This is a genomic window from Flavobacterium sp. WG21, assembly GCF_000335775.1.
GTDB classification, from domain to species: Bacteria; Bacteroidota; Bacteroidia; order Flavobacteriales; family Flavobacteriaceae; genus Flavobacterium; species Flavobacterium tructae.
The window spans coordinates 230,687-288,357 of sequence record NZ_AMYW01000001.1 but is presented as its reverse complement, the minus strand read 5'-3'; the positions used below and the strand labels follow the sequence as shown (position 1 = coordinate 288,357).

Sequence of the window (57,671 nt, the reverse complement as noted above, 5' to 3'; positions counted from 1 at the left end):
ACAGCATCAACAATTTGTCGGTTCTCTACATCATCAGCATTACACGAAACAGCTAAAACACCAATAAATGCGATTAAAATTTTATATATATTTTTCATTTTAATGTTTTATAAAGTTAATACCCAGGATTTTGTTTCAATGTTGGATTTGCTTGGATATTTCTTGCAGGAATTGGCATTAAATCTCTGAAAGATGCAGTTGCTGCTCCCGCCATAATTCCACCTTTCCATTGCCAGATTTTAGATCCTCCGCTAAACTTACCAAAACGAATTAAATCAGTTCTTCTGTGACATTCCCAGAACAATTCTCTTCCTCTTTCATCTAAGATAAAATCAAGTGTTAACTGTGGAAGTGTAATTGCCGGCGCACCCGCTCTGCCTCTAATTTGGTTTACGTATCCTAAAGCTGTATTAAGATTACCGCTGGTAGCTCCTCTAAGAGTAGCCTCAGCATACATTAAATAAGCATCTGTTAATCGGAACATTGGAAAATCAATATCCGGAATATCATTTCTTTGTGCTGCAGAACCATCAGCATTTTTATTGATGTATTTTGTTACTGCATAACCATCCGTAAAGGTCGATACATTATTAATGTCTAATGATTGTCCATTCGTATAGAATGTTCCTCTTTTATCCCCTGTTGCAGTTGCATCAGGAAAAAGAGCTACAAACTCTCTACGAGTTCTAATCCCTTGCCATCCACCATCCATTCCTCTGGATGCTGCATCCATGCTACCTCCAATAGAAGCGTGCATGATAAAACTCATTCCTCCACCAGTTGCTCTAATGGCATTCCCATCACTAACAATTGGAAAAATAACTTCAGACTGAGCGCCATTTCTATTATTATCTGCAGAGAATAAGTATCTGTACGGAACATTTGCGAAAGTATAACCTGAACTCGTAATAATTTCATTACACAATGTTGCAGCTTCATTGTTCTTGTCTACACCAATGTATACTTTAGCGTTCAAATAAACTTGTGCCAATAAAAATTTGGCAGCCGTTTTATCCACTCTTCCATATTCATTTGCTTTTGAAGCTACTAAGCTATTGTCTAAGTCCTTCAATTCAGATTCAACAAAAGCAAAAACTTCCGCTCTTGTTTTTTGTTCCGGATAAAAGAATCCAACAGGGTCTTTTTCTGTTGTAATTGGCACATTCCCGAACAAATCCATTAAGTTGTAATAAGAGAAAGCTCTTAAGAAACGAGCCTCAGCTCTAAAGTTAGCGATATCAGCTTTCAGCTTGGCATCAACATTTCTTGACGCTAATTTCTCTTCTGTTGTTTGTCTTAAAAACTCATTCGCAACACTAATGTGGTAAAACGCTCTGGAGAAAGTCCCTTCCAAGAACTCATTTGCAGGAGACCATGTTTGTGCATTCAAAGTTGGTAAAGTACCATCAGCCCACGCAATGATCGCTTCATCTGTGGTAAATTCCTGTGTTACAAAAAGTAATCTTAAGTAACTGCTAAAGTCACCACCAAGTCCAGCGATATCAGGGTTTTTTCCAGGTATAGCCGCATCACCATCACCATCATTACCTCCAACATACAAACCTGCATATAATTTAGCTAAAACTTGTTTGTACGATGCCGGATCTTTAAAAAAGGTTTCTGATAAAAATTCATCATCATCCTTTGGCGTCACGTTTAAGTCGTCCGTACACGAAGTAAGCGTCATACTTAATCCTAAAACGAATAGGAAAAAATAAGATATATATTTAAATGATATTTTCATTTTGTTTGTTTTTAAATTTTTGATTTTCAGTCTACTATTAGAAATTCGCATTTACACCAAACAAGAATGTTCTTGCTCTCGGATAAACGTTATTATCAATTCCATTGAATTTCTCAGGATCTAAACCATTGTATTTTGTTAGAATGAAAACATTCTGAACTCCAGCTGTAAATCTTAAAGAAGCACCTTTAATGATCGTTTTATCAAAAGTATATCCAAGTGTAACGTTGTCTAATTTGATAAAAGAAGCATCTTTCACAAAATAGTCAGACAAGTAACGTGATGTACCATTGTCTTCAAAAGTGAAACCAGTATTGTAGTAATCTGAACTTACGTTAGACAAATCTGTTTGTCTTCTTAATCCCGCATCAGAATACCCTAAATTAGAACTTACGTTATCAAAAATCTTATTACCTACACTTGCTCTCCAGTTCATTGTAAAGTCAAACTTTTTGTAGTTTAAGGTAGAAAACAATCCAAAAGTATAATCAGGTGCAGCTTTTCCAGCTCTGTAACGGTCAGCCGTATCAATTTTTCCGTCTCCGTTTCTGTCTACATAAGCCCCGGCAATTGGTCTTTTGTTTGCATCGTATAATTGCTCGTATACAAAAAATGAGTTTGGTGCATAACCTACTGAGTTAATCAGGATTTTATTTCCGTTTCCTCCGGCGATATTATCTCCCGTTAAATATCCCTGAAAACCAGGAACTGTAATTCCTAATTCCGAAATATTCTGATCAATATAAGTAGTATTAAAAGCTACATTCCAAGTCAGATTATCGCTTTTAATAATATCAGAAGCAATACTAAATTCAACCCCTTTTGTTCTTACACTTCCAATATTAAAGAAACCTTGATTTCTAATATTAGCACCATCAGGAACTGCGATATCCGCTAACAAATCAGATGATTTTTTATCAAAATAGTTGATCGATCCTGTAATTCTGTCATTGAAGAATCCGTAATCGATACCGATGTTAGATTCTGCCAATTCTTCCCATTTGATATTTTCGTTATATCCTTCTGGTCTTGCAGTTGGATAGATGGTATTACCAAAAATGTATTGTGAGTTAATTGTTCCTAAAGTTACTCTTTGTAAATAATCGTACTGAGCAGAGATATCCTGTTGTCCTGTCGTTCCGTAACCCACTCTTAATTTCAAACTGGAAACTGTTGAATTCCCTTTTAAGAAAGCTTCTTCAGCAACATTCCATGCAAAAGCACCTCCTGCGAAGTTCCCCCATCTGTTGTCTTTAGAAAAACGGGAAGTTCCGTCTCTTCTGTAATTTAAAGTCAGTAAATATCTGCTGTCATACCCTAAATTCAAACGTCCGAAGAACGATTGTAAGTTCACATCCGGATCTGTAGCTACATCCTCATTAGGATTTGGCTGTCTTGTTTCTCCAGATGAATATTTTTCTTTTTGAAACAATTGGTAGTTATAACCTGCCGTTGCATCAATTTTAATTTTTCCTAAATCTTTAGTATAATTAAAATAAGCATTTAAGTTTTTATTTTGAAGTGCATCCGTATATCTCGAATAGTTTCCAAGATTTACATAACCCGGATCGCTGAATGCTTTTGGCTGAAATCCTAAAATACTTTGTGTACTTACTTCAGTAAATCCGCTGCTGTCAAATCTGTCGATACCTGCTTCAGCAACAACTCTTAAATCTTCAAAAAAGTGAAGTTTATAATCTACTCTAACATTCCCCCATTTTCTGGTTGAAGTTGCTCTTCTGTTGTCCTGATTTAATCTTGCTACAGGATTTCTTGCTGGTAATAACGGTAAATTTCCGTTTGGCTCCAACCATTCAAAGTATCCTCCGTAACGAGAACCTGTCTTATAAACCGGTTGCGTAGGATCAAATCCGATAGCGCTTCCGATAACTCCACCCTCATCCTGAAATTGATTTTTACCGAAAGCTAAATTTCCGCTAATATCGATTTTTAAATGATTGTCAAACAATACCGGATTTAACGATATCGATGTCGTAGTTCTTTCAAAAGAAGTGTTTCTTAAGATTCCAGGATTATCAATATTACCAACAGATAAACGTACTGGCAATTTATCAAATAAAGAACCGCTTACAGAAATATTATTGTTGGTTGTCAAGGCTGTATGAAAAATTTCATCCTGCCAGTTTGTATTTGCATTCCCTAGTAAAGCCTGTTGTGCAGGAGTACCTTTGGTTTTTACTAATTCTCTGTATTGATCAGCACTCATTACATCCACTGTATTGGCTACTGTATTGATCCCAACCTGAGAACTGAAGTTCACTTTAACCCCACCTTTTGATCCTTTTTTAGTTGTAATTACGATTACACCATTTGCAGCTCTTGATCCGTAGATTGCAGCAGCAGATGCATCTTTAAGTACTGTAAAAGATTCAATATCATTGGGATCAATGGTAGATAAAATACTGGTAGAACCGCTTGGAACCGCATTGCTTAACGGAAGTCCGTCTAAAACAATTAATGGCTCGTTTGAAGCATTTAAAGAAGATCCTCCACGAATTCTGATATCTGCTTTAGCTCCCGGGGCACCACCTCCTGTTACATTCACACCTGAGATACGACCGCTAATTAAACTCTCCGGAGTCACGTTAATTCCTTTGTTGAAGTCTTTTGCAGCGATTTGAGATACAGAACCTGTTGCATCCTTTTTCTTAACCGTACCGTAACCTACTTGCACGACAACTTCTTTAAGCTGATTGGTATCTTCTTCCAAAGAAACGTTTAGTGTTTTTTGACCATTATAAGCTACAGTTGACGTTTTATATCCAATAAATGAAACCAAAATTTTGTCCCCATTTTTTACATTAGATAACTGAAATTTACCGTCAAAATCTGTTGATGCTCCACCGGGAGCACCCTGTACATTTACATTTACTCCCGGGATCGGTTGTCCCGTTGCCAAATCGACAACTGTTCCGGTTAAAGTGCTTTGAGCTAACACAGTAAACGGCAACAAGAGGAATAAAAATAACAACTTTTTGTAAATTGTTTTCATACTTTTTGTTTAAATTTAGTTTGAGTTTTTGATTGTTAGTTAAGTTTTTAATTTTACTTCGAATTTCAAAATTAGGAATTAATTAACATGACCAACCGGTTGGCTTTTTTATTGGTTTACGAAAACGTGGTAGTGTTGAAAACTTTCTTTTTTTTGTAATCTTTTAAGTCAAAAATTGTCGATTTTAGAAATAAAAGATACCTTTATTAACAATTAGATTTTTTTCAAATAACAACTATGAAACGTAAAATAACCCTAAAGCAGATCGCAAAGGAACTTGACGTCTCTATTTCAACGGTCTCAAAATCACTAAGAGACAGTCAGGAAATAGGAGAAGAAACGCGCGCAAAAGTGCAGGCATTTGCAAAGTTTTACAACTACAAGCCCAACAATATTGCCCTTAGTTTAAAAAATCGAAAAACCAAAAGTATTGGTATTATCATTCCGGAAATTGTACATCATTTTTTCTCTACCGTGATCAACGGAATTGAACAGGTTGCCAATGAAAATGGCTACAGCGTTGTGATCTGTTTGTCTGACGATTCTTTCGATAAAGAAGTTCTGAATATGGAGATGTTAGCCAACGGAAGTATCGATGGTTTTATCATGTCACTCTCAAAAGAAACACAATACAAAGGTGATTTTCACCACATTACCGAGGTTATCAATCAAGGAATGCCGGTGGTCATGTTCGACCGTGTCACCAATGATATTTTATGCGATAAAGTCATTATCGATGACAAAGCAGCTGCTTATGAAGCCGTTCAGAGTCTGATTGACAACGGCCGCAAAAAAATCGCGCTTGTCACTACCGTAGATTATGTAAGTGTGGGAAAACTCAGAACCGACGGTTACGAAAAAGCACTTCTCGATAATGGATTGCCTTTTAATGAAGATTTAATCATAAAAATCGAAGATGTAGACACTTGCGAAATCACCATCAGTCAGTTATTGCATGACCGCGCGTTTGATGCTGTTTTTGCCGTAAATGAGCTTTTTGCCGTAACCATTATCAAAACCGCAAGCAAAATGGGCCTCAAAGTTCCCGAAGATATCGCTGTAATTGCCTTTACTGACGGAATTATTTCTAAATACTCTACTCCAAGCATCACCACCGTAAGCCAGAGTGGTGAAAAAATGGGGAATAAAGCCGCTAAAATGCTGATCGAAAGACTCGAAGCGGAACATGAAGACGATGAAGAAGAGAACGAAAATTACACCACAGAAGTTATTGAAACCCATCTGATAAAAAGAGAATCTACTGACTAAAAACCTAAAAATCAATATTTTCTAAAGTCACAAACAACATTTATGACTTTTTTGTTAGCGTATTTAAAAAAATAATTAATACTTTTACGCCTGCTCAAAGCTTTTACTTTTACTTCGAAAATAATAAGTAAGTTTTGATAAGCAAAGCGCTTATCGTCTAATTAATTCTTTAATTACGATAATGGAAAAGCGTAAATTAAGTTTCTGGGAAATTTGGAACATGAGTTTCGGTTTCTTGGGAATACAGTTTGGTTTTGCACTGCAAAATGCAAATACTTCAAGAATTTTTGAAACTCTGGGTGCCAAAATTGACGAAATTCCAATTTTATGGATTGCGGCTCCGGTTTCAGGATTAATTATCCAACCCGTAATTGGTTATTTTAGCGATAGAACCTGGACTCGTCTGGGCAGACGCCGCCCCTATTTTTTAATTGGAGCTATCTTGTCTTCTGTTGCCTTATTCATCATGCCCAACTCTCCAACTTTATGGATAGCTGCAGGTACTCTATGGATTATGGACGCGTCGATAAATGTTTCAATGGAGCCTTTTCGTGCTTTTGTTGGAGACAATTTACCTGAAAAGCAGCGTACTTTAGGTTTTGCCATGCAAAGCTTCTTTATCGGAACCGGTGCGGTTGTAGGTTCGGTTTTACCCTATCTTTTTACTAATGTTTTTGACGTAAGTAATACAGCTCCGGAAGGAATTATACCGGACTCTGTTAAATGGTCCTTTTATATTGGCGGAATTGTTTTCCTGCTTTCTGTTTTATGGACTGTTTTTAAAACAACAGAATACACTCCTGAGGAACTTCATGCTTTTGAACTTCAAAGCAAAAAAGACAAGGAAGATCTTATTCTCAATCCGGAAACAGAATCTCAAGGTAACATCAAAAGACAATTCTTTTTAGGATTACTATTGACGGTAGTCGGAGCTCTGGTTTCCTTTTTAATTTTCGAGAACAGTCTGGCTAAAGAACTATACATTCTGTTTATCGGATTGGTTTTCATGGGGGTTTTATTCATGATTGCTTCACAATTGAGAACTTCAAAGGTTCACAATGGCTTTACGATCATCATGACCGATCTATTGAATATGCCTGTCACGATGAAAAAACTGGCCTGGGTGCAGTTTTTCTCCTGGTTTGCCTTATTCTCGATGTGGATTTATACGACACAAGCCGTTACACAACATATTTTTGGTACTACAGACACTACTTCCAAAATTTACAATGATGCCGCCGACTGGGTTTCGGTTTTGTTCACAGTTTACAACGGAGTAGCGGCAGCAGTTGCTTTTTTATTGCCTGTTATTGCAAAAAAAGTAGGCGTTAGAGCAACACATTTATTGGCCTTATGTGCAGGAGGTGTTGGTTTAATCTCTATTTATTTTATTGGCGACAAACAAATGCTGATCCTACCAATGTTGGGAGTGGGTATCGCTTGGGCAAGTATACTGTCGATGCCTTATGCCATGTTATCCGGAGCTTTACCGGCAGCAAAAATGGGTTATTATATGGGAGTTTTCAACTTCTTTGTAGTAATACCGCAAATTGTAGCTGCCACAATCTTAGGATTTGTCATTAAACAATTCTTTCACAACGAACCTATCTACGCCTTAATTATTGGAGGTGTATCTATGATATTTGCCGGATTACTTACCCTTAGAGTAAATAGCAGAACTAAAATTGAAATTCATGAATAATAAAAAAGCATTCATCTTCGATCTTGATGGAGTGATCGTTGATACCGCTAAATACCACTTTTTAGCCTGGCAAAAAATTGCAAAGGCCTTAAATATAAATTTTACACACGAACACAACGAATTACTTAAAGGAGTAAGCCGCGTGCGTTCGTTAGACATAATTCTCGAGCTGGGAAATGTTTCCGCTTCACAGGAAGACAAAGACAAATGGCTCATTCAAAAAAACGAAGACTACTTGTCTTATTTGGTTGACATGGATGAAAGCGAAATTCTTCCCGGAGTTTTTAAAATTCTTCAATTTTTAAAAGAACAAAATCAGGGAATTGCATTGGGTTCTGCCAGTAAAAATGCACGCCCGATTCTGGAGAAAACCGGAATACTTTCGTACTTCGATGTTATTGTTGACGGAAACGACGTTACCAATGCCAAACCGGACCCTGAAGTTTTCCTAAAAGCGGCCCAATTGTTACAGATTAGCCCTGAAAACTCTTTTGTTTTTGAAGATTCAGTTGCCGGAGTTCAGGCCGCCAATATTGGAAAAATGACCAGTATCGGAATCGGTTCCAAAACAATTCTACATGAGGCTCATTATATCTTTGAGGATTTTACCTCAATGGATATTCAATTCATCAAATCATTAATCGCAAAATAAATCAATCAATCGCAAAAATGAATCAAGATTACATTAAACCAGACAATTGGTCCATCATCGAAGAAGGCTTTGACGCTGAGAGAGTAAAATCATCAGAAAGTCTTTTTAGCATCGGAAATGGTGCTATGGGTCAGCGTGCCAATTTTGAAGAAACCTATTCGGGTGAAACTTTTCAGGGAAGCTACATCGCGGGAATCTATTATCCGGACAAAACAAAAGTAGGCTGGTGGAAAAACGGATACCCTAAATACTTCGCCAAAGTATTAAACGCTCCAAACTGGATAGGAATTGACATTCAGATCAACGAAGAAAACCTGGATTTGCACCATTGTACTGCTGTGAAAAATTTTCGCAGAGAATTGAATATGAAAGAAGGCTGGTACAATCGTTCTTTTGAAGCTACTTTAAAAAACGGAACCGAAATTGCCGTAAACATTCGTCGTTTTCTTTCTTTAGATCTGGATGAAACCGGAATCATTAAGTACGAAATCACTCCTTTGAACAAGGATGCCAAAATTGTTTACAAACCGTATATTGATGCAGGGGTTACCAATGAAGATGCCAACTGGGACGAAAAATTCTGGGAACCTCTTGAAGTTAAAAAAGCAGCAAATGAAGCTTTTGTAACGGCTCAGACTTTTAAAACGCATTTTAAAGTAACCACTTTTATGCACAATACGATTTTTGCAAACGGAGAAAATGTAAACATTTCGCCTTCAACAATCGATTCAACTGCAGATAAAATTCAGTTTACTTACGGTACCATTATCGCAAAAGGGCAAACCTCATCGATCCAAAAAATTGGTGGATATACGGTTTCTTTAAATCATGAGAATACTTTAACTGCAGCCGAAAAATGCATTAAAACTGCCGTTGCTCTTGGTTATGACACTTTACTTCAGAATCAAATCAATGCCTGGAGTAAAATCTGGGAAATGTCAGACATTACCATTGACGGAGACGTAAAAGCACAACAGGGAATCCGTTTTAATATTTTTCAGTTAAATCAGACTTACCTAGGAAAAGACAGCCGTTTGAATATCGGACCTAAAGGTTTCACTGGAGAAAAATATGGCGGATCTACCTATTGGGATACTGAGGCTTATTGCATTCCGTTTTACATGGCCACTAAAGATCAGCAGGTTGCCCGCAATTTGTTGACCTACCGTTTCAATCAATTGGACAAGGCAATTGAAAACGCCAAAGACAATTTAGGTTTTAAAAATGGTGCTGCTTTGTATCCAATGGTAACCATGAATGGCGAAGAATGCCACAACGAATGGGAAATCACACACGAAGAAATCCACCGAAACGGAGCTATCGCTTTTGCGATTTACAATTACCACCGTTTTACCGGAGATTACTCTTATATTCCTGAAAAAGGTTTAGAAGTACTTATCGGGATTGCACGTTTCTGGCACCAAAGGGCTTCTTTCTCTAAAGCCAAAAATCAATATGTGATTCTGGGCGTTACAGGCCCGAATGAATACGAAAACAATATCAACAATAATTTCTACACCAATTATACTGCAAAATGGTGTATTGATTATGCCGAAGAACAAATTAACAAAGTGGCTGCCGAATATCCTGCAGATCATCAGCGAATTATGGAAAAAGTAGCTCTTTCTCCTGCTGAAATTCTGGAATGGAAAAAAGTCGCTGATAATATGTATTTCCCAACTTCAGAAGAATTAGGCATCTACCTGCAGCAAGACGGGTTCTTAGACAAAGAATTGATTCCTGTAAAAGACTTAGACCGTTCTCAGCGTCCTATCAATCAAAAGTGGTCCTGGGATCGTGTATTGCGTTCCCCTTACATCAAACAAGCCGATGTTTTACAGTGTTTTTATTTCTTTGAAGATCATTTTTCTAAAGAAGAATTAAAACGTAATTTTGAGTTTTACGAATCCTTTACGGTTCACGAAAGCTCGCTGTCGCCTTGTGTTCACTCTATTCAGGCTGCTGTTTTAGACAAAATGGACATGGCTTATACCTTCTATTTAAGAACCTCTCGTTTGGATCTCGATGATTACAACAAAGAAGTTGAAGAAGGCTGCCACATTACTTCAATGGCCGGAACGTGGATGAGTATCGTAGAAGGTTTTGGAGGAATGCGTGTGAAAAACGATCAGCTTCATTTTTCGCCAAAAATTCCAAAAGAATGGAACGGTTATTCTTTTAAAATTAATTTCCGAAATCAAATTTTAAAAGTAGCTGTAAATCATAACGAAACAACTTTTACAGTAGACGGTGATCAGGATTTAACCCTTGTGGTGAATGGAAATCCGGTAACCGCAGAAAAATTGTTTCAAACCAATTAATACAACACACTTAAAAACTTAACAACATGAAAAACTTATTTTTCGCAAGTTTAATCCTGTTTGCTTTCAGCTCCATAGCAAAAGCACAACAATTAAAATCACCCGAAGGAAAGTTCGTAATGGAGTTTTCGCTTCAAAACGACGGAACTCCGGTTTACAATCTGAAATACAAAAATAAAGACGTTGTAAAAACCAGTAAATTAGGTCTTGAACTTAAAGATGATAAAAAATCTTTACTGAATGATTTTACAGTTGTTGATACCAAAACCAGCACTTTTGACGAAAACTGGAAACCGGTTTGGGGAGAAGTAGATCAGATCAGAAACCATTACAATGAACTGGCTGTAACTTTAAACCAAAAAGGAACGGATCGTCAAATTGTAATTCGTTTCCGTTTATTTGATGACGGATTAGGATTCCGATATGAATTCCCAACACAAAAAAATCTTACCTATTTTGTAATCAAAGAAGAGAGAACACAATTTGCAATGGCGGGTGACCACACTGCATTCTGGATTCCGGGAGATTATGACACTCAGGAATACGATTATACCAAATCGAAATTATCTGAAATCAGAGGTTTATCTCAAAAAGCATATACTGCCAACGTATCTCAGAAATCTTTTTCTCCAACAGGAGTTCAGACTTCTTTGATGCTAAAAACCGCTGATGGTATTTACATCAACTTACACGAAGCAGCTTTGATCAACTATTCTTGCATGCACCTGAATTTAGACGATAAAAACATGATTTTTGAGTCTTGGTTAACTCCAGATGCAAAAGGCGATAAAGGATACATGCAAGCCCCAAGTCATTCTCCTTGGAGAACAATTATGGTAAGCGATGATGCGAGAGAGATCTTGGCTTCAAAAATGACTTTAAACTTAAACGATCCGTCAAAAATTGATGATACTTCGTGGATTAAACCTGTAAAATATATTGGGGTTTGGTGGGAAATGATCACAGGAAAAAGTTCTTGGTCGTACACCAACGACTTTCCAACTGTACAATTGGGTGTTTCTGATTTCTCCAAAGCAAAACCAAACGGAACACACGGAGCGAATAATGCCAATGTAAAAAAATACATTGATTTTGCTGCTGCAAATGGTTTTGACGCTGTTTTGGTTGAAGGATGGAACGAAGGCTGGGAAGACTGGTTTGGACACTCTAAAGATTATGTATTTGATTTCGTAACGCCTTACCCGGATTTTGACGTGAAAGGTTTACATGAATATGCAAAATCTAAAGGTGTAAAAATTATCATGCACCATGAAACGTCAGGTTCAGTTCGTAACTATGAGCGCCATATCGACAAAGCGTATCAGTTCATGAAAGACAACGGATATGATGCTGTAAAAAGCGGTTATGTTGGAGACATTTTACCTCGTGGTGAAAATCATTACGATCAATGGATTATAAACCACTATCAATACGCTATCGAAAAAGCAGCCGATTATAAAATTATGGTGAACGCTCATGAAGCCGTTCGTCCAACCGGAATTTGCAGAACGTACCCTAACTTAATTGGAAACGAAGCTGCAAGAGGAACCGAATACCAGGCTTTTGGAGGTTCTAAACCAAACCACGTAACGGTTTTACCATTCACCCGTTTGATTGGAGGCCCAATGGATTACACTCCGGGAATCTTCGAAATGGATATCAGCAAAATGAATCCAGACAACAAGTCTCATGTAAACAGTACATTGGCAAACCAACTGGCATTATACGTTACGATGTACAGCCCATTACAAATGGCGGCTGATACTCCTGAAAACTACAACCGTTTTCCGGATGCTTTTCAATTCATTAAAGATGTTGCTGTAGACTGGTCTGAAAGTAAATACATCGAGGCTGAGCCAGGCGATTTTATCACTGTTGCCCGTAAAGCAAAAGGAACCAACAACTGGTTCGTTGGAAACGTAAACGGAGAAACTGCCCGTACCTCAAACATTGATTTCAGTTTCCTTGAAAAAGGCAAAAAATACACGGCTACCATCTACGCTGATGCAAAAGACGCGCATTACAAAACCAATCCGCAAGCTTACACCATCAAAAAAATAGCGGTGACCAATAAATCAAAATTATCTCAGTTGTCTGCTCCCGGCGGCGGTTATGCGATCAGCATTATCGAAACGAAGTAATTTTTAAAGACAAGTGATTTCCCCCAGAATTACTTGTCTTTTTTTAATTAACATCTTTTTGTTACATCGAATGAATTGTCAAATCGAACGAATTGTCTCATCGAACCAATCGTCACATGAAGCGAATTGTCTCACTGAGCGAATTGTCACATCGAACGAATCGTCACATCAAGCTAGTTGTCACATCGAGCGAATTGTCACATCGAGCGGAGTCGAGATGTGACCGAAGTTCTCGACTCCGCTCGAACGGACACTGAAAATCACTCGAACTAACACCGAAAATTACCCGAACTGACATTGAAAATTGTTCGACTAACACTGAGAATAACTACCTATTACTATGAAAAACAAAAAAACATCACTTATCTATAAATTAGCTCTAATAATTTTACTGCTTTCCGCTTCCGCGAAAGCGCAAATCCAAAAAACAGAGCCGCCATTTTGGTATGCAGGAATGAAAAATCCGGAACTGCAGATTCTGTTCTACGGAAAAAACATTTCACAATACGAAGCTTCCGTATCTAATAATGTGACGATCAAAAATGTAGAAAAAACCGAAAACCCAAATTATCTTTTTGTAACCATTGATACTAAAGATGTAAAAGCTTCTGACTTGGTTTTCTTCTTCAAAATCAAAAACAAAGTTGCTTTTACTCAAAAATACACACTTAGAGAAAGAAGAGCCAACTCGGCAGATCGAAAAAGCTATGACGCATCAGATGTAATGTACCTCATCATGCCGGATCGTTTTGCCAACGGAAACCCGAAAAACGACAGTAATGCCGCATTAACTGAAAAAGGGAATCGTCAGGATCCAAGCGGCCGCCATGGTGGAGACATCGAGGGAATCATTAAAAATCTGGATTATATCTCGTCTCTTGGTGCAACCACTATTTGGAATACGCCCCTTTGTGAAGACAACGACAAACAGCACTCGTACCATACTTATGCACAATCAGACGTGTACAAAATAGATCCGCGTTACGGAACGAATGAAGATTATGTTCGTCTGTCTGCAGAAATGCATAAAAAAAACATGAAACTGGTTATGGATTATGTGACCAATCACTGGGGAATTACCCATTGGATGATGAAAGATATTCCAACCAAAACATGGTTCAATCAATTTGAAACTTTTACACAAACGCACCACCGTCGTGAAGTAATTACCGATATTCACGCTTCAAAAATAGATCAGGAAGTTTGTGTTGACGGCTGGTTTGTGCCTTCAATGCCGGACTTGAACTTAAGAAATCCTCTTGTTGCCAAATACCTGACTCAAAATGCGATCTGGTGGATTGAATATGCCAATCTTGACGGATTTAGAGTTGACACTTACAATTACTCTGATCAAACGGCTATGGCCAATTGGGCAAAAGCAGTTACGAACGAATATCCAAATTTCAATATCGTTGGAGAAATATGGATGCACAATCAGGCAAATTTAGCCTATTGGCAAAAAGACAGTAAAATTGGTGCAATCGAAAATTACAATTCCAATCTGCCTAGTGTGATGGATTTTACACTTCAAAGCCAGATTAGTTCAGCTTTCAACGAAAATGAGCCAAGCTGGGATAATGGATTGATTAAATTCTACAACAATTTTGCAATGGATTATTTGTATCCCAACACCAATAATATTTTAGTTTTTGCCGAAAATCATGACACTGACCGTATCAATCATAATTTTAAATATGATTTAGCAAAATACAAACTAACAATGACTTTATTGGCTACAATACGTGGAATTCCACAATTGTATTACGGTTCAGAAATTGGAATGGGCGGTGACAAAAGCAAAGGCGATGCCGACATTCGTCAGGATTTCCCGGGCGGATGGACCGGTGATAAAAACAATGCTTTCACTAAAGAAGGCAGAACAGCTGAGCAGGCTGCTTACTTTGATTTTACCTCTAAACTATTCAACTGGAGAAAATCAAACGAAGCTGTTCATTTCGGAAAGATGACACATTACATTCCGGAAAACAACACTTATGTTTATTTTAGATATACGGATGCTAAAACTGTAATGGTTGTTTTCAATAACAATGCAAAAGAGCAAGTTGTAAAAACAAATCGTTTTAAAGAAAACATCAAAAATTTTAAAACAGGTAAAGATGTGATCACCGGAAAAACATTCGATTTGTCTTCTGAAATTACTTTGGAGCCAAAATCCGCTTTGGTTTTAGAATTGGAATAGAATTTTATTAGCCACGAATTCACGAATTATTTTTTGATAATCTTTGAAAATATAAATTCGTGAATTCGTGGCTATTTAATTTTTAATAAATTCCTTGCTAACCTTGCGTAAAACTTTGCGACCTTTGCGGTTAGAAAAAATACTGCATTTACCGCAAAGATTCACAAAGTTATTTAGCCACAGATTAAAGGATTATCATAGATTTTTTAAAATCATTCTAATCCTTTAATCTGTGGCTATTATTTTTCCTTTGCACCTTTGTACCTTTGCACCTCTGAACCTTCACGAAATGAACAAAATGCTAAAAATAGCACATAGAGGCGCAAAAGCTTACGAACCCGAAAATACACTGCAAGCATTTCAGAAAGCGTTAGATCTCAATGCTGACGGAATTGAACTTGATGTTCACTTAAGTGCTGATGGACATATAATTGTAATGCACGATGAAACCATTGACAAAATGACCAACGGGAAAGGCGAGATCACTCAATACACCTTAGCCGAACTAAAATCATTTTTGATTGCCGGGCAATATGAAATTCCAACTTTAAACGACGTTTTTGATCTGGTTGACAAAAAATGTTTCATTAACGTCGAACTAAAAAATGCCGATACTTCCTCACAGGTAGTTGCTTTAATCGAAACTTATATCAAAGAGAAAGACTGGACTTATGAACATTTTATTATCTCAAGCTTTGACTGGAATGCCTTAAAAGAAGTTCAGAATTTAAATCCTAATATTCCTGTTGGTGTTTTAACAGAAGAAAACATTGATAGTGCTCTGGCTTTCGCCGAAACTATAAAAGCAAAAGCAATTCATCCTGATTATCATCTTTTAAATGCAGAAAATGTTAGTAAAATAAAGCAAAAAGGATTTCTGGTTTTTCCCTGGACCGTTAATACGGAGGAAGACATTCAAAAAGTAAAAAGTTATAAAGTAGATGGAATAATCTCTGATTTTCCGGATAAAATATAGGTTAAAAAACAGCCACGAATTCATGAATTTTTATTCTTTGAGATTAAAAAAAATAATTCACGAATTCGTGGCAAATAAAAAAATATGACTCAAAATTTCGACATAATCATCGTTGGCGGAGGTGCTGCAGGTTTTTTCACAGCGATTAATATTGCAGAGAAAAATCCTAAACTAAAAATTGCCATTTTAGAACGAGGAAAAGAAGTGCTTTCTAAAGTTCGTGTTTCAGGCGGCGGAAGATGTAACGTAACGCACGCCTGCTTTGAACCCAATGAATTGGTTAAATTTTATCCGCGTGGCGAAAAAGAACTTCGCGGTCCTTTTCATCAGTTTTGCTCAGGCGACACGATCGAATGGTTCGAAAAACATGGTGTTGAGTTAAAAATCGAAGAAGATGGCAGAATGTTTCCTATTTCCAATTCCTCACAAACCATTATCGATTGTTTCTTAAAAGCAACTGAAAAACTAGGCATAAAAGTACTCACCGGGCAAAGCGTACAATCGATTTTTAAAAAAGAAGATTGTTGGAAAATTGATACTCAAAATGAAAATTTCGCTGCCGAAAAATTAGTAATGGCCACTGGAAGCAATCCTAAAATCTGGGAAATGCTGCAAACACAAGGACATGCAATTGTAAGTCCGGTTCCCTCCTTGTTTACTTTCAACATCAAAGACTCTAGAATCAAAGAATTACCCGGAGTTGCAGCACAAGTCACTGTAACCGTAAAAGATACCAAACTTGAGTCGACGGGACCTTTGTTAATCACACATTGGGGAATGAGCGGTCCCGCAGTTCTGAAACTGTCTGCCTGGGGCGCCAGAATCCTGCACGACAAAAACTATCAGTTTACTATTTTCGTTAATTGGCTGAATGATGTTGATAGCGAAGATGCTGAAAAAATCTTAAAAGACTTAAAACAGGAACACGCCAAAAAAGCCGTCTCTAAAAAATCTCCTTTCGATTTTCCGAATCGTTTGTGGGAAAGTTTAGTTTTAGCTTCGGAAATTCAGGCAGAAACCAAATGGGCTGATTTATCCAAAATTCAATTGCAAAATCTGGCTGTTCAGCTTACCAAAGCAAAATTTCAGGTCAACGGAAAAAGCACTTTTAAAGAAGAATTTGTAACTGCCGGAGGGATTGATTTAAAAGAAATCAACTTTAAAACCATGGAAAGCAAACTACATGAAAATCTCTATTTTGCTGGCGAAATTGTCAATATTGATGCCATTACAGGCGGATTTAATTTTCAAAATGCCTGGACAAGCGGATTTATTTTGGCAAGCTCAATTTAATTAGGGTACAGTCTCGGTTTTCAGTCACAGTTAATCCGAGACTGAAAACTGCGATTTATCAATTAACAAGACTTTACATCTTCACTAAGATTTCATTAAGACTATTCTAATAATTTTACGTTCAGCTAAATACCATTAGATGAAAGTAAAATTACTTACCACCATTTCTTTTTTCACTTATCAGCTTTCTATTTCACAATCAGAAAAATTACTTCACGGAAAAGTTATCTGCAATTATACCCCACTTAACAAAGTCGAAGTCATAAACAAAACAGCCAAAACAAGCACAACAACTAATAATTTAGGAGAGTTTTCTATTCTCGTTAAAAGTAAGGACAGCTTATTGTTTTTTTCAAAAGATTATTTTTTCACCAGACTAAAAATAACGCAGGAAAACATCGATCAGAACAACATCACCGTTAATATGGTTATAAAACCGGAAGAATTAAATGAGGTCGTGATTACCAATATCAAATTTGATCGGGTAAAAACCTCGCAGCAAAATATAGACGATATAAAATTAGCAAAAGATGCAGGATCTTTAGAAAAATATACCGGTGTTTACAACGGAACTATTACCAATGGTATCGATTTTGTACGCATTGGAAAAGGTTTATCTAATTTGTTCAGTAACAAAGAGGATGAGCCTGCCAAAAATAAAATCTCGAAAACTGATTTCAAAAAACTCGTAGCAGCATCAATTCCAGATGATTTTTTCATCAAAAATTTAAACTTAAAACCAGAAGAGAAAGAGCTGTTTATTGAATTTTGTGATGCTGATCCCAGATCTAAAAGTCTTTTAGAAAACAGCAACATTCTAATTACAATGGATTTTATGTATACCAAAAATGAAGAATTTAAAACCCTGAAAACGAATATCAAGAACTAGATCAGATTACTCAATTTTAGTTTTACTACAATCATTTAGTGCAAACAAATCTTTTAACTAAACCTGAAACTATAAACTATCAATTCAACCACCAGATACCGGCATTTAAAACTGCAGCAAATGCTACCCAAATCATATACGGAATCAATAAATATCCGGAAATTTTATTGATTTTAACGAATTTCAAATACGTTTCATAAATCATCAGCCATAAAAGTACAATTTCAATTAGGGCTAGCATCGGGTTCTTTAGTTCGAAGAACAAATAAGACCAGATCGCGTTTAAAGTCAGCTGAATTATGAAGAATCCTAAAGCCATTTTCACCGTCTCTTTCTGCTCTTTTATTTTATCCCAAACCAGTCCCGCTGCAACCGCCATCAAAATATAAAGCAGTGTCCAAACCGGCATAAAAATCCAATTAGGTGGATTAAAAGGAGGTTTTATAAGAGTAGGATACCATGTTTCAACACTTGGTCTTGTCACTATACTTGCAGAATATCCTACCATTAAACAAATAACTAATGCAATTGCAATTTTGGCTGCCTTGTTCATTTTACTCTGATTTTTTTCCAAAAATAATCAAAAAGAAGGCGTAAATCCTATAACTACCCTTTAGTTTGTTATTAGTTGGCACTTGACTTACATTTTCCAACAGAACTTATATGACGCAATATTTTAAAAACTATCTTTGCCAAAATTTTATAGTTCATGTTTACAGCAGCTGATTTTATTCCTAATACCTATACTTCATCCATCGAAAACGGAAATTTTGAATGGAGCGCACCCAGCAACATCGCGTTAGTAAAATACTGGGGGAAAAAAGACAATCAGATTCCGGCAAATCCTTCAGTAAGTTTTACCCTTAAAAATTGTAAAACGATTACTAAGCTTGCTTTTACAAAAAGAGAAACTTCTCCCGCAAGTAATTTCTCCTTTGATTTACTTTTTGAAGGAAAACCAAAGGAAGACTTCAAACCAAAAATTCAAAAGTTTCTGGAACGAATTGAAATCTATCTACCTTTTCTGAAAGAGTATCATTTTACTATCGATACTCAAAATACCTTCCCACACAGTTCAGGAATTGCTTCGTCGGCTTCCGGAATGGCAGCTTTAGCAATGAACTTTATGAGTTTAGAGAAAGTATTAAATCCTGAAATGACAGAAGACTATTTTTACCAGAAAGCATCTTTTTTAGCCCGTTTGGGATCCGGAAGTGCCTGCAGAAGTGTAAAAGGAAATCTGGTAGCTTGGGGAAATCAGGCAAATATTAAAGGAAGTTCGGATTTGTATGGCGTTGAATTCCCTTATACAGTTCACGAAAATTTCAACAACTATCAGGATACCATTTTACTGGTTGACAAAGGTGAAAAACAAGTTTCCAGTACTGTTGGACATGATTTAATGCACAATCATCCTTATGCCGAAAGACGTTTTGCTCAGGCACATGAAAATCTGGATCAGTTAATTACCATTTTTGAAAGCGGTAATCTGAACGAATTTATAAAAGTAGTCGAAAGTGAAGCATTGACATTACATGCCATGATGATGACTTCTATGCCCTACTATATTTTAATGAAACCGAACACCTTGCAAATTATTAATGCCATCTGGAAGTTCCGAAATGAGACTCAGATTCCGGTTTGCTTTACACTTGATGCCGGAGCAAATGTTCATGTTCTCTATCCCGAAGACGTTAGCGATAAAGTGCTACAATTTATTCAGGACGAATTAGTTGTATTTTGTCAGAATGGTCAGTACATTTGCGACGAAATTGGAGATGGTGCTTTATTAATTGATAATTAACAATTGTCAATTAATAATTAGTAACTTTATGGAAAAGAAAAACGTTATAAAAGATAAGTCCTTTGCTTTTGCAATTGATATCGTAAATCTTTACAAAACTCTAAGCGAGAAAAAAGAATTTGTATTATCTAAGCAAATGTTGCGTGCGGGAACATCGATTGGTGCAAATGTAAGAGAATCTGAACATGCCCAAAGTAAAGCAGATTTTATTCATAAGTTGTCTATTTCATTAAAAGAAGCAAACGAAACAGAATATTGGTTAGATTTGCTGTATGAAACAAAATATCTTTCTGATATCGAATTTCAAAATATTAAACCTAAAATCAGTGAGTTATTAAGATTACTTACAAGTATCATAAAAACTTCTAAAAACATATAATTATCAATTGTTAATTATTCATTTTCAATTATGAAAGGACCCTTATTTTACTCAAAAATATTACTCTTTGGAGAATACGGAATCATCCGTGACTCTAAAGGACTTTCTATTCCTTATAATTTTTACAACGGTGCTTTGAAAAAAACCGAAGATCCTTCGGCAGAAGCAATGGCATCCAACGCAAGTTTAAAACGTTTTGCAGCTTATCTTGAAACTTTACAAACAGAACAGCCGGATTTGGTTGCTTTCGATTTGACCGCTTTAAAGAATGATGTAGAAACCGGAATGTATTTCGATTCCAGTATTCCACAAGGATACGGAGTGGGAAGCAGTGGTGCACTTGTTGCCGCAATTTATGATAAATATGCTACTCATAAGATCACCGTTTTAGAAAATCTGACTCGCGAAAAACTATTACAATTAAAGAATATTTTCGCTCAAATGGAAAGTTTCTTCCACGGAAAGAGCTCTGGTTTAGATCCTTTAAACAGTTATTTAAGCATTCCTATTTTAATCAATTCGAAAGATAACATTGAAGCAACCGGAATTCCAACTCAGAGTTTTGATGGAAAAGGGGCTGTATTTTTGTTAGATTCAGGAATTGTAGGTGAAACTGCTCCGATGGTTAACATTTTCATGGAAAGTCTAAAAGACAAAGGCTTCCGTACTATGCTTAAAAATCAGTTTGTAAAATATACCGATGCTTGTGTAGAAAACTTTTTACATGGTGACATGAAATCGTTGTTTACTAATACTAAAAAGCTGTCAAAAGTCGTTTTAAACAACTTCAAACCAATGATTCCGGAACAATTTCATGGGATCTGGCAAAACGGAATTGACACGAATGACTACTATCTGAAACTTTGCGGTTCCGGAGGAGGCGGTTATATTCTGGGCTTTACCGAGGATTTGGAACGTGCCAAAGCATCTTTAAAAGATTATAAATTAGAAGTCGTTTATCAATTCTAAATCCTGTCTTTTAAAACCCGCTTTCTTTAAATAGGCCTTAAAAGTTTAAACTTATGAATAGTATTTTAAAGATTAACAAAGCGGCTTTTTCAGGAGGAATTCTATTTTTAACACCTTTAATTTTATTAGCGACACTTTTAGAAAAAGGATTTAGTATTGTTCAAAAAATCACTGTTCACTACACGAAAGTAAAGTTTTTGGCATTGGCTATTGAAGAGGTTGCTGTCATTGTCTTTATCTGCTCTGCAACCGGACCACAACTTTTCCTTTTCGACTCCTGATGCTACAAATTCACCGGGAGTCTATCTATGTTTTGCAGAAGGAGAACCTAAAAACAAGTCTAGAATTAAAACCTGAAACCAAACTCAAAAAATGTTAAGCAGACAACACAAACTTTTAGTAATGAAAATTGTTAGTTTGTTCTCCGTAGTGAGAGGCTATAACATCCCGATTATTGTTTTGGCTCAATACTTATCCTCTATTTTTATACTGGCACCGGAAAAAAGAGCACTGGATATTTTGCTGGATTTCAATTTATTTTTAATCGTTTTTGCTTCCGCAATCACTATTGCTTCGGGTTATATTATCAATAATTTCTACGACAGTCAAAAAGATTTAATCAACAGACCTAACAAATCAATGTTAGACAGATTAGTCAGCCAAAAAACAAAACTATCCGTTTATTTTACACTCAACTTCATTGCAGCCTTAATGGCGCTGATTGTTTCCTGGCGTGCTTTTCTATTCTTTTCGGCATACATTTTCCTCATTTGGTTCTACTCACATAAAATAAAAAAATACCCTATTGTTGGTAATCTCTGTGCGGCCTTCCTGGCAGTAGTTCCATTCTTTGCTATTCTGTTATATTTCTACAACAAAATTTCATTTGAAGAAATCGAGAATCACATGAGTCATTTCATGGTTATTTCATCTCATGCGGTTTTCTTGTTTTTATTGTTGCTAATTCGGGAAATGATAAAAGATCTGGAGAATCTTAAAGGTGATTTAGCAAACAATTACAGGACAATCCCAATACTTTACAACGAAACGGTTTCCAAACAAATCATTACAGTTTTAACGATCCTGACAGTGGTTCCGGTTTATATTTTAATCAACATTTACGATGTGGGCTATATGGACATTTACTTTTATGTCTGTTTTGGCATATTGCTGTTTTTCCTGATTTATTTATGGAAATCAAACTCTAAGGAACAATTTTTACTATTACACAATATCTTAAAATTCCTGATTGTTTCGGGAGTATTTTGCATCGTATTAATTAATCCAGCTGTCTTATGGCATGGGAAAAATTTATTACTAAAATCCTAACGGTTTAATAGGTCATTTTTGCCCTTTGTTTTGCTTTCACAGTGCAAAATCTCCATAGTGTAACTTTCAAAACGCTTAAAAAAAGACAATTGTAACACTCTTATAACTCTAAAAAACAACAGCTATCAATCTAAGAACAATGAACTTAGGATTATTTAGCAAGAATAAACTATCTTTGCACAAATTACAGAATTTATGAACAATAAGGAAGGCAATAATAAAAGAGGCGGTTCGAGACCAAATAGCTCAAGACCAAACTCTAACAAGCCAAAACCTCCTATGGCAAAACGTGCTCAAGGGCCGAAAAAGGTGAAACCTGCTGTGAAGGCTGCCGAAGAAGAAAAGGCGCAGAAAATTAAAAAACAGAATCAGGCTCCAAAAAGACAAAAAGCTTCAGACGAAATTCGTTTAAACAAATACATCTCAAATTCAGGTGTTTGTTCTCGTCGTGATGCCGATATATACATTCAGTCCGGAAATGTTAAAGTAAATGGAGTTCCGGTAACTGAAATGGGTTATTTAGTAAAATTAAATGATGTTGTAAATTTCGACGGTGTTACTTTGACTCCTGAAAAGAAAGAATACATCTTATTAAACAAACCTAAAAACTTTACCACTGCTCTTGACGAAGGTCAGGAATATCGTAATGTTTTAGAGTTAGTTCGTGGTTCTACAACGGCAAAAATTGCTCCGATTGGAAGAATGGACAAAAACACAACCGGTTTATTGCTGTTTACTAACGACACGGACATGATTCGTAAATTTACTTTACCAAATCAAAAATCATCTAAAATTTACCAGGTTTCTTTGGATAAAAACTTGAAATTTGAAGATTTAGAAAAAATAAGTAAAGGCTTAGTTCTTGACGGACACCGCGTTTTCGTAGAAGAAATCAGTTATATTGAAAAAGAAGCAAAAAGTGAAGTAGGTCTTAAATTACGTTCTTCGAATGTAAAAGTAGTACGTGCTATTTTCGAAAACTTTGACTATGACGTATTACGTATTGACCGTGTATCGTTTGCAGGTTTAACTAAAAAGAATTTACCGAGAGGTAACTGGCGTTTTTTAACTGACCAAGAAGTTATCAACTTGAAAAACGTATAAGAAACTACTCAAATTGATTTAAATATAAATCCTGTTTTACACTGTAAGACGGGATTTTTTTTATTTAGAAGCTGAAAAAGTTATGACCGAATAAAGTAAAAATAGATCTTCCTATAGATTGGTTTTTTTCTTCTACCGTTTCGTAACAGGAAAAACCGAGGATAATTTTGATTCCGGGAGGAATACTGTTTAAAATATCTCTTTTTTGATCTTCTAAAAGCAATTTTAAACTCTCTAATATTTGGATATTATTCTTAAGATAAGAGACGACTAGTAAGGCAGAAAAATTAAGAATCTCTCGGGCTGTTTCACTTTTGATTCCAACTTCATTAGAAATCATTTCAGAAATCCTGCCTTTTTTATTGGTAAATATTTCCTTCAGCAAACTATTCCCTTCTAATCGATAACAATCATCAACTGATAAAATACGTCCTGATGTAAAATCGACTTCCTGATAGAAAGTGGAATCGTCCTGCATCATTGAAGTAATTCCTTTGTAAAAATCCGACTCCTCCGCCCTGTTGTACAACCCCATTAAAACCGTACCTATCGAAACATCAATTCCTTTAATTAAAAGTGCATCATTTTCAAAATAAAACTTGTTCAACTTTGAAACAACATTAGAAGAAATAAAACGTCTAAGTTCAATTTGTAGGTTAGGAGTCATATTTAACTTGTTTGAAATTATTTAAATCCGTTAAAAATAATCGACGAAGTGAGGCTTTTTATCGTTTATCAGGATAAAAATATAAAATATTCTAACATTTCCAAAAAATAAGTTAAATGGTGAAATGTAGCTTAAACAGTTGTTAAACATAAAAATCCCGAACCTCCAGTAAACATAACCCATTCGTTATCAAAACAAAGAAAAATCCTCTCAAAAAAAAATCACATTTTTTTTGATAAAAAATTAAAAAATAAGAAAAAGCTTAAGGATAAATACGCGATTTAAAACAGTAATACACGATTTTGCCAGACAATGCTAATAAAAATACCCAGGAAAATAATGCAGCATAAAAAATTTACAAAACTCGACGCCAAAAACCCTAAAACGGATCCTGTTGCCGCTTTCAGTGCTCTTTGATGATTGGTCGAATCGTAAATCAACTCTCCAACAAGAGCCCCAACAAAAGGCCCGATAATTACTCCAAAAGGAATAGGAGCAATAATACCAACGATTAGACCAATGTTCGTTCCCCAGACCCCATATGAACTACCCCCAAATTTTTTAGTCCCTTTTGCCGGAATGATATAATCAAGAATCGTAATTACAATCGTTAACAAAAGTGTAATGCCTAAAACCCAATAATTGTTTTCAACCGCCTTGGTCAGGTACAGCAGTAACAACCCCACCCAGCAAGATGACAATCCGGGTAATACAGGCAGAAAACTGCCAAAAATCCCAACAATCATGCATATAAATCCAAGCAACAACAATAGTAAATCCATGTCTATTTTTTTGTAAATTTGATCTACAAACTTTCTAAAGGAACAAATTAATGCGTCAATTTTTGCAATTTATCTCCTGTAGTTTTCTGATCCTTGTCATCAATAGCAATTTACATGCCCAAACTAAAAAACTCTCAATAGACGACAGACTTCTGCAAGACAGCATTTATAAAAGTAATAAGAAAAAAGTGCTCAACTTTTCGATGAAAGATTTTAATACTTTATTCTTCGAATATTTTAATCGAAAAAATGATCCAAATATTGTATTAAGTAAAACGGAGTACTACAATTACACCGTTCGAATTGCTGCTTTTTCTGACCGACTAGCTTCTTTATATCCTGAAGAAAAAGAAGTTGCGGCAAAAAACAAAGAAAAATGGCTGTCGGAAAATTATGAAGATTATTTGCAATTCAAAGCTTCTCAAAAAAAATAATTGTATTTTTATATTCTAATTTATTTATTCAATCCAACATCAAAGTCTTGAAGAAGTTTTTCCTTTTATTCGTAATTCTATTTTTCCATTCTTGTCAATATTTTGAGAAGAAGGTTCCGTCTGAAAAAGAATTACTTCAAAAAGAACTAAAATCGATTAACTGGAAAGAAGTTGATGAATTTCCATCTGTTGCCAATTGCGAAAAAATTACCGATAAAAAGCAACGTCAACAATGCTTTTTTGAGGTAATGGCACAACTTATTCAGGAAAAACTGGATATTGACACCCTTTCCATACTCTATCCCGAACTTGACACCATCGAAGTGAAAGTGACCGTTTTTCCAAACTCAACAATGAAATTCGAACCTCAATTTCCTAAAGATTCTGTTGCCTACGACACTATTAAAATCGATAGTATTCTACATGCCCGCCTGGTCGATTTCCCTAAAGTAAATCCGGCACTTAAACGTGGAATTCCGGTAAAAACGCAATTTATCTTACCTGTTATTCTCAAGGCAAAAGAAAAAAAATAGTTGTTTTCTCGTTTATATAGGAGAGATTCTATTTCGTAAACTTTCTTCCCTTCCATTCATAAGAGCCAAACAAGCTGTATAAAGCCACAGCCGAACTAAAAAAAGGATACAACAAACTACTTAAGAACAAGCTTTTTATTTTGTCTTTCACTAAAAAACGGTTCGTAGCATAGAGTAAAATACAATCGATTGTGAATTTTGAAAAAGCCAACAAAACAAAAAAGTAATAAGGTAAAATCGAAAAAACAACACTACAAAACCCTACTACAAAACTCAAATTTCCTAAAAAAACAATAAGACCTAATAACTTTCCAAAACTGCTTTGATACGAACTTGTTTTGGCTGCCCAACGAACCCTTTGATAAAATAAGGTCTTCCAGTCCTTCGTTGGTTTTGTGCTTACAATTGCAGCTGCCGCTTTTAAATAGTGAACTTCATCAGGAAATAAACCAACCGCTTTTTGCAGTAAAAACACATCATCTCCACTGGCAATTTTGCTATTCCCTTCAAATCCATTTAAATCTTCAAACAGGGATTTAGTGTACGCAAAATTGGCTCCGTTGCACATAAAAGCGCTTTGAAGGCCAAAACTTCCAATAGTAGCACCTTGCAGACTCGTTAAATCCAATTGCTGAAAATGATGCAAAAAAGAGTTCTCACATTCGTACGTTACAGCTCCTGCCAGCATCGAAACCTTATTTTGCTGAATGTAATTATCGAATGTCAACAACCAATTCTCAGGCACCAGGCAATCGGCATCTGTAGTAACAACCCAACCCGTTTTCACCAACTGCATGGCAGTCGAAATAGCATCTTTTTTGGGAGAATTCGAAATCCGGACATTGTCAATTTGTGAAACTTGAAACTTGAAACTTGAAACTTGAAATTTCTCCTTAGAATTATCATCTACCAAAATAACTTCAAACAAATCATTAGGGTAATTCAGTTTTGAAAAACTTTCTAAAAGGTTAGGTAAGTTCTCTTCTTCATCCCGAAACGGAACTATAATTGTAAAGCTTGTTTGAGGTTTCAAATCTGTATTTTGGTACTTTTTTACTTTAAAAAAACCATAAACAAGCAAACCAATGGTAATCAAATAAATACCTAATATGACAGACAAAACCCAAATCATTCTGCTGTTTTGGTCTTAAAATTTAGTACATAATAAGCTCCTATAACAACCGGTAAAACCACATTAAGAAACCACATCAACGTGCTGATAAAAACTACAATCCACTCGTTTACCCCTAAAATTCCAAAGAAATAAATCGCAACACTTCCTTTTACCGCAAAATCCAGAAACTGAAAAGTAGGCAGTGACGAAGCCAAAAAGTAAACTACAGCAATAGTAGCAATTAATGTAAAATAAGGCAAATCAACATCAAAAGCCAAGAACAAAAAGTAATACTGATGTGAAAAGACCAAATATCGTAAAATTCCTAAAACAATATTCTTACGGTGAACTGATTTTGGGATTTCATTAATCTTATGTATCAATTTCTCGATTGAATATCCCTTAATTTTTATTTTCTTTAGGGAAAACAGAACAACGAAAAGCAATACAAAGCCTCCAAACAAAACGGCAACCGTTTGCGTTGTAATAATCTCATATTTGGCATTGAAATACAATAACCCAAAAATCCCGAAAATCACCGTTAAGATCATCTGGATTCCGTTGCAGATCAGGTTTAAGAAAATTACTTTCTTTGCCTCTGATTTCGGATAATACAAGGCTTTTCCGGCGTACTCTCCTACTCCATTTGGCGTAAAAATTCCGGCTGTTAAAGCTGCCAATACCTGTTTTGTGGCTTCTCCTAAAGAAATCTCATGAATTACTTTAGCTAGATTTTGCCATTTCAGGATCTCGAAATAACGGTTCAAAACACTCAAAAGCAATATAAACCCAATTCCTAATACGGACTGATTTTTACGAAACAGTACGATGAATTTTTGCCAGTCCAATTGATCATTATGCGCCAACTGATCATAAATAAAGTAAAATGCACCTCCTACAATCAAAAGTTTGATTAGAAGAACAAGGAATTGCTTAGCTTTGTGAGGAATTGAAATCATGCTGCAAAGTAAAGCAAACTATTACGAAAAAGCTATTTCACAAAGATTCTCTGAGCATTCACAAAGACACACGAAGAGAATCAAAAAAACTTTGTGAATCTCTGTGTTAACTTAGTACAACTTTGTGTAACCAAAACAAAAAAATTGACAAAAGAACGCATCATATTAGGTATTGACCCCGGAACGACAATTATGGGTTTCGGATTAATTAAAGTCACCAATAAAAAAATGGAATTTCTGCAGCTTAACGAACTGCAATTATCCAAATACGACAATCATTACCAAAAATTAAAAATCATATTTGAGCGTACCATCGAACTAATAGAAACACACCATCCGGACGAAATTGCGATTGAAGCTCCTTTCTTTGGCAAAAACGTTCAATCGATGCTGAAATTAGGGCGTGCACAGGGTGTTGCAATGGCAGCGGGACTCTCGAGAGGAATTCCGATCACAGAGTACGAACCGAAAAAGATCAAAATGGCGATTACCGGAAACGGAAATGCCAGTAAAGAACAGGTCGCAAAAATGCTCCAGCAGCTTCTTGGACTAAAAGAATTACCCAAAAACCTCGACTCAACAGATGGTCTTGCGGCTGCCGTTTGTCATCATTTTAATTCCGGTAAAGTTATTGCCGGTAAAAGTTATTCGGGTTGGGATGCTTTTGTGAAACAAAATGAAGAACGAATTAAAAAATAGTTTTCAGTCGCAGTCACAGTTTACAACTAAAAAATACTGAGACTGAAAACCGGGACTGAAAACTGAGACTAAAATCATGAGCGGCATCTACATCCATATTCCTTTTTGCAAGCAGGCTTGTCACTATTGCGACTTTCATTTTTCGACTTCAATGAAAAAGAAAGACGAGATGGTTTTGGCTTTAGCCAAAGAAATTATCCTGCGAAAAAATGAATTGAACCTTACTGACTCCGCTCGAAGCGACAATCAAATAGAAACCATTTATTTTGGTGGCGGGACCCCGTCCGTTTTGAGTAATGATGAGATCAACTTTTTAATCGAGAACGTTTACAAGAATTACAATGTTGCAGAAAATCCGGAGATCACACTCGAAGCCAATCCCGACGATTTATCTCCCGAGCGTATTCTGGAATTATCTAAAAGCCCTATAAACCGTTTAAGCATTGGAATTCAGTCTTTTTATGAAGACGATTTAAAGATGATGAACCGCGCTCATAATTCGGTGGAAGCCAAAAAATGTTTAGAAGAAGCAACAAAATATTTCGATAATATTTCACTGGATCTGATTTACGGAATTCCCGGTCTTACTGACGAAATGTGGAAACAAAATATTGAAACCGCTTTAAGCTTCGGGATTCCTCATATTTCGAGTTATGCTTTGACGGTGGAGCCCAAAACGGCTTTAAAAAAACTGATTGACACCGGTAAAATTGCAGAACCACAAGACGAAGCAGCTTCCAATCATTTTATGATTCTGGTTGACACACTTGAAAAAAATGGTTTTATTCACTACGAATTATCCAATTTTGGAAAGGAAGGTTACTTTTCCAAAAACAATTCCGCTTATTGGCTTGGCAAAAAATACATTGGAATTGGACCTTCGGCTCATAGTTTTGACGGCCACAAAAGAGGCTGGAATGTGGCGAATAACGCTTTGTATCTAAAAGCAATTCAGCATGATGAGCTTCCTATTGAAACAGAAATCCTGACTGTTTCAGATCGTTATAATGAATATATTATGACGGGGCTACGAACCATTTGGGGCGTTTCTCTGGAAAGAATTGAAAACGAATTCGGATCGGAATATTTGAATTATTTACTAAAACAATCTCAAAAATTCTTAACCGATGATTTGCTTTCAATTGAAAACAATATTCTTAGGCCAACTTTAAAAGGAAAATTTTTAACGGATGGAATTGCAAGTGATTTGTTTTATTTAAATTTGGAATAAGAAGTTTAACCGCTAGGTTCGCTAAGGTTTACGCAAAGAGCGCAATTCAAACAATGTAGGAATAAAATTACTTTTTTTTTAATTTTTATACTACATTTGAGCTTTAATATTCTAAATTAAAACTCATGTCAGAAAATGAATTATCGCGAATTGTATTTAACAGTGCATTAAAAGTTCATCAGGCTTTGGGACCAGGACTTTTAGAAAGTGCTTATGAAGAATGTCTTTTTTATGAATTAAAAAAGACTGGTTTAGAAATTGAAAAACAAAAACCTTTACCTTTAATTTACGAAAAAGTAAAGTTAGATATTGGTTATCGACTAGATATAATAATTGAAAATAAAGTAATTTTGGAAATAAAATCCGTCGATGCTTTAAATGAAATTCATTTCGCTCAACTATTGACCTATTTAAAATTAACAAATTGTAAATTAGGTTTATTAATAAACTTTAATGTAGTTTTAATAAAAAATGGGATACGCAGAGTTGTAAACAAGCTCTAGTATTTCCTGAACGAAAATTAAAAACGCAATAATTTTAAGCAAAAAACCTTGCGATCTTTTGCGTAAACCTTAGCGAACCTTGCGGTAAAATGAAAGCAAAAATAAACAACTTCGAAATCGACTTATCAAAACCCATTGATATTTCAATTCCGTTAACCAATACAGACGAAAACCCGATTGCCTGGTACATCGAAAAACCAGTCATTGAACCGGTCGTTTTTGGTGACTGGATTGGGAAGGTATCTGAAGGGAAATCATCTACTAATTTCAATAATATTTTCTTCAACCCTCACGGCCATGGAACGCATACAGAGTGTTTGGGGCATATTACGAATGACTTTTTCAGTATCAATCAGTGCTTAAAGCAATTTTTCTTTACTGCCCAACTGATTACAGTTGAACCCGAAAAAATGGGTGATGATTTAGTAATTACAAAAGAACACATTTCGACTTCGCTCAATGGGACAAATGGTTCTACTTCGCTCAATGGGATACATGATTTGGCTTCGCCCACCAAAACAATTGAGGCTTTAATTATTAGAACGCTTCCAAATCAAAAGGATAAAAAATCAACGAAATATTCCAATACCAATCCGCCCTATTTATCAGAAGAGGCCGCAATTTTCATCCGTGAAAGCGAAATTCAGCATTTATTAATTGACTTACCAAGTGTTGACAGAGAACATGATGAGGGCAAATTACTGGCACACAAAGCGTTTTGGAATGTAAAAGACACCCACAATCTAAATTCCGACGCACGATTAAACGCAACCATTACCGAAATGATTTTTGTTTCGGATGAAATCGAAGATGGAGCCTATATACTAAATCTCCAGATTGCTTCGTTTGAAAATGATGCAAGTCCAAGCAAACCAATATTATTTCAGATTTCAAATCTTACAAGGTAAAATCTTAAATATAAAATCGAACCTCTAAAATGATAACAGTTTCAACAGATAAGAGCAAACTTGATGTTCCGTTTATTCAAAATTTCCTGAAAGACATTTACTGGGCCGCCGGAAGAACTATCGAAGAGGTGCAAACAACAATAGATGCTTCGGTTTGTTTTGGCATTTACCTTAATGACAAACAAATCGGTTTTGCAAGAGTCATTACAGATTATGTTGTTTTTGGCTATGTAATGGATGTTTTTATTACCGAAGAACAACGTGGCAAAGGATATTCTTCTGTTTTGATAGAACACATGATGAACGATCCACAGCTCAAAAACATTCAGATTTGGAGATTAGCCACCACTGACGCTCACTTTTTATACGAGAAATTTGGTTTTAGTGCTTTACAACATCCCGAAAAAATGATGGAAAAGAAAATATCATGAAAACAATACTCAAACTTGAAGAACTGGGAATGTTTATTCTCGGAATCTATTTATTTAGCCTTTTAAGCTATCAGTGGTGGTGGTTTTTAGTCTTCATTCTGACTCCTGATTTTTCTATGATTGGTTATGCATTTAATTCCAAAATTGGTGCCTTATCCTACAACCTGTTCCACCATAAAGGAATTGCAATAATAATTTATATCTTAGGTTATTATTTAAAAATAGAATACATCCAACTTATCGGAATCATTCTGTTCTCTCATGCTGCAATGGATCGTTTTTTCGGTTATGGTTTGAAATATCAAAAAGGTTTTAAGTATACACATTTAGGTGAAATTGGTAAATAAAAAATAATATGAATCTGGAAACGTACTACGAATATTGTCTTTCAAAAAAAGGAGTTAGCGAGCACTTCCCTTTTGACGAGGACACTTTGGTTTTTAAAGTTGGCGGAAAAATGTTCGCATTATCCTCCTTATCACAATGGGAAAAAAACGAACCCTCGGTTAACTTAAAATGTGATCCCGAACGTGCTCAGGAACTAAGAGCCGAATATGAAGAGATCAAACCCGGATTTCATATGAGCAAAGTGCACTGGAATACTATCGCTCTCAACGGAAGTTTACCAACCGCTTTCCTTAAAGAATTGATCGATCATTCGTATGAATTGGTTTTCAAAAGTTTGACAAAGAAAATTCAGAATGAAATTATCGAATTAGAAAATTAGGCATTACATTTGCAGCATAAGACCAAAAAACTAGCAACTCAGTTACCATGTAACTTAGCAACTTATCAATCATGAAAGAACAATTTAAAAAATTTCTGAACGAAGAACAAGACCCTAAAGCGATTGAAAAAATCACTTCGAAGCTCAATGATTTATTGATGAAAAACGAAGAAATCGGGTACATTGCGGTTCAAAAAAAACCTGCAATAACTGTTTTTCCGGATAGCATAATCTTAACCAACAAACGTATTATTATCTGCAAACCTAAAAACTTAGGTTTATCAATGGATTTTACAGATTATACCTGGGATGATATTGCGAGCACTTTTGTAAAAGAAAATATTTTAGGTTCTGAATTTTCATTTGGCACCAAAACTGATCTGACCATCTCGATCGATTATATTCCGAAAACTCAGGCCAGAAAAATTTATACTTATGCGAAAGAGCAATTGGATTTGTTAAAAAATCCTGCTGCTTCTGAGACTCCAATAACTGAAGCAACACCAATCGTTGAAGATGATTTTGAAGACGACGTAGAAGAAGTTGAAACAGAAGAAGTGACCAGTTTCGCCGAGATTTTGCCAGCTGCCGCTACTCCTTATGAAACTTTTGAACCTATTCAACCCGCTCCAACTTCTACAGGAGAACGTAAATTAAGCGACTTATCCAAAGAAGAACTTTTTGATAAACTGCAGAATTATAAAAAACTACTTGACAATGGTTTAATCATGCAAGGAGAATATGACACTTATAAGAAAGAAATTTTAAGCTATATGTAATTTAGTCTTAATGCTTTTGTCTGTATAAAACAAAAAAGCCAGAATAGAAATTCTATTCCGGCTTTTTTACTTTATGACTTTAGACCTTTGACTTTACGACTTACAAAGTAGCTTTCTGCTTCTCCACAAAACTATTCGATTGCAGTTCCAGTAACTCTTTTGCATTTTTACGCTGTAAATCAAAAAGACCTCTGTCTCCCGCAATATCAGCATACACCTTATCATGCATTTGGGCACTGGTTTTCACTAATAGTTCACGCTGGTATTTATTTTGTTCCAAAGTTGCTTTCATAGCTGTTTCAGCTTCTTCCTGTTTGAAATCAAACTCCCCTTTTGGAGCTAATAATTTTGCTATAATTGGAGAAGTTTCAATTGCCAAAAACAACAGCATGATAAAAAATGAAGGAAGCCAAGGCAACTTATTCAAGGCATTAATGCGCGCCATTAACCCGTCAAAACCTTCAATGATCGGTTGTGTCTGTGTGACTTTTTTATCTAAGTCAGCCTGTAATTGTTTTCCTGTTTTTTCTTTCTCGGCAATTTTTGCTTCGTTAGTAGTCTTTAAAGCTGCAAGCTCTTTTAAAGCCGCATCATGTTTATCACGTTTTTCCTTATAAACCGGTCCTTTCCCCAGTTTCTTCGTTCCCGAAGTCCCTTCAGCTTCTGTGATATAAGTAGAGTACAAAGCATTTACTTCTTTTTCTTTTGTCAGAATATCATTTTTCAAAGAGGCAATCTCAGCCTTGTTTTTATCTAAATCTGATTTGAAATAATTGCCTACCTGTTTTTTGTTTGCCAATTCCATCTCATTTTTTTTCTTTCAATAAAACGGTATTGATTTCTTTTTCAAAAATTTTAATTTCCAGAGGTTTCGAAATTACAATTGCAATAATAATAGCCAATATAATTCTGGGAGTCGCCTGAATAAATTCATCCATAAAACGATCTCTTTTTTTAATCGTCGAAACAATAAATCGGTCCAGATTAAAGATGAGCAAGCCCCAGACAAATCCAAAGGCTAAAGCCGGATAAAGAGAGTCAAAAACGGTAAAAAGCGCGTAAGCACTGGCCAGAAAAGCCATAACGGCAGTAAAAAAAACGGTGGCGCCAATACCAACATATTTGGTTTGTTCGCCATTTGAACAGCCTTCGAGCAGATCCCGATCGGCTCCGGAGCAAAGGATAAAAAATTGTTTTAACATGATTGATGATTTTTGATTGATGATTATTTCGTCCGTTCGCCCTTTGGGCTCAATTGACAGGGCAAATTTAGCGCCAAAAAATTAAATTCTAAGTTAAATAGTTCATTTCTTTTAAGTTGGGTTCTTAAAAAACATTTCTCATTTAAATGTTATTTCAACATTAATCTATTTTTAATGTAAACGAAGAATCATAACACTATGTTAATTTTTTTCAAGTCCTTTAATAACATTCAGGTTCTAGTTTCGCAGCAAATCAAACTAAAACACAAATGAAAAAAATTTATTTAGTAATTACACTTCTGTTTTTTGCCTTGTCAGGTTATGCTCAAAAGGCTATAATCTCCGGAAAAGTGCTGGATACAGATGACAAACTTCCTTTACCGGGAGCAATGATTCAAATTGTAGGTGAGAACAAATACACTGTTACAGATTACAATGGTCATTTTGAATTGCTTAGCATAAATGCAGGAACCTACCAGTTACAAGTAAAATATATTGGATACACGGCTCTCACAAAAGAAATTACAGTGGAACAGGGTAAAAACAACGTAATTGATTTTGCACTTAAAACTTCGGGAACTGAATTGAACGAAGTTGTGGTGGGAGACATCTTAAAAGGTCAGGCAAAAGCCCTGAACCAACAAAAAAACAACAAAAACATTGGAAACGTAATCTCTTCTGACCAAATGGGGCGTTTTCCGGATGCCAACGTTGGGGATGCCTTAAAACGTGTTCCGGGAATCACGATGCAGAACGATCAGGGTGAAGCCCGTAACATTATTATCCGTGGACTTGCTCCTTCATTGAACTCTGTTACCTTAAATGGAGATCGTATTCCATCAGCAGAAGGAGACAACAGAAATGTGCAAATGGATTTGATTCCATCTGATATGATTTCAACAATTGAAGTCAACAAAACCTTAACTTCCGATATGGATGCAGATGCTATTGGAGGTTCTGTAAACCTGATCACAAGAGCTACACCAAATGGAGAGAGAATTTCTGCAACACTGGCGGGAGGTTATCTGCCAATTCGCGAACACGCCTCTTATACAGCCGGACTGGTTTATGGAAATCGTTTTCTCGACAATAAACTGGGAGCCGTTTTCAGCGGATCTTATAACAATGTGAATTACGGATCTGATAATATTGAGAACGAATGGGTAAAAGATAAATTCGGAAATGAATACTTGCAGGCATCCGAGATTAGAAAATACGATGTACAGCGTATTCGTCGCAGCGGATCTGTGGCATTAGATTACAAATTTGATGAAAATAACACCATTTTTGCCAATGCCATTTACAACTGGAGAGACGATAGAGAAAATCGTTTCAGAACTACTTACGATGATATTCAGCCCATTTATAATGGTGGACAAATTACAGCTTTTAAAGGCCGTGTAAAACGTCAAACCAAAGGCGGATCTGACAATAATCGTAATAAAAACAGCCGTTTAGAAGACCAACGTGTTCAGAATTATTCGATTCGTGGAGAACATTTAATCCACTCTAAACTGGATTTAGACTGGTCGGCTAACTATGCAAAAGCCAGAGAATACCGTCCGGAAGAACGTTATATCGAATACCGTCAAAAAGGTTTGGACTTAACTCAGAATCTATCTGATATCGAATTTCCGTTAATCGCAACCACCGGAGAATCTCTGGACAAATTCAAGTTCCAAACGGCTACCGAAAATACAAACGAAACCAGCGAAAGTGAATTTGGAGCAAAAATTAATATCCGTTTCCCTTTTACTATTATACCATCTCAAAAAGGTAGATTAAGAACCGGACTCCGACTTCGATTGAAAGAAAAAGAAAGAAACAACAATTTCTTCGCCTACACACCAATCAATACTGATATGGCTTTGCTGTCGCAGATTCCAAACAGTTTCTATGACGGTCAAAACTTTAATCCGGGAAGTAAATATGTTCCGGGTAGTTTTGCTTCGGCTAACTTTTTAGGAAGTTTAGATTTAAACAACGCTGCGTTATTCAACAAAAAAGCAGATCCATCAGAATTCTTAGCAGTAAATTTTAATGCTAAAGAAAACATTTATGCCGCTTATGTAAGATGGGATCAGGATTTTAACGATAAACTGTCTATGGTTTTAGGTTTTCGAGTAGAAAACACTCATATTGATTATACCGGAAACCGTGTTCTGGATGAAGAAAAATTAGAAAGTCAAATTAACACGACCAATTCTTACACTAATTTATTGCCAAGTATTTCATTCCAATACAACGCGACCAAAGATTTAGTTTTAAGAGCTGCCGCTACAACCGCTTTGGCCAGACCGGACTATTATGCTCTGGCCCCATATGTAAACAATATTGCTGCCGAAAAAGAAATTACAGCCGGAAATCCGGATCTTGACGCCACCTACTCGTACAATTATGATTTCATGGCCGAAAACTATTTCAAGTCTGTCGGATTAATTTCTGGAGGTGTTTTCTATAAAAAACTGGAAAATTTCATTTACAATTATAGCGACAACCAGTACACTGCTGCAAAATTTGCTGCTGATTTCCCAAACCAGGCAAATCCAATTCCGGCAGGTGAAAACTGGTCGTTTTTACAATCCAGAAACGGAGACACTGTTGATGTTTATGGCTTTGAAATCGCTTTTCAGCGTCAGTTGGATTTCCTTCCGGGGAAATTCCTTAAAGGATTTGGTATTTATCTGAACTATACCTATACCAAATCTAAAGCAAAAGGAATCGCGGATGAAGAAGGTAATGAAAGAAACAATATCAGTCTTCCAGGAACCACACCGCATATGTTTAACGGTTCTTTATCGTGGGAAAACAAACGTTTCTCTGCCAGAGTTTCAACCAATTTCACTTCAGATTATTTAGATGAATTGGGTTCAGAATCTTATAAAGACAGTTATTACGACAAACAGTTTTTCTTAGACGCAAACGCTTCATTCAAAATTACATCAAAGCTTCGTCTTTTTGCTGAAGCTAACAACTTGACCAATCAGCCTTTGCGTTACTATCAGGGAGTTAAAACACATACCAAACAAGCAGAGTACTATCAGGCCCGATACAATTTCGGCTTGAAACTTGACTTATAATAATTTACACCTAAAATCCTTACATTAGACAGAGCCTAACGGTTTCTGTCTAATGGTATTAAAAATCGAATCCATAATGAAAAATAAAACGATACTCGCCTTTATACTTTTAAGCACTTTATTCGTCGCTTGTAAAGAAGACAAACTGGCACCCGTAGCTGCAAATGCTGTAAAACCAACCGTTGTTACCGAAGCCTTGCCTCACGATACAGATGATCCTGCGATCTGGATTCACCCAACAGATTCTTCGAAAAGCATTATTATTGGAACGGATAAAGATACAGATGGTGCTTTGTACGCTTTTGATTTAAAAGGAAAAATCATTGCAAAATCTGAAGTGCTAAAACGCCCGAACAATGTTGATATCGCTTACGGCTTAATCGTAGATGGAAAAAAAGTTGATGTTGCTGTTACTACAGAACGTGAATCAAACAAAATAAGAATTTTTACTTTACCTGATTTAAAAGCAATTGACAACGGTGGAATCGCTGTTTTCGAGGGTGAAGAATTACGCGATCCAATGGGAATCGCTTTGTATACCCGAAAAACCGACGGAAAAATCTTTGCTATTGTAGGCAGAAAATCAGGACCATCAGGAAGTTACTTGTGGCAATACGAACTTTCAGGAAATGGAAAATTTGCTACAGCAAAAGTCGTTCGGAAGTTTGGTGCCTACAGCGGGAAGAAAGAAATCGAGGCTATTGCAGTAGATAATGAACTAGGTACTATTTTGTATTGCGATGAACAATTCGGAATCAGAAAATACAAAGCCGATCCTGCCTTAAACGACAACAAAGAACTCGCCATTTTTGGAAAAACTGGTTTTAAAGGAGACAATGAAGGAATCGCAATTTACAAGAAAACAGATTCTACCGGATACATTCTGGTCTCCAACCAGCAAGCAAACACTTTTATGGTGTACCCGAGAGAAGGAGCAAATGGCAATCCGAATAGCTACCCGCTTTTGGCAGAAATTCCAACATCGACTATTGAATGTGATGGTGCCGATGTTACCAGCATCAATCTAGGCGGAAGCTTTAAAAATGGCCTTTTCGTAGCGATGAGCAACGGAATGACTTTTCATTACTATACCTGGGATTTGATCCAGAAACGTATTGATGAAGGCAGGAAATAGTTTTTTTGTTTCAAGTTTCATGTTTCATGTTTTTGCTAAACCATAAAAACCGGAATTTTATAAGTCTTGTCACATTTCACAAACTTAAAAAAACAAAAAAGCTGTTCATAACGAACAGCTTTTTTTAGTTTGAATTAGTAATCTTCCTTATTCTATGATCGGTGCGCCAGCCAAAATTTCGGCATTGGCAAATTCTTCAAATTTCGCGAAATTAGCTTTGAATTTCTGAGCCAATTCAACTGCTTTTTTATCGTACAACTCAGGATCTTCCCAAGTATTTCTAGGATCTAAAATTTCATTTGGAACATTTGGACAAGTTTCAGGCTGTGCAATTCCAAATACTTTATGATTTTTAAAGTTTACGTTATCCAATTCTCCGTTTAAGGCAGCGGTAATCATGGCACGAGTGTATTTCAACTTCATACGGCTTCCTGTTCCGTAAGGACCACCTGTCCAACCTGTATTGATCAACCAAACGGTTACGTTAGCTTCTTCCATTTTTTTAGTTAGCATTTCTGCGTAACGTGTTGGGTGTAACGGCATGAATGGTGCTCCAAAACAAGCTGAGAAATTAGGCTGAGGCTCTGTAACCCCCGCTTCTGTTCCGGCAACTTTAGCTGTATATCCTGAGATAAAATAGTAAGCAGCCTGTCCAGGAGTCAGTTTTGAGATTGGAGGCAAAATTCCGAAAGAATCTGCCGTTAAGAAAAATATATTCTTAGGATTATGTCCAATAGAACCTGGCTGAATATTGTCGATATGAGTAATTGGGTAACTTACACGTGTATTTTGAGTAATGGAAACATCATCATAATCCACCTCGTTTGTTCCCGGTTTGAAAACCACATTTTCTAAAAGCGCTCCTTTTTTGATCGCTCTAAAAATGTCCGGTTCGTTTTCTTCTGTAAGGTTAATTACTTTTGCATAACATCCACCTTCAAAGTTGAAAACTGTATTTTCTGCAGTCCAGCCGTGTTCATCGTCTCCGATTAACTTACGTTGCGGATCTGCTGATAAAGTAGTTTTTCCTGTTCCTGATAATCCGAAGAAAATTGCAGTATCTCCTTTTTCACCAACATTCGCACTACAGTGCATTGGTAAAGTATTTTTGAAAACCGGTAAGATGAAGTTTAATGCAGAGAAAATCCCTTTTTTCATTTCTCCTGTATACCCTGTTCCTCCAATAAGTGCGATCTTTTTAGTAAAATCTAAAATAGCAAAATTAGACTGACGCGTTCCGTCTACAGCAGGATCTGCCATAAAACCCGGAGCACAAACTACAGTCCATTCCGGAGTAAAATTAGTCAATTCTGACTCTTCCGGTCTTAAAAACATATTGTAACAAAACAAATTAGACCATGCTGTTTCAGTAACAACACGAACATTTAATCTGTAATTAGCATCAGAACAAACATAAGAATCGCGAACAAAAACTTCTTTATTTGATAAATACTGTGTTACCTTATTGTATAATCTTTCAAAAGCATCCGGTTCAAAAGAAATGTTAACATTTCCCCACCAAACCTGATCTCCGGTAATACTATCTTTTACAATATAACGATCCTGAGGAGAACGTCCTGTAAATTCGCCTGTATTAATTGCCAATGCTCCCGTGGAGTTCTCAACACCTTGACCTGATTGCAAAGTGATCGCATGTAATTCATCTGCAGATAGTTGATATCGAACCTTTGCATTTTCAATTCCTAATTCTTTCAGCGAAATCGATTGCGTGAAAACTGTGTGACTGTCCATAAATTTTTAGTTGTGTGTGATGTTTAAGAGAATGCAAAATTATATAATTTATTATTAAACCTTTAAAAAAATTTAAATTTCACTTTTATTTATGCTAATTAGTTAAAATTTAAACTCCTAAAATGAATAAAACAAAAAATAAATGCCTCTAATTCATTTTTCTATAACCCTCTAAATGAATTTGTTATATTATTTATGCATTAAAGCAAAAAACAATAGAAACTCACATAAACGAGATTATATGTTATTTATGAGACAAAATTAAAGATTAATTTTTAGATAGAATTTTTTATTCGGTATTTTATGATTTTCTCCTCAAAATCGTAACAAATAAGAGCGCCCAGGCAATAATTAATAAAAAACCACCTATTGGAGTTGCGAATACGATAATTTTAAAATCAAAAACCGTGAGGCTTTTAGTGGCTAACATATAGATAGATCCGCTAAAAAGCAATACCCCGGCAACAACCAAATTATAGATTGTTTTCACCATTTTCTCGGCGATATCTTTTCGGGTCGAAAGAAAAAGTAAAAATAAGGCATGATACATTTGGTAACGAACACCAACTTCAAAAGTGTTTAATTCTTCTATAGACAAGTATTTCTTCAGTAAATGTGCACCAAAAGCGCCTAAAATGATCGCTAACATTCCCATAAAAGCACCTGCCAAAACAATTCTTCTTTTCATATTTTCTATAACTTTCGATTCTCATACAAAAATACTTCAATAGTCCTTAAAAAGCATTTTAGTTTTGAAAAATATTTATCATTAAAAAGAATTTCCATTTTTTTGGCATTAAAAAAAAGTATCCAATATTTTTCTGAAATTAAAATTGTTATATATTTAACATTTTAATATATTTGTGTTATAAATATAAAATATGAGAAGCATTTTAATCATTGGAGCCGGCAGATCTGCATCGTCCTTAATTCGTTATTTATTGGCAAAATCAGAAAGCGAAAACCTACACCTCGTTGTAGCAGATCTTTCTTTGGCCTTAGCCGAAAAGAAAACACAGAAACACCCTAATGCCACTCCAATTGCTTTAAATATTTTTGATACTGAAGAAAGAAAAGCGGCCATCGAAAAAGCTTCTATAGTAATCTCGATGCTGCCAGCTCATTTACATATAGAAATCGCAAAAGATTGTCTTGAATTTAAAAAACACCTGGTGACCGCTTCTTATATCAGTGATGCCATGCAGGCACTTGACGAGGAGGCAAAGAAAAACAATCTGGTTTTCATGAACGAAATCGGGCTTGATCCCGGAATTGATCACATGAGTGCCATGAAAGTTATTGATGAAATCAGATCCAAAGGTGGAAAAATGCTGCTTTTTGAATCGTTTTGCGGTGGCTTAGTTGCTCCCGAATCTGACAATAATTTATGGAATTATAAATTTACCTGGGCTCCACGAAATGTAGTTCTGGCCGGACAGGGTGGTGCCGCAAAATTCATTCAGGAAGGCACTTATAAATACATCCCCTACAGCGCTTTATTTCGTCGCACCGAATTTCTGGAAGTAGAAGGCTACGGAAAATTTGAAGCTTATTCCAATCGCGATTCTCTTAAATATAAATCGGTTTACGGCCTAGACAATGTCCTGACTCTGTACCGCGGAACCATTAGAAGAGTTGGTTTTTCGAAAGCATGGAATATGTTTGTACAATTGGGCATGACAGACGACAGTTATATCATGGAAGATTCTGAAAACATGAGTTACCGTCAATTCGTGAATTCCTTTTTACCGTATCACCCAACCGATTCGGCAGAAATCAAAACCCGTCTGATTTTAAAAATTGATCAGGACGATATTATGTGGGACAAACTTTTAGAGCTGGATCTTTTTAATCCAAACAAAAAAGTAAACCTGCCTAATGCCACTCCGGCACAGATATTAGAGAAAATATTATCCGACAGCTGGTCTTTAGAACCAGATGATAAAGATATGATTGTTATGTACCATAAATTTGGTTATGAGCTCAATGGAGAAAAAAAACAAATTGACTCCAAAATGGTTTGTATTGGAGACGACCAAACTTATACCGCCATGGCAAAAACTGTGGGGTTACCGGTTGCAATGGCAACGCTGTTAATTTTAAATGGAAAAATCACAACTCCGGGCGTACAACTTCCGATAAAAAAAGAAGTATACCTGCCAATTTTAAACGAGTTAGAAGAATACGGGGTTATTTTTAACGAACAAAAAATGCCCTATTTTGGATATAATCCGGATTTGTTCTAAGATCTGGATTGTTTGTTTTTTAGTAATTTTTTTTTTAGTTTTTTATTTTATCCGCTTCTGGAATCCAGAAGCGGATTTTTTTTCTTAACAGGTTCAAAGAAACAAAGAGACAAAGAAACAAAGCTATTCATCTTCAAAAGAAACCTTTGCACCTCAGAACCTCAAAACCTTTAAAAAACCTATTTCTCGGACTGTATCGTGATTGGCAGACGATATTGCACCCTAACTGCTTTACCTTGTTGAGTTGCTGCCGTCCATTTAGGTGAAAGCTTCAAGACCCTAGTGACCTCATTCCCTATTCCGTAGCCAACATCTTTAATTGTTTTAATATCCGAAAGACTACCATCTTTTTCAATAGTGAATTCCATATACGTTTTTCCTTCAATTTTATTTTTCCCAACTGCCGCCGGCATTTTGAAATTCTTCCCTATAAACTTATAAAATGCTGTCATGCCCCCTGGATATTCAGGTAATTTCTCGACATCTTCCAGAACATAAAGGTCTTTCTCTTTGATATCACCTTTGATTGGCGGTTTTTGAGCCATTGTTTTAGTACTAAAAACAAACAATAACAAGGCATAAATTGCACCTACAGTAAATACTTTAAATACAATTTTAATCGGAGATTCTTTTTTGGTCATCATAAGTAAACGTTTTTTAGTTATTAAATAGTTGATGTTGCTCGCCAAAGCAACCGTATTTTTATTAGAAGCAAAATCAAGCAATAAATATTGATAGCTTTTAACCTCACCAAATCGAACATTTACAGCTTCATCAGCCAGAAATTCATGATTCAGTTTAATCGCTTTTTTATACAGAAAAAGCAATGGATTAAACCAAAAAACAATCTGCAGCAGCTCAATAAAAAGAACATCCAAAGTATGCCTTTGCCTTAAATGTGCATTCTCGTGAGCTATTAATTCTGATGGAATCTTACCATTTTCAAATTCTGTTTTATTGACAAAAATTGATTTCCAAAAAGAGTATGGCAAGCCCGGTTCCTGAACCAGTACTATCTTTTGCCCATTTACAAACTGTACCTCATTGCTCTGTGTTTTCTTAAAAAATGAAATAAGATTCCATATAAAGCGAGCCATCAACATACAAAATACAGCACCATAAAGCACTACAATCAAAACCAACAGAAAGTCATTGGCTGAAATTGTGTTAAGCCGTTCAGTACTTCTCTCGAGCACAATTTCATTCAATTGAACCAACCCAATTCTATCTGCAACAAAAGATCCAATCGAGATAATTTGCAGCGGAATTACAAAGCTAAAAACCAAACTCACCAGCAAATAAGCACGATTAAAACGAAACATTTTTTCGTTTTCCAATACCATTTTATACACTGCATAAAAAATCAAAAGCAGCATTCCCGATTTTAAAAGATAGCTTATCATTTTTTCTTTTTTTGAATCTGTGAATCAATTATTTTTCTGAGTTCTTCTAATTCCGATGTTGACAAATCGGTTTCCGTTGTAAAAAAAGAAGCAAATTGAGAAGCCGAATTATTAAAAAAATTACTAATTAACCCGTTGACATGTTTAGAGAAATAAGCTGTTTTTTTCACTAACGGGTAGTATTCTCTTGAATTTCCGAATTCATTATAGGCTACGAATTTTTTGTCGATCATTCGTTTCAAAAGCGTCGCAACAGTTGTTGTTGCCGGTTTTGGCTCCGGATACGCTTCAAGCAAATCTTTCATAAAAGCCTTTTCAAGCTTCCAGAGATGCTCCATTAATTGTTCTTCTGAGTTTGATAATTGCATTTTTTTCTTTTTAAGGTTCTGAGTTGCTAAGATTCTAAGTTGCTGAGTTTTTTTTTGCCACAGATTGAAATGATTTCAATGATTCCCCTGTATGCCACACTAATTCTATATTCTATAATCTTTATTCTATTCTCTTTGTTCTTTGTTCTTTGTTCTTTGTTCTTCTGCCTACTCCACCATCCGTTCCGAAACTAATTCTCCGTTATCGTATTTTTTAACTTCGACTAATTTCCCTTTATCCGAATAAAACTTCCAATCCCCGAAATAAAACCAGTGTGTTTCTACCGAATTGGTTTCAATTTTTGTTTTTCCCTTCGATTGTACTTTTCCGTTTTCGTAATAATATTTTACAAGGCAGATTCCGTTTTTGTATTTTTCTGTTTTATAGATTTTCCCGTCTATATACGACTTCCATTTTTTTACCGGTTCGCCGTGTTTGTAATATTCAAACGACTTATAAACTGTACTGTCTTGCTTGTAATTGTCAATCCAGGTACCTTCTCTTTTCTTATCCACAATCTGATTGATCGGTTTGCTTTTGCATCCAAAAAGCATTACTCCACAAAATAACAAGAATACCAGTTGCTTCATTTGACTATTTTAATTCTACAATTATAGATGTTGCTCTACAAATGTAGAGTTATTTTTTTAATATGCAAGGTTTTTTTTTGAAAGGTGCTGAGATTCTAAGATACTAAGGTTCTGAGGGTTTCTTTTTGGAGGTTCAAAGTGGCAAAGGTGCAGAGGCTCAAAGGTGCAGAACCTGAATTGCCTCCAGCTTTAGCTGGAGATTAGAGAAATACAGGCATTTATTGGCTTTAGCCTAATTTTACACAACGATTTTAAAATACAAATCCGGAATTTATTTGGCTAAAGCCAATTATCTCATCCCACTAAACCTAAACTACAGCTGAAGCTGTAGGCTATTTATTACATCTATAATTTATGACGATCTGGGCTTTAAAACAAAAAAAAAATCCGCTCATTTCTGAACGGATTTATATAAAAACTTTGTGCCTCTGAACCTTTGTCCCTTTGCACCTTTTTAGACAACTATTTAGAAAGCTCTACAAAATATTTGTAAAACAACGGAATAGTCTCAATTCCTTTTAAGTAATTGAAGATTCCGAAATGCTCGTTTGGCGAGTGAATGGCATCACTGTCTAGTCCGAAGCCCATTAAAATGGTTTTACTTTTTAGTTCTTTTTCAAACAAAGCCACAATCGGAATACTACCTCCTGAACGAACCGGAATTGCAGGCACCCCAAAAGTCTCTGTATAAGCTTTGTTGGCTGCCTGATATCCAATACTATCAATTGGCGTTACATAACCCTGACCTCCGTGGTGCGGCGTTACTTTTACCGTAACTCCGGCCGGAGCGATGTTTGTAAAATGCTTGGTGAAAAGTTCTGTGATTTCTTCCCAGTCCTGACCCGGAACCAAACGCATCGAGATTTTAGCAAAAGCCTTACTCGCGATAACCGTTTTAGCACCTTCACCGGTATATCCGCCCCAGATTCCGTTTACATCTAAAGTTGGACGAATAGAATTGCGCTCGTTCGTTACATATCCTTTTTCACCGTAAACATCGTTTAGATTTAAGGCTTTCTTATATTTTTCTAAGCTAAAAGGCGCTTTTGCCATTTCGGCTCTTTCTTCAAGAGATAATTCCTGTACTTTATCGTAGAAACCAGGAATCGTAATATGATTGTCTTCGTCGTGAAGCGCAGCAATCATTTTAGCCAAAATATTAATTGGATTCGCTACAGCTCCACCATATAAACCGGAATGTAAATCGCGATTTGGTCCTGTAACTTCAACCTCAACATAACTCAAACCTCTTAAACCTGTCGTGATCGATGGCTGTTGGTTCGAAATCATTCCCGTATCTGAAATTAAGATCACATCGTTTTTCAGTTTTTCCTGATTGCGTTCTACAAACCACGCTAAACTTGCTGAACCTACTTCTTCTTCCCCTTCGATCATGAATTTTACATTACAAGGCAATACATTGTTCTGAACCATGTATTCCAACGCTTTTACGTGCATGTACATCTGACCTTTGTCGTCACAGGCACCACGAGCGAAGATCGCACCCTCAGGATGAATCTCTGTCGTTTTGATTACAGGCTCAAAAGGTGGTGAAGTCCATAATTCTAATGGATCTGGTGGCTGAACATCATAATGTCCGTAAACCAAAACCGTTGGTAAATTTGGGTCGATTATTTTCTCTCCATAAATAATTGGGTACCCCGGAGTGTCGCAAGTTTCGACAAAATCGCAGCCTGCTTTTGATAAACTTTCTTTTACTGCTTCGGCAGTATCAATAACATCTTGGGAGTATGCAGTGTCGGCACTTACCGACGGAATCTTTAATAATTCGATCAATTCATTGATAAACCGATCTTTATGTTGTTGAACGTAGGACTTAATATTTTCCATTTAAATTATTTTTATAGAAATCCAAAAGTACAAAAAAGAGAATTAATATTTTTTTCGAAATTTTTCATTTTTTTTCTTTGAATATTCGAAAGTATGTCTATCTTTGCACCCACAATAGCCGCGGATATGGTGAAATTGGTAGACATGCCAGACTTAGGATCTGGTGCCGCAAGGCGTGTAGGTTCGAGTCCTATTATCCGCACCAAAAAAATGCAACTTTCTTATTATTAGATAGTTGCATTTTTTATTTTTAATACCTGCCCGCTATTTGCCCGACAATTTAAAAAGAATGATATTTTTTTAGGCTTTAAAAGATCATATAACTTTCTTTTGATTATCAACTACAATATTTTATTCAGTCCTCAATTAAAGAATTTACATAATATAATGCCTTTTTTAAATCGTAAGATTGAAACTTAGTTTTTTGAAAAAAAGTTGTACATCTTACATCAAAAGGTTTCCTATTACCTAATTTTTTCACTACATAATATATTCCGTGTTTTTCGCTTTCATAAGCATTTTCAAATTCCTTGTTCAAATAATCCCAAAATTCTTGTGATTTAATAACTCTTTCAATTCTTTTAATATTTGAGTTCAATTTGTAAAATAATGGTATATCAATATCTTCCAGTAAAATGTATTTACATATTTTCTTATAGTCAAATTCTTTCAAACCATTAGTAAACTCTTTAACAATAAGTATTTTTTTATTCAGCTTAACCCTATTACTTGAAACCAATTGAGAAACCTGATGCAAATCAAGCAATAATAGATCAGATAATTGGTTTATCTCATTAATAGCTAATCTACCATGAGCAACTGTATTTCTTATAATTCTAAATTTAAAAGAGTAATATTCATAATGAAGCTCCCAACTAAGTATTTTTTTCAATCTGTTTAACTTTTCTTGAAAACCAAAAGACAACAAATCATTATTAGATTCTCCGCAAACGATACACAAATCGTGAAAAACTCCTTCGATAATTGTTGGTACAGCGTTAGCAAACATAATTTTCTTTCCACTTTCGTATATATTTAATGCCTCTTTTACTATTTCTTTTCTTTCAAACAAAATATGATTTTTATCTACCAAATCCATAATGCGACTTACTATTTCTCCGTCTTTTATAAAATCACTTAAATCTTTATTAAAATCGGTTTGATCAGTATTTTTATATTTTTTATAGAGCTTATTAAAAATAGGCAATGGTAAATCGCCAAATTTATTCGCCAAATCATTTGGACGTTGAGGCTTGTAAGCCTTATGATTTTCATTGAAATTATATGGACTTCTAAGAAAAAAATATTGCCTTAAGAAAGTGTCCATTGAATTTTCTAAAGCAAAGTTTTTTATATCATATTTTAAAAAATATAAAATTTCTTCTTTCGCTTTTTCATTTAATTCTTTGTAGTGAAAAAGAATTGGAAGCTTTTCTTGAACATCGTGAGCAATATTCTCCTTTACGACCTTTTCTCTATTAAGATGAATATCACTTAAAGTTTCATCAATAGTTCTTAAGTCATTTGAAGCTTTCATAAATAAATCAAGAAGTTCTGTTCTAGGTTCTTTAATTATTTCAAGGTATTTTTTACAAATATATTTATAAAAGAGAGATTCTGTTTGAATAGCTTTTTCTAATTCTTCGTCCACATTTCCAAATAATTCATTTAGCTCCTTCTTGAGAATGCTCTTTTTTGACTCCTCGTAATTTATATTGATTAAATACTCTTTTACTAATTCTTGAAAACTAACCTGAAATGTATTAATATCAAGAAATTCATTAAGAAAATGTTTTGCAAGTTGTTCAAAACTAAAATTAAAAATACTCGCATTTTCTACGAACTTATTGAAAACTGCACTTATATCACCCATCAATACATTTTCTAAACTCATTTTGACCTTCTTATCCATACTTTTTTACATTTAAATAACTTAGTTAAAAACTCTTATCAAGTTTAAGAAAATTTATATTAAAAAACTTTATAATTAAATTAAATTAGCATCGCACTGATGTAACTTTTTAATAAATATTTATTCCGTAAAGAATTATGACAGAAGAAAACGATATAAAAATATCTAAACTTACAGTTCGCCTCCAAGATTCAGAAACTTTGAAATGTATTGGCACTGGAATAATTTATTCTCATGAAAACCTTAATGAAAAGGTGTACATTTTAACAGCTTCACATTGCCTTTTTAAAGATGGAGATAATTTTCAAGAGATAAGAGAAAAAATCAATATCGACTATCTATAATTTTAAAACAAAGAAATATGATACGATCGAATATAAAATAAATCCTAATCTTATTCTTAAAGAAATAGACAAAGATGTCGCTATACTTATTTTTGATAAATCGTTAATACAAAAATCAATAGAAGAAATTCCATCCATAAAAACTATAAAAGAAAAAAGCATTTACAAAAATTTCATAGTAAAAGGTTTTCCTAATGCAACATTTAGTGAAGAATTAGCTGTTTTATATCCTACATGGAGTCAACATCTTGATAACGACAATCGATTTCAGTTAGACCTTCATGAAGATTACACTGAATATAATATTCAGGGGTTTTCAGGAAGTGGAATCTTTCTAATCGCTGAAGATGAAGTTTATCTATATGGAATTTTTACCCGATTCAGAGCACCAGACAAAGGAAAAGTTATTTATTGTCAATATACCGAAACTTTTAATGAAATTTTAGACAAAAATTATTACACCAGAATATCTTTCAATTATTTTGGGAATTTTGGTTTTACGCCTGAATTTTTCTCACAGCAAATTCAAACTGCAATTAAAAATTTAGGCCCTAGATTTAATAAAGATATTAATTTTAAATTACCAATTGCTAAAGTTTTTAATGACATTGCAAAAGACGATTTGTTTTTTAATCGCTTTTTAAATCTAGTTGACAACTGGATTTTAGAAGATGGATATAGAAAAATGAAAGACAATCTTCATCTGGACAAAATTGAATCAAACAACCAACAACTTAAACAAAAAGTTACAAATTGGATTAAACAAAAAGAAAACTCTGTTACAGACAAAATTGACGTCGATTGGATTCTAAATTCTCTGGATACAATTAATAGTGAAATTGATATCAAGATAAAGGAATTATATAAATTACAAAGACAAGAAGAAGAGAAAAATAAAGACGTTAAGAAAGACTACAGTTACCGAGAACCTTTTGAAGGTGAAATTAGCAGATTAAGAGAAATAAATCGCAGTAACGATGAATTCATTAACAATCTTCTTACAAAAGTCCATGTTAATTTAGCGAATAATCCTTTTCTCATTATCAAAGGAGATGCAGGAAATGGAAAATCACATTTATTAGGAGATATTTCAAAGGATAGAATTAGTCGAAATTTACCAACATTATTATTGCTTGGACAGCATTTTGTAGAATCAAAAAGCATCTGGGAAAATATTTACTCTAGTCTATCTGTTACCATTAATAAGAAAGAAATATTTTTAGACACATTAAATAATATTGGAAAACAAATTGGTTCAAGAGTTCTAATATTAATCGATGCAATAAACGAAGGTGCGGGAGCTGATTTATGGGAATCACAAATTTCAGGATTTATAGATGACTTTAATAAATATCCATTTATAGGAATAGTTCTGTCCATTAGAACAACCTACCTAAATTTTGTAATTCCCGAAAATGTACATAATAATCCAACTGTAACCTTTAAAGAACACGAAGGTTTTAAAGGCAATGAATATGAAGCCCTTAGGCTTTTTTGCAACTTTCATGAATTAAAACAACCTCATTTTCCAATACTATCTCCAGAATTTTCCAAGCCTCTTTTTCTTCAATTAATTTGTAATGCAGTTAAAGATTTACCTGAGAAAGCTTTTCCGCAAGGCTTCCAAGGTATGAGTAAAATTTTTGAGGTTTACATAAATGCTATAAATCTTAAATTTCAAAAAAAAAGAGAGGAATATAAATATACAAATGCTATTCTTGACGCAATTCACAAAATTGCCTTTGAGAACTACAATAACGAAAATAAATACTTATTACTAAAAGATGTAAGAACTCTACTTCGAACTGAATTTCCCGAACATAAATTCTTACTAAATGATCTGATTGAAGAGAATATATTCATAACAAATCCAAGATTAAATTACGAAACCGATAAAACGGAAGAAATAATATACTTTGCCTATCAAAGGTTTGGAGATTTTTACATAGCTGATGAGCTATTAAAAAAATTAAATTCCAAATTGGAAGTTATAAATGCTTTTAAACAAGAAAATGATCTTGGAAAAATAATTTCAAGACAAAATTTATACTGGTATAATGATGGGATTCTTGAGGCATTTTCAATTTTATTACCTGAAAAATTCAATTTAGAAATTTTTGAAGTTTGCTATCTTAATTTCATGTCCGAAGATGATAACTTTCATAAATACTATTATTTAGAGCGGATTAATAGGCTTCTACTAGATAGTTTAAATTGGAGGAAAATTGAGAGTATTGATGACGAAAAATTGATCAAATGGCTTACAAGTGATTATTTCAATATCTCAGATGATGATTATTTCAATAAATTATCTGAATTATCAACAATTATTGGACATCCTTTTAACAGTGATCGTTTATCTAAAATTTTAAAAAGACATAAAATGCCTGAAAGAGACAGTTTTTGGCAACAACATTTAAGATATTATACAGGATACAATGATGATGGGATTGCTTATCCGATTCGACGATTGATTGATTGGGCTTGGACTCCTAATATTTCTGAGAAGTTAGATTTTGAGACAACAAGGCTAACTGCTCAGGCATTAATATGGGTTTTAGCAAGTACTAGAACAAAAGCAAGAGATGAAAGTACTAAAGCATTAGTTAATCTTTTAGAGCAACAACCAGATGTTCTAATTTGGCTTTTGAAAAATTTTGAAAAAGTTAATGACCCATACATTTCTGAAAGATTATATGCAATTGCATATGGTTGTATATTAAGAACAGCTCATGAATCTTCTGTCAACAAAATAGCATTAACTGTTTATAATCTTATTTTTAAAAAACAAAATCCTCCTCAACACATTTTGTTAAGAGATTATGCCCGAAACACTATTGAATTTGCACTTTATAAAAACCCTAAACTTAAAGTAGATCCTAACTTTATTAGACCACCATATAAAAGCAAACTACCTGAAATATTGCCGAACGAAAAAGATATACTAAAATATAATTTCTCTTACAAAGATCCCGACGCAAAAAGAAACTATAAATTAATGAATAATCGAATTTATGATTCGGTTACTGGATGGGGTGATTTTGGTAAGCATATTGACTCTTGTTTGGACGATTTTGCTCCAACAAGTTTTACATTTGAGCTAGAGTACAAACAATTCTACAAATCAATAACGCCAAGTAAACGAAAACTTTTAAAAGAAATTACTTTAATATTAGAATTAAAAAGTCATTATAACAAGAGTCATTATTTGAGAAACAATTTGGGAATCGAATCACTGAATCAACGGATAGATGAATTAAACACGTTTCTAATTCAATACAAAAATCTTATCAATGAGGTCTTTCAAAATGAAGAAAAGATATTTATTACAAATAAAGTTATTCCATTTTTAGAATCAAAACATGAGTACAAAAAGTGGAAATTTAGTAAGTCTGAAATAAATTCTTTTAAATATTGGATAATTGAAAGAACGTTCAAACTTGGATATGATTATAAAATTCACGGTCAATACGATGATCAGATAGGTAGATACAATTATGGCAGAGATAAAGAGGTAGAGAGAATAGGAAAAAAATATCAAAAAATTGCTCTACATGAAATTTTAGCGAAAATTACCGATAATTATAAGCTTAACAAATTTAATTGGCACGATGACAAAAAATATGAATTTTACAAGGGTGCCTGGCAAATGTACATTAGAGATATTGACCCTGCGTTTATAGAAAAAAATATTGAGAAAGAAGAGGAGGAAGAAGAAGATAATTTAGGTATTCTCAATCAAAAAAAAGAATGGTGGGAAGATTCCGACTACAAATACTGGAACCAACTAACATCTGAGTGGATCGAGAAATTGGAAGACTTGCCAAATCCTTTGGAAATTTTAGAAAAAAGAGATTTAGAAAACAATGATTGGTTGTGTTTGAAGAAATTTAGTACATGGGATGAACCAAAACCTATGGGGAAAGGTAAATATGATTTTCAACGAAAAGAAATGTTTTATAAAATACAAGGCTATCTTGTTAACAACACAACCAAAAAGAAAATAATCAAATGGCTTTCTCAACAAAATTTTTGGGGAAATTGGATGCCAGAAAGTAGCGATCATAATCATTTAATAAATCGTGAAAAATTTTGGTCTCCCGCTTATTTTGATAGTGATAATGAAAAAAAATGGCAAACTATCAGAGATACCAATCTTAAAGTTATCATTGCCACTACTAATGCTGTGAGCCATATTGATGGCGACAAGTCTGGAGCACAATTTAGTTATGAAATGCCTTGTAAGACAATTTTTGAAGAAATGAATTTAAATTATGCTCCTGTAGATGGCGAGTTTAAAAATAATAAAAACCAAATAATCGCAACAAATAAAAAACATAGTGGGGTACTTATTAGAAAGAAAGATTTTTTAGATTTTTTAAATGAAAAAAAACTAGATGTAATTTGGACAATAATGGGGGAAAAAATGTGCTACAGTTCAAAAAGTGATACAAATTATAGGAAAGAACTAAGTGGTGTATATTATCTGGAAGACAACCAAATTAAAGGAATTATAAAGGCATTTGAATCGGAATAAAAATTATGGAAATAAAATTCTATCAGGCAGAATGTGGAGATGCGGCAAGTATTAGATATTTAGGCAACGACCTGCAATATCACAATATATTTATTGACTCAGGATATGAAAGAACATTTCGTCTCAGTTTATTAGAAGAGATAGAAGATATAAAAAAAAGAGGCGAATTTATTGACTTGTGGATATTGTCACACATTCATGATGACCATATTGGTGGGATAATTAAATACTTGGATTTAATTAAATCTGGTGAATTAGAAGATATTGTTAATCATTGGTATTACAACGTACCGCGGAACTATACATTAAATACCATTAGTAATAAAACCAAAACAAGTCTATCTGCAAGTATAAATCAAGGCGATGTCATTTATGAATATTTAAAACAAAACAATAAACTACTAAAAATTGACATAACCTCAGAACTAGAATCTATATTTTTATTTGGATTAAAATTAACTATACTATCACCATCAACCAAAAAGCTAGATAAGCTTAGGAAAAAATATCCCCTAAATAAAACAAATGATTTAGAGCGATCTGAATTAATATATATTAGCGATGCTAAAACTATTAGAGACAATGACTATTCAATCAAAATATCTGACTTTAAAGTTGAGAATTTCACTGAAGATAAGTCAATTGAGAATGGTAGTAGTATAGCCCTATTAACGGAATTCAAAAAAAATAAAACAATATGGTTAGCTGATTCTCATCCCAGCGATATAGTTAAAACATTAAAAAAAATGGGATATAGTACCGAAAACAAAATAGAATGTGATTTGGTAAAAGTAGCTCATCATGGAAGTGATGGAAATAATAGTACTGAACTATATAGCTTAATTAAGTGCAACAATTATGTTTTTAGCACTAATGGAGAGAATAAATATAATTTACCCGAAAAGAAAAGCTTGGTCAGAATTTTAACAAATAAAGATAGACCAAAAGATTTCAGATATAACTTTTATTTTACCTATGAAAATGAAATACTAAAAAGCATTTTTAAAGTTGATGGCATTAATATTTACAAAGACCTTAATTTTACAACTAACTTTCTAACTGACTCTAAATATTTAAAAATACCTGATTTTAATAACAAAGGGTAAAGCAAATTGTACGGGTATTTCTCAGTAAAAAACATTCATGTTTCGAACATGAATGAGCTAAGTGTGAATTATTATTATGAAGAAAGGTAAGATTATTCCATTTTAAATTAAATACATATATTTGATATTATCAATAATTCTAAAAATAAACTACAACAAAGAAATGAAGTTATTTTCCAGCTATGAATATTTAAAACAAAATAGACTTTCAGATGTTATAAGGTTAATTTCGGTTCTTGGTGTTGATGACACTTATTCATTCAGAAAGAATGATGGACTAACAACAACTCTAAATGGCAAACCTAAATCAGCAAAAGATTGGTTTGAAATTGCAAAAGAACATCCCGAGTTTTTTAAATTTAATTTAGCTGGTGATAATGTTGTTTTACTATTTAGATCTTTATTTAAACCAAATTCAGATAACAAACGAGATCCATTAACTATTGACCAAACTCAAAAACTAATCGATCAAGCTATTTCTTTACATGATAAGCAAATTGCAAGATTACAAAAAAATAGTTTTTTAATGCCAATATTTACCGCGATCATCGCATCACTAACTACTGGACTAGTTTCATTCCTGACTTTGAAAAATAATAATGAATCAATTAAAAAAATTGATAAAAAGGTCGATGATATAATTCTGATAATAAAAGCCAATAAAAAAACGACAAAAAAATAAAATAGTATTCACTTTCATTTTGCAAACATGTGGAATTTAGACAAAATAAACCAATACATATCTGATGGTATTGAAGAAAACATTCATTTAGACTATAAAGGTTCCGATTCTATTTCCAAAACAAATGATAAAAAGAATGAAATATCTAAAGATGTAAGTGCTTTTGCTAATTCAGATGGTGGAGTTATAATTTATGGTGTAAAAGAGTATGATGAAGTGGACAAAAGCCATCTTCCAGAAAAAATACAACCGATCGACGGCAATGAGTATTCAAAAGAATGGCTTGAACAAATCATCAATAGTACAATTTCTCCAAAAATACATAACATTATAATAACACCTGTCCAGACTGGGAATATTAAAGATAATTTGGTGATTTATGTTGTAGAAATTCCTAAAAGTACTACTGCTCATCAAATGAAAGATAAACGATACTATCGTCGTTATAATTTCCAATCTATCCCTATGGATGATTGGGAAATTAAAGATATAATCAATAGAGTTTCACAAACTAAATTTGAAATATATTTTGAAACCACTCCAAATAAAAAGTTTCTTAAAAATTGGCCTCCATTACCTCCTAAAATTAAAATTGACATATGGGTTCATAATTCAGGAAACAGGGTTATTAAATATTTAGATTGTTTTGTAAGTGGTAGCGATGAGACTGCTAAAAACATAAGTGACCCATACTTCCCTGTTGAATTTCAAAAACACTTTTCCAACACAATCGATAGAGAAGTAACAATAAAGAATACCACTTTTACAATTAACACCGAAAGAATCGCTATTCTCCCATTCACTTCCCGTTACATCGGAACTATTGAGATTAGAGAAAATTTCATTTTACAAAATAATAAAATTGCATTTCAAATTTCAACAGAAGATCGGGTAGAATATTTTAGTTATATTGGAAAAGAAATAATAGAATAACGAAAAATGTATTTCTTTTGTTATAAAATCTTAGAAGTAAATGATAGAACATATTAAATATATAATTAATCTCGTTGGTGGACAAAGTAATGCATTAAGCATTTTAGGTGTATTAGTTAGTTTGTTTTTTGCATTTTACTTATATTTTAGAACTTTTTATCGATTAGTATTCTCATCTGAACGAATATGTAGAAAAGGAAGAGAAGTAATTAATTGGAGAGATGAAAATAATGAATATACTACTAGAATTTTGTTTTATAATAATGGCAGAAAGACTCTTACATCAACAGATATAAAGAGACTTGAAATAAATTCAACTGATGATATTTTATCTTTCAAATTTTTGAAACAAATTTCAGGTGTTAAAATCAACTCAATAGATCGTAATATAAATATTGAAATCGAATACTTAGATTCTTCGAATTTTTTTGTTTTAGAAATAGAGCATAAGGGTTATATTGATGTAGAAGGCAGAATATCTGAAACAGGTAAAATCCTTCAAACAGAACCGAGATACTGGGTAATTATCAATTTTATATTTATATTTTATCTTTTCTACGAAATCTTTGTTATGGTACTAAACTTTGATAATCCTCAATCGAATTCTTTAATTAATTTCTTTTTAATTATTGCTGTATTCATTTTGATAAGATTTATACATTCAATCTTATTTATCCCCGATAGCATTTCGGAAAAATATTTATCCGCAAAAGATAAATTCAATACTGAATTTAGAAATTACTTTTAAAATAAACCCATGTTTTAATGATGATTACTATTTGATAAATTAAAGTATATGTAGTAGGCATCCATTTTTAATTACAGAATAACAGGAAATACTATCCAATCCTTTTTTTCAGAAGTTCATTATATTCTTCCAACAATTTTAAATACTTATTTTTCCAATATTCAGGATTTGCTTCCTCATTTTGGTAATCAAAAGCAGATTCATTTATAGCATTTTGGTATGAGTTAAA

49 protein-coding genes, 1 tRNA gene and 1 pseudogene (2 of these 51 running past the window's edge) are annotated in these 57,671 nt (G+C 34.4%); 34 read left to right on the top strand and 17 right to left on the bottom strand.

The annotated features are described in order from the left end of the window. The 3 genes in view from C245_RS0101280 to C245_RS0101270 are tightly spaced (at most 37 nt apart) and all read right to left on the bottom strand, a layout consistent with a single transcriptional unit that may run on beyond the window. On the bottom strand, positions 1 to 98 hold the beginning of the coding sequence (locus C245_RS0101280; RefSeq protein WP_017494775.1) for a SusE domain-containing protein. It extends 1,000 nt beyond the left edge of the window; the window shows 98 of its 1,098 coding nt (coding positions 1-98); it begins with the start codon at positions 96 to 98; its stop codon lies beyond the left edge, outside the window. A gap of 17 nt (positions 99 to 115) precedes the next feature. After that, entirely contained in the window at positions 116 to 1,744 is a 1,629-nt protein-coding gene (locus tag C245_RS0101275) for a RagB/SusD family nutrient uptake outer membrane protein (protein WP_026109798.1), read from the bottom strand. A 37-nt stretch (positions 1,745 to 1,781) separates the two neighbouring features. Continuing rightward, positions 1,782 to 4,757: a TonB-dependent receptor gene (locus C245_RS0101270; RefSeq protein ID WP_017494773.1), complete on the bottom strand. Its 2,976-nt coding sequence runs from the start codon at positions 4,755 to 4,757 to the stop codon at positions 1,782 to 1,784. Positions 4,758 to 4,994: 237 nt separating this feature from the next. Between C245_RS0101270 and C245_RS0101265 the strand changes: the two genes are divergently transcribed. The 9 genes from C245_RS0101265 (at position 4,995) to C245_RS0101225 (ending at position 18,200) form a co-directional block, all read left to right on the top strand. Further along, positions 4,995 to 6,026 carry a LacI family DNA-binding transcriptional regulator gene (locus tag C245_RS0101265; RefSeq protein WP_017494772.1) on the top strand — a complete coding sequence of 344 codons (1,032 nt, stop codon included), beginning with the start codon at positions 4,995 to 4,997 and terminating at the stop codon, positions 6,024 to 6,026. A 181-nt stretch (positions 6,027 to 6,207) separates the two neighbouring features. After that, positions 6,208 to 7,728 carry an MFS transporter gene (locus C245_RS0101260; protein WP_017494771.1) on the top strand — a complete coding sequence of 507 codons (1,521 nt, stop codon included), beginning with the start codon at positions 6,208 to 6,210 and terminating at the stop codon, positions 7,726 to 7,728. Beyond that, positions 7,721 to 8,380, top strand: coding sequence for a beta-phosphoglucomutase (gene pgmB, locus C245_RS0101255; protein WP_017494770.1), 660 nt, complete (start codon positions 7,721 to 7,723; stop codon positions 8,378 to 8,380). Before C245_RS0101260 ends, pgmB begins: the two co-directional genes overlap by 8 nt. 17 nt (positions 8,381 to 8,397) lie before the next feature. Beyond that, on the top strand, positions 8,398 to 10,701 hold the full coding sequence (locus C245_RS0101250) for a glycoside hydrolase family 65 protein (RefSeq protein WP_017494769.1): 2,304 nt from the start codon (positions 8,398 to 8,400) through the stop codon (positions 10,699 to 10,701). A gap of 26 nt (positions 10,702 to 10,727) precedes the next feature. After that, a complete protein-coding gene (locus C245_RS0101245; protein ID WP_017494768.1) occupies positions 10,728 to 12,842 on the top strand; it encodes a glycoside hydrolase family 97 protein in 2,115 nt (704 codons plus the stop codon). A 340-nt stretch (positions 12,843 to 13,182) separates the two neighbouring features. Beyond that, complete coding sequence (locus tag C245_RS0101240; protein WP_017494767.1) at positions 13,183 to 15,042, top strand: glycoside hydrolase family 13 protein; 1,860 nt, start codon at positions 13,183 to 13,185, stop codon at positions 15,040 to 15,042. Positions 15,043 to 15,331: 289 nt separating this feature from the next. After that, positions 15,332 to 16,018 carry a glycerophosphodiester phosphodiesterase family protein gene (locus C245_RS0101235; protein ID WP_017494766.1) on the top strand — a complete coding sequence of 229 codons (687 nt, stop codon included), beginning with the start codon at positions 15,332 to 15,334 and terminating at the stop codon, positions 16,016 to 16,018. An 84-nt stretch (positions 16,019 to 16,102) separates the two neighbouring features. Continuing rightward, the gene (locus C245_RS0101230) at positions 16,103 to 17,311 is read left to right on the top strand and encodes an NAD(P)/FAD-dependent oxidoreductase (RefSeq protein ID WP_017494765.1); all 1,209 of its coding nucleotides are present in this window, start codon (positions 16,103 to 16,105) and stop codon (positions 17,309 to 17,311) included. A gap of 139 nt (positions 17,312 to 17,450) precedes the next feature. After that, positions 17,451 to 18,200, top strand: coding sequence for a hypothetical protein (locus tag C245_RS0101225; RefSeq protein ID WP_017494764.1), 750 nt, complete (start codon positions 17,451 to 17,453; stop codon positions 18,198 to 18,200). Between the two features lie 79 nt (positions 18,201 to 18,279). On the opposite strand, the gene C245_RS0101220 is transcribed toward C245_RS0101225, so the two are convergent. Further along, positions 18,280 to 18,753, bottom strand: coding sequence for a TspO/MBR family protein (locus C245_RS0101220; RefSeq protein ID WP_017494763.1), 474 nt, complete (start codon positions 18,751 to 18,753; stop codon positions 18,280 to 18,282). Positions 18,754 to 18,909: 156 nt separating this feature from the next. Here C245_RS0101220 and C245_RS0101215 point away from each other — a divergent pair, with 156 nt between their 5' ends. The 6 genes from C245_RS0101215 to C245_RS0101185 all read left to right on the top strand — a co-directional run bounded on the left by C245_RS0101215 (position 18,910) and on the right by C245_RS0101185 (position 23,785). Then, positions 18,910 to 20,004: a diphosphomevalonate/mevalonate 3,5-bisphosphate decarboxylase family protein gene (locus tag C245_RS0101215; RefSeq protein ID WP_017494762.1), complete on the top strand. Its 1,095-nt coding sequence runs from the start codon at positions 18,910 to 18,912 to the stop codon at positions 20,002 to 20,004. Positions 20,005 to 20,032: 28 nt separating this feature from the next. Next, on the top strand, positions 20,033 to 20,383 hold the full coding sequence (locus C245_RS0101210; protein WP_017494761.1) for a four helix bundle protein: 351 nt from the start codon (positions 20,033 to 20,035) through the stop codon (positions 20,381 to 20,383). Positions 20,384 to 20,413: 30 nt separating this feature from the next. Then, positions 20,414 to 21,352, top strand: coding sequence for a mevalonate kinase (locus C245_RS0101205; RefSeq protein ID WP_017494760.1), 939 nt, complete (start codon positions 20,414 to 20,416; stop codon positions 21,350 to 21,352). A 53-nt stretch (positions 21,353 to 21,405) separates the two neighbouring features. Then, positions 21,406 to 21,633 (top strand): hypothetical protein, encoded by a 228-nt coding sequence (locus tag C245_RS0101200; protein ID WP_017494759.1) that lies wholly within the window; start codon positions 21,406 to 21,408, stop codon positions 21,631 to 21,633. Between the two features lie 91 nt (positions 21,634 to 21,724). Continuing rightward, positions 21,725 to 22,681, top strand: coding sequence for a geranylgeranylglycerol-phosphate geranylgeranyltransferase (locus C245_RS0101190; protein WP_017494757.1), 957 nt, complete (start codon positions 21,725 to 21,727; stop codon positions 22,679 to 22,681). A gap of 195 nt (positions 22,682 to 22,876) precedes the next feature. Next, positions 22,877 to 23,785 (top strand): pseudouridine synthase, encoded by a 909-nt coding sequence (locus C245_RS0101185; protein ID WP_017494756.1) that lies wholly within the window; start codon positions 22,877 to 22,879, stop codon positions 23,783 to 23,785. Positions 23,786 to 23,849: 64 nt separating this feature from the next. On the opposite strand, the gene C245_RS0101180 is transcribed toward C245_RS0101185, so the two are convergent. Then, positions 23,850 to 24,452: a DUF937 domain-containing protein gene (locus C245_RS0101180; protein ID WP_017494755.1), complete on the bottom strand. Its 603-nt coding sequence runs from the start codon at positions 24,450 to 24,452 to the stop codon at positions 23,850 to 23,852. Positions 24,453 to 24,733: 281 nt separating this feature from the next. Then, on the bottom strand, positions 24,734 to 25,234 hold the full coding sequence (locus tag C245_RS0101175) for a DUF456 domain-containing protein (protein ID WP_026109795.1): 501 nt from the start codon (positions 25,232 to 25,234) through the stop codon (positions 24,734 to 24,736). Between the two features lie 50 nt (positions 25,235 to 25,284). Here C245_RS0101175 and C245_RS0101170 point away from each other — a divergent pair, with 50 nt between their 5' ends. Beyond that, the gene (locus C245_RS0101170; RefSeq protein WP_017494753.1) at positions 25,285 to 25,668 is read left to right on the top strand and encodes a hypothetical protein; all 384 of its coding nucleotides are present in this window, start codon (positions 25,285 to 25,287) and stop codon (positions 25,666 to 25,668) included. A 47-nt stretch (positions 25,669 to 25,715) separates the two neighbouring features. Next, on the top strand, positions 25,716 to 26,201 hold the full coding sequence (locus C245_RS0101165; RefSeq protein WP_017494752.1) for a hypothetical protein: 486 nt from the start codon (positions 25,716 to 25,718) through the stop codon (positions 26,199 to 26,201). A gap of 28 nt (positions 26,202 to 26,229) precedes the next feature. On the opposite strand, the gene C245_RS0101160 is transcribed toward C245_RS0101165, so the two are convergent. Together C245_RS0101160 and C245_RS0101155 are read right to left on the bottom strand one after the other, a co-directional pair. After that, positions 26,230 to 27,333 (bottom strand): glycosyltransferase, encoded by a 1,104-nt coding sequence (locus C245_RS0101160; RefSeq protein ID WP_017494751.1) that lies wholly within the window; start codon positions 27,331 to 27,333, stop codon positions 26,230 to 26,232. After that, positions 27,330 to 28,274, bottom strand: coding sequence for a lysylphosphatidylglycerol synthase domain-containing protein (locus C245_RS0101155; RefSeq protein ID WP_017494750.1), 945 nt, complete (start codon positions 28,272 to 28,274; stop codon positions 27,330 to 27,332). The genes C245_RS0101160 and C245_RS0101155 overlap by 4 nt, the downstream gene beginning before the upstream one ends. Before the next feature lie 144 nt (positions 28,275 to 28,418). On the opposite strand from C245_RS0101155, the gene ruvC reads away from it, so the two are divergent. From ruvC to C245_RS0101115, 8 genes are all read left to right on the top strand, one after another. Beyond that, positions 28,419 to 28,973: a crossover junction endodeoxyribonuclease RuvC gene (gene ruvC, locus C245_RS0101150; protein ID WP_017494749.1), complete on the top strand. Its 555-nt coding sequence runs from the start codon at positions 28,419 to 28,421 to the stop codon at positions 28,971 to 28,973. Between the two features lie 76 nt (positions 28,974 to 29,049). After that, positions 29,050 to 30,204, top strand: a complete 1,155-nt coding sequence (gene hemW / locus C245_RS0101145; protein ID WP_026109794.1) for a radical SAM family heme chaperone HemW — start codon at positions 29,050 to 29,052, stop codon at positions 30,202 to 30,204. Between the two features lie 125 nt (positions 30,205 to 30,329). Next, positions 30,330 to 30,707, top strand: coding sequence for a GxxExxY protein (locus C245_RS0101140; RefSeq protein WP_017494747.1), 378 nt, complete (start codon positions 30,330 to 30,332; stop codon positions 30,705 to 30,707). An 89-nt stretch (positions 30,708 to 30,796) separates the two neighbouring features. Then, positions 30,797 to 31,615 carry a cyclase family protein gene (locus C245_RS0101135; protein ID WP_017494746.1) on the top strand — a complete coding sequence of 273 codons (819 nt, stop codon included), beginning with the start codon at positions 30,797 to 30,799 and terminating at the stop codon, positions 31,613 to 31,615. A gap of 29 nt (positions 31,616 to 31,644) precedes the next feature. Then, positions 31,645 to 32,046: a GNAT family N-acetyltransferase gene (locus tag C245_RS0101130; RefSeq protein WP_017494745.1), complete on the top strand. Its 402-nt coding sequence runs from the start codon at positions 31,645 to 31,647 to the stop codon at positions 32,044 to 32,046. Next, positions 32,043 to 32,393: a DUF4260 domain-containing protein gene (locus C245_RS0101125; protein ID WP_017494744.1), complete on the top strand. Its 351-nt coding sequence runs from the start codon at positions 32,043 to 32,045 to the stop codon at positions 32,391 to 32,393. Before C245_RS0101130 ends, C245_RS0101125 begins: the two co-directional genes overlap by 4 nt. An 8-nt stretch (positions 32,394 to 32,401) precedes the next feature. Continuing rightward, positions 32,402 to 32,773, top strand: a complete 372-nt coding sequence (locus C245_RS0101120) for an MmcQ/YjbR family DNA-binding protein (protein WP_017494743.1) — start codon at positions 32,402 to 32,404, stop codon at positions 32,771 to 32,773. A 71-nt stretch (positions 32,774 to 32,844) separates the two neighbouring features. Then, positions 32,845 to 33,552 carry a PH domain-containing protein gene (locus C245_RS0101115; protein ID WP_017494742.1) on the top strand — a complete coding sequence of 236 codons (708 nt, stop codon included), beginning with the start codon at positions 32,845 to 32,847 and terminating at the stop codon, positions 33,550 to 33,552. 100 nt (positions 33,553 to 33,652) lie between these two features. Here C245_RS0101115 and C245_RS22575 read toward each other — a convergent pair. Next, positions 33,653 to 34,754, bottom strand: a pseudogene (locus C245_RS22575) (DUF4407 domain-containing protein). Positions 34,755 to 35,023: 269 nt separating this feature from the next. On the opposite strand from C245_RS22575, the gene C245_RS0101105 reads away from it, so the two are divergent. Further along, entirely contained in the window at positions 35,024 to 37,834 is a 2,811-nt protein-coding gene (locus tag C245_RS0101105; protein WP_017494741.1) for a TonB-dependent receptor, read from the top strand. Between the two features lie 76 nt (positions 37,835 to 37,910). Then, positions 37,911 to 38,969 (top strand): phytase, encoded by a 1,059-nt coding sequence (locus C245_RS0101100; protein ID WP_035745995.1) that lies wholly within the window; start codon positions 37,911 to 37,913, stop codon positions 38,967 to 38,969. Positions 38,970 to 39,116: 147 nt separating this feature from the next. Here C245_RS0101100 and pckA read toward each other — a convergent pair whose 3' ends face one another. Next, positions 39,117 to 40,721 carry a phosphoenolpyruvate carboxykinase (ATP) gene (gene pckA / locus C245_RS0101095; RefSeq protein ID WP_017494739.1) on the bottom strand — a complete coding sequence of 535 codons (1,605 nt, stop codon included), beginning with the start codon at positions 40,719 to 40,721 and terminating at the stop codon, positions 39,117 to 39,119. A gap of 301 nt (positions 40,722 to 41,022) precedes the next feature. Next, a complete protein-coding gene (locus C245_RS0101090; protein ID WP_017494738.1) occupies positions 41,023 to 41,409 on the bottom strand; it encodes a DUF423 domain-containing protein in 387 nt (128 codons plus the stop codon). A 193-nt stretch (positions 41,410 to 41,602) separates the two neighbouring features. On the opposite strand from C245_RS0101090, the gene C245_RS0101085 reads away from it, so the two are divergent. After that, positions 41,603 to 42,967, top strand: a complete 1,365-nt coding sequence (locus C245_RS0101085) for a saccharopine dehydrogenase family protein (RefSeq protein WP_017494737.1) — start codon at positions 41,603 to 41,605, stop codon at positions 42,965 to 42,967. A 179-nt stretch (positions 42,968 to 43,146) separates the two neighbouring features. Here the strand turns inward: C245_RS0101085 and C245_RS0101080 are convergent, their stop codons facing one another. From C245_RS0101080 to C245_RS0101065, 4 genes are all read right to left on the bottom strand, one after another. Then, positions 43,147 to 44,370, bottom strand: a complete 1,224-nt coding sequence (locus C245_RS0101080; RefSeq protein WP_017494736.1) for a M56 family metallopeptidase — start codon at positions 44,368 to 44,370, stop codon at positions 43,147 to 43,149. Then, positions 44,367 to 44,738 (bottom strand): BlaI/MecI/CopY family transcriptional regulator, encoded by a 372-nt coding sequence (locus tag C245_RS0101075; RefSeq protein ID WP_017494735.1) that lies wholly within the window; start codon positions 44,736 to 44,738, stop codon positions 44,367 to 44,369. The genes C245_RS0101080 and C245_RS0101075 overlap by 4 nt, the downstream gene beginning before the upstream one ends. 168 nt (positions 44,739 to 44,906) lie before the next feature. Next, the gene (locus tag C245_RS0101070) at positions 44,907 to 45,329 is read right to left on the bottom strand and encodes a hypothetical protein (RefSeq protein WP_035745963.1); all 423 of its coding nucleotides are present in this window, start codon (positions 45,327 to 45,329) and stop codon (positions 44,907 to 44,909) included. Positions 45,330 to 45,791: 462 nt separating this feature from the next. Next, positions 45,792 to 47,180 carry a dipeptidase gene (locus tag C245_RS0101065; RefSeq protein WP_017494733.1) on the bottom strand — a complete coding sequence of 463 codons (1,389 nt, stop codon included), beginning with the start codon at positions 47,178 to 47,180 and terminating at the stop codon, positions 45,792 to 45,794. A 120-nt stretch (positions 47,181 to 47,300) separates the two neighbouring features. On the opposite strand from C245_RS0101065, the gene C245_RS0101060 reads away from it, so the two are divergent. Further along, positions 47,301 to 47,385: transfer RNA gene (locus C245_RS0101060), tRNA-Leu, on the top strand. Positions 47,386 to 47,535: 150 nt separating this feature from the next. Here the strand turns inward: C245_RS0101060 and C245_RS0101055 are convergent. Further along, a complete protein-coding gene (locus C245_RS0101055) occupies positions 47,536 to 49,092 on the bottom strand; it encodes a hypothetical protein (RefSeq protein ID WP_017494732.1) in 1,557 nt (518 codons plus the stop codon). Positions 49,093 to 49,419: 327 nt separating this feature from the next. On the opposite strand from C245_RS0101055, the gene avs2 reads away from it, so the two are divergent. The 5 genes from avs2 to C245_RS0101020 all read left to right on the top strand — a co-directional run bounded on the left by avs2 (position 49,420) and on the right by C245_RS0101020 (position 57,442). Further along, the gene (gene avs2 / locus C245_RS0101040) at positions 49,420 to 53,973 is read left to right on the top strand and encodes an AVAST type 2 anti-phage system protein Avs2 (RefSeq protein WP_369770000.1); all 4,554 of its coding nucleotides are present in this window, start codon (positions 49,420 to 49,422) and stop codon (positions 53,971 to 53,973) included. A gap of 5 nt (positions 53,974 to 53,978) precedes the next feature. After that, positions 53,979 to 55,079, top strand: a complete 1,101-nt coding sequence (locus tag C245_RS0101035) for an MBL fold metallo-hydrolase (RefSeq protein ID WP_017494728.1) — start codon at positions 53,979 to 53,981, stop codon at positions 55,077 to 55,079. Positions 55,080 to 55,242: 163 nt separating this feature from the next. Continuing rightward, on the top strand, positions 55,243 to 55,761 hold the full coding sequence (locus tag C245_RS0101030; protein ID WP_026109792.1) for a hypothetical protein: 519 nt from the start codon (positions 55,243 to 55,245) through the stop codon (positions 55,759 to 55,761). Between the two features lie 27 nt (positions 55,762 to 55,788). Next, entirely contained in the window at positions 55,789 to 56,694 is a 906-nt protein-coding gene (locus tag C245_RS23530; RefSeq protein ID WP_017494726.1) for a helix-turn-helix domain-containing protein, read from the top strand. A 40-nt stretch (positions 56,695 to 56,734) separates the two neighbouring features. Then, the gene (locus C245_RS0101020; protein ID WP_017494725.1) at positions 56,735 to 57,442 is read left to right on the top strand and encodes a hypothetical protein; all 708 of its coding nucleotides are present in this window, start codon (positions 56,735 to 56,737) and stop codon (positions 57,440 to 57,442) included. A 91-nt stretch (positions 57,443 to 57,533) separates the two neighbouring features. On the opposite strand, the gene C245_RS0101015 is transcribed toward C245_RS0101020, so the two are convergent. Then, on the bottom strand, positions 57,534 to 57,671 hold the 3' end of the coding sequence (locus C245_RS0101015; RefSeq protein WP_017494724.1) for a hypothetical protein. 192 nt of this gene lie beyond the right edge of the window; only the last 138 of its 330 coding nucleotides appear in the window; the start codon falls outside the window, past its right edge — the gene reads right to left on this strand; it ends in the stop codon at positions 57,534 to 57,536.

Excerpts from the sequence above, each read along its gene's own strand:
- C245_RS0101130 (WP_017494745.1), top strand. The coding sequence starts at position 31,645 with ATGATAACAGTTTCAACAGATAAGAGCAAACTTGATGTTCCGTTTATT.
- C245_RS0101140 (WP_017494747.1), top strand. The coding sequence starts at position 30,330 with ATGTCAGAAAATGAATTATCGCGAATTGTATTTAACAGTGCATTAAAA.
- C245_RS0101230 (WP_017494765.1), top strand. The coding sequence starts at position 16,103 with ATGACTCAAAATTTCGACATAATCATCGTTGGCGGAGGTGCTGCAGGT.
- C245_RS0101225 (WP_017494764.1), top strand. The coding sequence starts at position 17,451 with ATGAAAGTAAAATTACTTACCACCATTTCTTTTTTCACTTATCAGCTT.
- C245_RS0101155 (WP_017494750.1), bottom strand. The coding sequence starts at position 28,274 with ATGATTTCAATTCCTCACAAAGCTAAGCAATTCCTTGTTCTTCTAATC.
- C245_RS0101075 (WP_017494735.1), bottom strand. The coding sequence starts at position 44,738 with ATGCAATTATCAAACTCAGAAGAACAATTAATGGAGCATCTCTGGAAG.
- C245_RS0101250 (WP_017494769.1), top strand. The coding sequence starts at position 8,398 with ATGAATCAAGATTACATTAAACCAGACAATTGGTCCATCATCGAAGAA.
- hemW (WP_026109794.1), top strand. The coding sequence starts at position 29,050 with ATGAGCGGCATCTACATCCATATTCCTTTTTGCAAGCAGGCTTGTCAC.
- C245_RS0101240 (WP_017494767.1), top strand. The coding sequence starts at position 13,183 with ATGAAAAACAAAAAAACATCACTTATCTATAAATTAGCTCTAATAATT.
- C245_RS0101220 (WP_017494763.1), bottom strand. The coding sequence starts at position 18,753 with ATGAACAAGGCAGCCAAAATTGCAATTGCATTAGTTATTTGTTTAATG.
- C245_RS0101090 (WP_017494738.1), bottom strand. The coding sequence starts at position 41,409 with ATGAAAAGAAGAATTGTTTTGGCAGGTGCTTTTATGGGAATGTTAGCG.
- C245_RS0101035 (WP_017494728.1), top strand. The coding sequence starts at position 53,979 with ATGGAAATAAAATTCTATCAGGCAGAATGTGGAGATGCGGCAAGTATT.
- C245_RS0101235 (WP_017494766.1), top strand. The coding sequence starts at position 15,332 with ATGAACAAAATGCTAAAAATAGCACATAGAGGCGCAAAAGCTTACGAA.
- C245_RS0101210 (WP_017494761.1), top strand. The coding sequence starts at position 20,033 with ATGGAAAAGAAAAACGTTATAAAAGATAAGTCCTTTGCTTTTGCAATT.
- C245_RS0101030 (WP_026109792.1), top strand. The coding sequence starts at position 55,243 with ATGAAGTTATTTTCCAGCTATGAATATTTAAAACAAAATAGACTTTCA.
- C245_RS0101135 (WP_017494746.1), top strand. The coding sequence starts at position 30,797 with ATGAAAGCAAAAATAAACAACTTCGAAATCGACTTATCAAAACCCATT.
- C245_RS0101125 (WP_017494744.1), top strand. The coding sequence starts at position 32,043 with ATGAAAACAATACTCAAACTTGAAGAACTGGGAATGTTTATTCTCGGA.
- C245_RS0101085 (WP_017494737.1), top strand. The coding sequence starts at position 41,603 with ATGAGAAGCATTTTAATCATTGGAGCCGGCAGATCTGCATCGTCCTTA.
- C245_RS0101070 (WP_035745963.1), bottom strand. The coding sequence starts at position 45,329 with ATGAAGCAACTGGTATTCTTGTTATTTTGTGGAGTAATGCTTTTTGGA.
- C245_RS0101055 (WP_017494732.1), bottom strand. The coding sequence starts at position 49,092 with ATGGATAAGAAGGTCAAAATGAGTTTAGAAAATGTATTGATGGGTGAT.
- C245_RS0101080 (WP_017494736.1), bottom strand. The coding sequence starts at position 44,370 with ATGATAAGCTATCTTTTAAAATCGGGAATGCTGCTTTTGATTTTTTAT.
- C245_RS0101160 (WP_017494751.1), bottom strand. The coding sequence starts at position 27,333 with ATGATTTGGGTTTTGTCTGTCATATTAGGTATTTATTTGATTACCATT.
- C245_RS23530 (WP_017494726.1), top strand. The coding sequence starts at position 55,789 with ATGTGGAATTTAGACAAAATAAACCAATACATATCTGATGGTATTGAA.
- C245_RS0101205 (WP_017494760.1), top strand. The coding sequence starts at position 20,414 with ATGAAAGGACCCTTATTTTACTCAAAAATATTACTCTTTGGAGAATAC.
- C245_RS0101100 (WP_035745995.1), top strand. The coding sequence starts at position 37,911 with ATGAAAAATAAAACGATACTCGCCTTTATACTTTTAAGCACTTTATTC.
- pgmB (WP_017494770.1), top strand. The coding sequence starts at position 7,721 with ATGAATAATAAAAAAGCATTCATCTTCGATCTTGATGGAGTGATCGTT.
- C245_RS0101265 (WP_017494772.1), top strand. The coding sequence starts at position 4,995 with ATGAAACGTAAAATAACCCTAAAGCAGATCGCAAAGGAACTTGACGTC.
- C245_RS0101170 (WP_017494753.1), top strand. The coding sequence starts at position 25,285 with ATGCGTCAATTTTTGCAATTTATCTCCTGTAGTTTTCTGATCCTTGTC.
- C245_RS0101185 (WP_017494756.1), top strand. The coding sequence starts at position 22,877 with ATGAACAATAAGGAAGGCAATAATAAAAGAGGCGGTTCGAGACCAAAT.
- C245_RS0101260 (WP_017494771.1), top strand. The coding sequence starts at position 6,208 with ATGGAAAAGCGTAAATTAAGTTTCTGGGAAATTTGGAACATGAGTTTC.
- C245_RS0101180 (WP_017494755.1), bottom strand. The coding sequence starts at position 24,452 with ATGACTCCTAACCTACAAATTGAACTTAGACGTTTTATTTCTTCTAAT.
- C245_RS0101275 (WP_026109798.1), bottom strand. The coding sequence starts at position 1,744 with ATGAAAATATCATTTAAATATATATCTTATTTTTTCCTATTCGTTTTA.
- pckA (WP_017494739.1), bottom strand. The coding sequence starts at position 40,721 with ATGGACAGTCACACAGTTTTCACGCAATCGATTTCGCTGAAAGAATTA.
- C245_RS0101020 (WP_017494725.1), top strand. The coding sequence starts at position 56,735 with ATGATAGAACATATTAAATATATAATTAATCTCGTTGGTGGACAAAGT.
- C245_RS0101105 (WP_017494741.1), top strand. The coding sequence starts at position 35,024 with ATGAAAAAAATTTATTTAGTAATTACACTTCTGTTTTTTGCCTTGTCA.
- C245_RS0101190 (WP_017494757.1), top strand. The coding sequence starts at position 21,725 with ATGTTAAGCAGACAACACAAACTTTTAGTAATGAAAATTGTTAGTTTG.
- C245_RS0101215 (WP_017494762.1), top strand. The coding sequence starts at position 18,910 with ATGTTTACAGCAGCTGATTTTATTCCTAATACCTATACTTCATCCATC.
- C245_RS0101245 (WP_017494768.1), top strand. The coding sequence starts at position 10,728 with ATGAAAAACTTATTTTTCGCAAGTTTAATCCTGTTTGCTTTCAGCTCC.
- C245_RS0101120 (WP_017494743.1), top strand. The coding sequence starts at position 32,402 with ATGAATCTGGAAACGTACTACGAATATTGTCTTTCAAAAAAAGGAGTT.
- C245_RS0101175 (WP_026109795.1), bottom strand. The coding sequence starts at position 25,234 with ATGGATTTACTATTGTTGTTGCTTGGATTTATATGCATGATTGTTGGG.
- C245_RS0101115 (WP_017494742.1), top strand. The coding sequence starts at position 32,845 with ATGAAAGAACAATTTAAAAAATTTCTGAACGAAGAACAAGACCCTAAA.
- C245_RS0101200 (WP_017494759.1), top strand. The coding sequence starts at position 21,406 with ATGAATAGTATTTTAAAGATTAACAAAGCGGCTTTTTCAGGAGGAATT.
- C245_RS0101065 (WP_017494733.1), bottom strand. The coding sequence starts at position 47,180 with ATGGAAAATATTAAGTCCTACGTTCAACAACATAAAGATCGGTTTATC.
- C245_RS0101270 (WP_017494773.1), bottom strand. The coding sequence starts at position 4,757 with ATGAAAACAATTTACAAAAAGTTGTTATTTTTATTCCTCTTGTTGCCG.